Raw genomic sequence first — 57,304 nt, 5'->3', positions numbered from 1 at the left:
GGAATCCCTGTCTCTGCGGGGGCGAGAAACAATCGGCTCGGCCTGCTGATCTCGACGTCACTGGGAATGATCAGCGAACGATGCTCCGGTTAAGATACAGACAAGCCGGTTTGGTTATCAAAGGGGTACGGAGATCAAATGGCGCAACAGGCCCGGGCGGTCAGGACACGGCGCGCGATCCTGGAAGCGGCGGCGGCGGTATTCGATGAGTGCGGTTATGAAGGGGCGAGTACCACTGAGATTCTCACAAGGAGTGGTCTGACCCGCGGCGCCCTCTACTTCCACTTCCCGTCGAAGGAGGCCATCGCCGACGCGGTGATCGACGCGCAGGCCGAGGCCCTGGTGCCGCCACCGCACAAGGTGAAGCTCCAGGCCACCATCGACCTGACCATGGCGTTCGCCGAACGGCTGCGTACCGACGTGGTGTTACGCGCCGCGATCCGGCTCAGCGTCGAGCAGGCGTCGTACCGGACACCGACCGCCGCCGCGTACCGCGGTCCGGCCGACGTGATCGTCAACCTGCTGACCACCGCCCGGCGTGAGGGCGAACTCCTCACCACCGTCGACCCGGAGGAGGTCACGCAGCTGATCGTCGGCGCTTTCGCCGGAATACAGCTGCTGTCCCAGGTCTACGAGGAACGGCGTGACCTGCCGTGCCGCATCGCCGTGCTGTGGAAGTACCTGCTGCCCTCGCTGGCCGTTCCCGGCCTCCTGCCGCACCTGCGCGCCAACCCCGAACGGGGCGCGGTCGCCCTCGCGACGGTCACGGCTGCCGCGGTTACCGGGCCGGGCGCGGACACCGCCGATCCGGGGGCCGGCGACCCCGTCGGGGTGGACGGCGCGGCCACGGATGCGGATGACGCGGTGCCGGGTGCGGATGACGCGGCCCGGGATGCGGATGACGCGGTGCCGGGTGCGGATGACGGGGACGCGGGCACGGACGACGCGGACGTGGACCCGCCTGAGTCAGCGGCCGGCCTCGCCCCCAGCGTCGAAGGTGCCTGAAGCGCCACCGAAGGCGCCCGAAACGGCGCCGAGGACCTCTCGGCCACCGCTGAAGGCGTCAACCCCGGCACCGAAGACGTGACTCCACCGCTGAAGGCGTCAACTCCGGCGCCGCAGAGGCGACGCCACCGCCGAAGAGGTGGACTCGCGGCCGCAAGCGTCGGTCCCGGCGCGGTGGACGCCGGCCACCACGTTCCGCCGCCAACGTCCGCCTGCTGTCGTTCCCCCGCCGCTTCCCCCGGGCCGTCCCACCGCCCGGGGGCCCGACCGCGTACCCCCCGGTGTGCTCCAGACCCTGGCGCAGTCCAAGCCCTGGCGTGCTCCAGGCTCCGGCGCACTCCAGGCTCACCGCTTTTTGCGGGTTTCCCGGCGTTCTGCGGGTCCCCCAGCGTTCTCCGGGCTTCCTGTCGCCCCTCGGGGGCACCGGGCGCTTTTCCGGCCTTCCCCGGCGCCCACGGCCCTCCCCGGAACCCCGGTCCCATGGCTCTCCGGCCCCCGGCTCCCCATGAGCCCAGAACCCGGAACCCCGAGCCCGGAACCGTGGACTGCCTGGACCCGGGACCACCCGCCCGCAGACCGCCCGAGCCTCGGACCGCCCAAGCAGCACGCCCAAGCCCCAACCTGCCCGGCCGGAGGCCCCGGTGGTGTGATGCCACCCGAGCCGCCGGCCGGGCGGGCCGTGTCAGCCGGCGTCGTACGCGGAGGCGCCGGTCAGCGCGCCCACCGGGCCGAGCTGGCGGTGCTGGCCGGGGAGGCGGCCGGCCGGTTCGGCGGCGGGGCGGCGCACGGCGGCCGGCCGGTGTACGCCGGGCGCGGCGTAGTGGTCGCCGGTGAGGTGGCCCGGCCGGGGCGCGGGCGGGCGGATAACGATGTCGTCGTGGGCGGCCGGGCCGTCCGCGACCGCCTGTTCGGCGGCCTGCCGCGCCGCGGCCTCCGCCTCGGCGCGGGCGGCCTCGGCGTCGGCGCGCAGTTCGGCCAGCGCGCGGTCGACCTCGGCGGTGGTGCGCGGGTCGGTCGCGGCCAGGTCCAGCAGCAGCTGCCAGATGCCGGTGGTGACCCGCGGCTCCCACCACGCGTCGTTCTCCCGGCCCATCGACTCCAGGCCCACGGTCACCGCGGCCAGCAGGCTCGCGGTCGCGTCGGGGTCGACGCCGGGCCGCAGCCTGCCCTGGGCCGCGTCGGCCGTCAGCCGTTCGCGCAGCAGCGTCAGCCAGCCGGCGCGCAGTGAACCGCCGCCGGTGCGTTCACCGGTCACGCCTTCGGCGTCCAGCCGCAGTCCGGCCCGCAGTACCGGATCGGCCCGCATACGCCGGGACATGGCGACGGTGAAGCGGGCGGCGCCGGCCAGCGTGCAGGTGCGGCCGTCGAGGCAGTGCTCGGCGGTGGCCATCACCGACGCGCGGGCCTCCTGGCGCACGGCGGCGACGAGTTCGTCCTTCGAGGCGAAATGGAAGTAGAGGGCGCCCTTGCTCACCCCGGCGGCCCGGCTGATGTCGAGCAGCCCCGTGCCCTTCATCCCCCGGTCGTCGATGAGCTCCGCGGCAGCCAGGATGAGGGCTTGGCGGGTTCGTGCGGCACGTACCTGCATCGGTCGGCACCTGTCCTTTCCGGGTGACCGCTGGCCGGGGCGGTCCTTCCCCGGCCGGTCCGTTCGGTCCCCCCATGGGGGGAGTGCTGTTTCCGTGGGCATCCTGCCATCGATGTCGCAAAAAACAAACAGTACTGTCGGGATGCTTCACGGCGAACGAGTCCACTTCTGGCCGTAGGCCCCGAGGTGACAGGGGTTACTGGCCAGTATTCGGACTGGGGCCGCCTGAGACGGTAGGGGAAGATCAAACAAACTGGCAAACCTGTTTGTCCTGTGCACCGACGGCTTACCTGCCGCCCGACCAGTTGAGTACAGTGGATTCACCGGACGGGCGCGCCGGACACCGGCCGGAGACGCGGGAGAGCAGTGATGAGCACAGCGCAGCCGCGCCGCGGGGACACCCGCCGGCGCATCCAGGAGATCGCTCTGGAGCTCTTCCTGGAACGTGGCTACGAGGGCACCTCGCTGCGGGAGATCGCCGAGCGCCTGGACGTCACCAAGGCCGCGCTCTACTACCACTTCAAGACCAAGGAAGACATCCTCGTCGCCCTGGTCGAGTCCTACTCCGCGCCGCTCGGCGAGATCATCGAATGGGCCGGCGACCGCCCGCGCGACGAGCGCACCCGGCGCGAGCTGCTCGCCCGTTACAGCGTCGTCGTGCAGGCCGCCGCCCCGCTGTTCACGTTCCTCTACGAGAACCAGGCCGCGCTGCGGGAACTGAGCATCGGTCAGCGGCTGAAGGACCAGATGCTGGCCCTGTGGGGCCTGTTCATCGACCGCGAGGGCGAACTGGCCGAACAGGCCCGTTCCGTCAGCGCGTTGATCACCGTGCACTTCGGCGGCGTTGCGATGCGCGAGCTGCCCGGCACCGCGGAGGCCAAGCGTCTCGCGCTGCTGGAGGTCGCCACCGAGATGGTCTGCGGCGGGAGTTGACGCAACGTCAGCAGGCGGGCGCGGGGCAGTTGTTGACGCGGGGCGTCAGCAGGCGCGGGGTGTCAGCGGCTGATGCGGCGGCGGTGGTTGACGCGGGGCGTTGGCGGCTGACGCGAGCCTCGGAGGTTGCCGCAGATGACGCAAGGCGTCGGCGGATGGGGCTGGTGCAGCGGGGGTGCGGCGCGGCGAGCGTGGTCCGGTTGTCCGCGGTCTGCGGTGGTCCGGGGTGTCCGTATCCGGGTGGGCTCCGGTTGATGTTGCCCGGTTGTGCGCCGGTTGATCGGACCCGTCACGCACCGTTCCTGACGTGCTCCGGCCGTCCCGTACCGGCTGCTCCGGCTGGCCGCACACGCGCCCGCACACGCACACGCACACGCACACGCACACGCACACGCACACGCACACGCACACGCACCGATCCTGACGTACTCCGGGTCCCGTACCGATCCTGCCCCGGTCCCCCGTACACGCACCGTTCCTGACGTACTCCGGCCGTCCCGTACCGGCTGCTCCGGCTGCTCCGGCTGGCCGCGCCCGCACACGCACCGATCCTGACGTACTCCGGCTGTCCCGTACCGATCCTGCCCCGGTCACCCGCACACGCACCGATCCTGACGTGCTCCGGCCGTCCCGTACCCAGACGTACTCCGACGTACCCCGGATGCCCTCACCCGGACGTGCCTCCGGTCGCGCCCCCGAACGTCCGTGCCCGAACGTGCGCTGGCCGTGCCCGGTGAGCGCCCGGTTCGCGGTCACCCGTGCGGCGCTCGCCCGCCCGGTGGGGCCGGGGGTCGGTCTCGGCCCGGACCTGGCGTGCCGGGGGTGGTCATGCCGCCCGCCGAGTAAGGCGGTGGGTGCGGTCACTCGCCGGTCTCGGCCGCCTTCGCCTCGGCGACCTTGGTGCGTACGTCGTCCATGTCGAGGGCGCGGGCCTGGCCGATCACCGATTCCAGGGCCTGCTCCGGCAGTGCGCCGGGCTCGCCGAAGACCGCGATGCCGTCGCGGATGATCATCAGGGTGGGGATCGACCGGATGTCGAAGGCGGCGGCCAGTTCCGGCTGCGCCTCGGTGTCGACCTTGCCGAAGACCACGTCGTCGTGACGGTCCGAGGCCTTGTCGTAGACCGGCGCGAACGACCGGCACGGGCCGCACCAGGAGGCCCAGAAGTCGATCAGTACGAAGCCGTTGTCCGTCACGACCTCGTTGAAGTTGTCCTTGGTCAGCTCGACCGTGGCCATGACCGCACCCTCTTTCCGTCGCCCGTCCGTCGGCCCCCGCAGGCTGCGACAACCACGCGTGGCGCGCGGGTATTCCTGGAGCCGATCCGCGTGCCCGGCCCGAGCGGGTCGTGATCTGATGACGGACGGTGTCCGGGCGGCCGCGTGGGCGCCGGGACGGGGCGACGGCGCCCACGGAAGCGGCGGACCACCGAGGGATGGGGGACGGGATGCGGCTGAGTACGCACGAATGGGGCAGCGGGGAGCGGATCGCGCTGCTGGTGCACGGGATGATGTCGGACCACCGGCTGTGGCACCGGGTCGGTCCCGAGCTGGCCGATCGCGGCTACCGGGTGATCGCCGCCGACCTGCGCGGTCACGGCGGCAGCGGCCGGGCCGACGTATACACACCGTCGCTGTTCGCCGACGACCTGGCCGAGACCCTGCCGGCCGGCGCGGAGCTCGCGATCGGCCACTCCCTCGGCGGCCTGGCCCTGTCGCTGGCGGTGGACCGGCTGCGGCCGGCGCGCGCGATCTACTCCGACCCCGCGTGGTGCGTCACCGATCAGGCCCGGCAGATGGGCCCGGCGATGTTCCGCACCTACGCGCGCATGTCGCGCCGCCAGATCCAGTTCTTCAACTCCCGCTGGCCCGAGGACGATCTGGACATCGAGCTGGCCACCTTGCAGGTGTGGGACCCGGCGGTGGCCGACTTCCTGGCCGGCGGCGCGCTCGCCACGTTCCTGCCCGAACGGCCGCTGGTGCCCTCACTGGTCCAGCTGCCCGAAGTCAGCTACCTGACCGGCCCCGCCGAGGCGGCCCTGCTCACCGGCCGCGGCTTCGAGATCCGCAGGGTCGAAGGCACCGGGCACTGCATCCACCGCGACGACCACGACGGCTTCATGGCCTCGCTGGAGGGCTGGATCTGATGGTCCGTCAGTCCTCAGTGCCGGTACGAGCCCCGGCCCCGGAGGCGGAGGCCGCACTGCCGTCAACCCCGGCACCGGCGCCGGCCCCGGAGGCGGCGGCGACCCCAGCCACAGCCCCGGAGGCGGAAGCGGCCCCCGAGCCGGGACCAGCGCCAGAGGACGCCTTGGCGCCGCAGGCGGAGGACGCCCCGGCGCCGCAGGCAGAGGCACTCGCGCCGGAAGCGCCCGTCCGGATCGTCGTGCTCAACGGCGGTTCCAGCGCGGGGAAGTCGAGCATCGCGCGGGCCCTTCAGGACCTGCTGCCCGACCCGTGGCTCGCCTTCGGCATCGACGACTTCGTCGCGGCGCTGCCCGGCCGGCTGCGTTCCCCGGGCGACGGGACCGGCATCGCCTTCGGCCCCGGCGGCGAGGTCGTGGTCGGCGACGGGTTCCGGGGGTTGGAGGCCGCCTGGGTCGCCGGGCTCGCCGCGACGGTGCGGGCCGGCGCGCGGATCATCGTCGACGACGTCTTCCTCGGCGGCGGCGCCTCCCAGGACCGGCTGCGCACCGCCTTCGCCGGGCTGCCGGTGCTGTGGGCGGGCGTGTGGTGCGACGCGGCCACCGCCGCCGGGCGGGAACGCGGCCGCCCCGACCGCGTCCCCGGCATGGCCGCCGGTCAGGCCGACCTGGTCCACCGCGGCGTCATCTACGACGTCGAGGTCGACACCGCGGACACCTCCACCGACGCGTGCGCCCGGGCGATCGCCGCCCGGCTGCAACGAACCCGCCAGACCGCCGACCGCGACCGCCCCGACCGCGCCCCGGTCCGGGACCGCTCCGACCTGGACCGTCCCGACCGGGCACCCTCCGACTGAGGCCGCCCCGACCAAGACCGCCCCGCCCGGCCGCGGACCGACGGAACCTCGCCCGGCGCCCATAAATAACGGTGCGTCAGAACAGCGCCCCGGCCGCGGCGTTGCCGTTCAGCGGGAACAACGCGTCGCCGGAGCGGCCCTGTTCGAGGTCGAGCAGGAACCGCTTGCGTTCCACGCCGCCGCCGTAACCGGTCATGTTGCCGTCGGAGCCGACCACCCGGTGGCACGGCACGACGATGCTCACCGGGTTCCTGCCGTTGGCCAGGCCCACCGCGCGCGACGCGGTCGGCTGCCCGATGTGCCGGGCCAGTTGCCCGTACGTGAGGGTGTCGCCGAACGGGATCTCGCGCAGCGCGTCCCACACCCGGCGCTGGAACGGTGTGCCGGCCGGCGCCAGGGGCAGGTCGAAGTCGGTCAACTCCCCGGCGAAATAGGCCCGTAGCTGCTCGATGACGGCACCGAAGGGCGCGGTGTCCGGGGCGCCGAAGGTGGACTCGTCGGGGCGGTGCCGGTGCTGCTCCATGTACAGGCCGCTCAGCGCGCCGTCGGTGGCCACCAGGGTCAGCGGCCCGACGGGGGAGTCGGCCACGGTGTGGTTGCGCATGAACATCAGTCCTTCGGGAGGTGGTTGACGGCGTGGTCCGTGGTGGCCCACAGGTACTGCACGGCGTACGCCCGCCACGGGCGCCACGCCTCCGCGTGCCGGGTGAACGCCGCCGGGGTGGCCGGCAGGCCCAACTCCTTTGCGGCGCGGCGGGTTCCGAGGTCGGTGGGCAGGAAGGCGTCCGGATCGCCCAGCGCCCGCATGGCGACCGACTCCACCGTCCACGGCCCGAACCCCGGCAGCCGGGCCAGCCGGGCCCGTGCCTCGGTCCAGTCCCCGCCCACGTCGAGGTCGATCGTGCCGTCGGCCAGCGCGGCCACCAGCGACGTGACGGTGGTGCGCCGGGAGGCCGGCATGGCCAGGGCCTGCGGATCGAGCCCGGCCAGCGCCTCGGCGGACGGGAACAGGTGCGTCAGCCCGCCCTCCGGGTCCCGCACCGGCTCGCCGTGCGCGGCCACCAGCCGTCCGGCGTGCGTGCGGGCGGCCGCGGTGGAGACCTGCTGGCCCAGCACCGCCCGGACGGCGAACTCCGGACCGTCCACCGTCCCCGGCACCCGGCGCCCCGGGGCCTTGCGCACGTGCGGTGCCAGCACCGGGTCCCGGGACAGCAGTTCGTCGACGGCCACCGGGTCCGCGTCCAGGTCGAGCAGCCGGCGGCAGCGGCTGATGGCGATCGCCAGGTCCCGCAGGTCGCCCAGCCGCAGCTCGCAGGCGATGTGCCCGTCGCGCGGGCTCAGCGCGACCACGCCCGGCCCGTGCGGCAGCCGCAGCGTCCGCCGGTACGCGCCGGCCCGCCACTCCTCCACGCCCGGCACCGCGGTGGCCGCCAGATGCCCGAACAGGTTGTCCGGGCACAGCGGCCGGCGGTACGGCAGGCGCAGCGACAGCGCCCCCGGCGTGCCGCTCGCGTCCGCCGGCCCCGCACCGGCGGCGCGCCCGCGGGCCCGTTCGCGCAGCTCGGTCGGCGACAGGGCGAAGACGCCCCGCACCGTCTCGTTGAACGCCCGGATGCTGGCGAACCCGGCCGCAAACGCCGCGTCGGTCATCGTCAGCCCGGTCGTCTCGATCAACAGCCTCGCGGTCTGCGCCCGTTGGGCCCTGGCCAGCGCGAGCGGCCCGGCGCCCAGCTCGGCGAGCAGCTGGCGTTCCACCTGACGGGTGCTGTAGCCGAGGCGGGCGGCCAGGCCCGGCACGCCCTCCCGGTCCACGACGCCGTCGCCGATCAGCCGCATCGCGCGGGCCACCACGTCGGCCCGCACGTTCCACTGCGGGCTGCCCGGGCTGGCGTCCGGCCGGCAGCGCTTGCACGCCCGGAACCCGGCCTGCTGGGCGGCGGCCGCGCTGGGGTAGAAGGTCATGTTCTCCGGTTTGGGCGGCACCACCGGGCAACTCGGCCGGCAGTAGATCCCGGTGGTCCGCACCGCGGTGAAGAACCACCCGTCGAACCGGGCGTCCTTCGACCGCACGGCCCGCACGCAGTTCTCGAAGTCCTGGTACACCCCTTCAGCATCACCGGTCGGCCCCCGCGGGGCCAGCGGAAAAACGACATCAAGCTCGCGCCACCGCAGGCCGCCGGGATGATGCGGTGACGCAGGGGGGCTTTTCCGCCGGTGTACGTGGTGGCTGACGCTTTCGGAACCGTACGTGGTGGGCGGCGTCCCCGCGTACGTGCGTAACGGCCGGCGTCCTCCATGAACGCGGTGAGTGCCCGGTCGGCGAGGGCGGGACGGAACTCGATGCCGGCGGGGTGGTGGTTCTCGTCGGGAACGGAGTGCGGGGAACGGAGTACGGGCGGACGGAGCGGGGAGCGCGGAGCGGGGCTGACAGTGCGGGAAACGGGGCGGGGAGCGCGGCGCCGGGCGGACGGCGCTCCTCCCCCAGTCGAACATATGACCCCTTTGAGTGAAACGCGGCACTCGTGGAACCGTCGCGGGGGCGGTGGGCGTTTTCTCCGGTATGAACCTGCTCGACCTGGTGATCGCCCTGCTGGCGATCGCGTTCGCCGTCTCCGGGTACCGCCGCGGCCTGGTGGCGAGCTGCATCCTGCTCGCCGGCTTCGTCGGCGGCGCGGTGCTCGGCGTGTGGGCGCTGCCGTTCGCGCTGCGCCCGACGACGCCCGGCACGACGGGCGCGCTGGTCGTCGCGCTGCTGGTGGTCCTGGTGCCGGCCGGGATCGGGCACGCGCTGGCCGGGCTGCTGGCCTGGCGGGTGCGCCGGCACCTGGAGTGGGGGCCGGTGCGGGGACTGGACGGCGTCGGCGGCGCGGCGGCCGGCGCGGTCGCGCTGCTGGTGTTCGCCTGGGTGTTCGCGGGCGTGCTCGCGACCTCGCCGGCGGCGCTGCTGAGCCGGCAGATCCGCGGGTCGGCGGTGCTCGGCGCGGTGGACCACGTGATGCCCTCGCAGACCCCGACGTGGTTCAGCAGCGCCGCCGGAGCGCTGTCGGGAGCCGGGTTCCCGCAGGTCTTCAACCCCTTCGAGAACGAGCCGGCGGCCACAGTGCCCGCCCCCTCCGGCGACGCGGTGACCCCCGCCGCGATCCGGGCCGCCCGGGCGGGCGTCGTCAAGATCTCGGGCGTCGCCGACGTCTCCGGCGGCCGGCGCGGCCAGGAGGGCAGCGGGTTCGTCTACGCCGCCGACCACGTCATGACCAACGCCCACGTGGTCGCCGGGGTCCGTTCGCCCGCCGTCCAGGTCGGCGGGGTCGGGCTGCCGTACCGGGCGCGGGTGGTGCTGTTCGACCCGGAGACGGACATCGCCGTCCTCGACGTGCCCGGCCTGTCCGCGCCCGTCCTGCCCTTCGCCGGCCCGGCCGCCCGTGCGGCGCCCGCGGTAGTGGCCGGCTACCCGCAGAACGGCGGCCTCGACGTACGCGCCGCCACCGTCGCGTCCCGCATCACCGCCACCGGCCAGGACATCTACGGCGACAACTCCACCACCCGCGAGGTCTACCAGCTGCGCGCCGATGTGCGCCCCGGCAACTCCGGCGGCCCGCTGCTGACCACCGGCGGCCGGGTCTACGGCGTGGTCTTCGCCCGCTCCACCGCCGAGCCGGACATCGGCTACGCCCTCACCGCCCGCCAGGTCGCCGCCGACGCCACCCGCGGCGCCGGCGCCACGACGGCGGTCTCCACCGGCGACCGGGCGGCCCTGTGAGGACGCGACGGCCGGACCGGCCGCCGCAGGGGCACGGAGGCACAGGAACTCAAGGGCTCAGGGGCTCAAGAGCGCCCAAGGGCTCAACCCGGCCGCGACAGCAGGTAGATCGCGCTGATGCCGGCGTCGGCGGGGTCGTCGGTGGCGAGTTCGCGGGACTCCAGATGGCGGAAACCGGCCTTCTCCAGAGCGCGGCAGGAGGCGCGGTTGGCGGCGAGCGGCACGGCGACGACGCCGGTGACGTCCGGGTAGGAGTCGAGGACGAGCAGGGCGAAGGCGCGGATGGCGGCGCTGCCGACGCCCTTGCCACGGTGTTCGGCGGGACCGATGAGGTAGTCGACGCCGGCCACGTCCGGCACGCCCACCGTGCGGTCCCAGTCGGGCTCGTCGGTGTGCCGGTACGCCTGGATGAGCCCGACGGGGGCGTCGTCGAGCCGGATGACGCAGGCGCGCATCGGGTCGGCGCCGTCCACCACGTCGCCGTAGTGCGCCTCGACGGCGGCGACCGTGGGCTCCGGGTCGAGCCACCAGGCGCGTACGTGCGGCAGCGCCAGCCAGGAGGCCAGCAGCGGGAAGTCGGCGCGGGTCAGCGGGCTGAAGGCGATTCTCACCGGTGCGGCGCCTCACCGCGGGCGGACTCGGCGCCCGGGTCCGCGACGGCGTCCGGGGTGGAGTCCGCGGCGGGGCCCGCGACGGCGTCCGGGGCGGAGTCCGCGGCGGGGCCCGGGGTGGAGTCCGCTGCCGGGGCGTCGGCCGGGGCGGGCGGGGCGTCGGCCGGGGCGGCGGTGGCGGGGGTGCGGGTGGAGAGCCAGGCGTCGAGTTCGGTGGTGACGCGGCGGTCCATGGCCATGGACAGCTCCGCCTCGACCACGTTCTTCGCCAGCGGGCGCAGCCGGTCGAGGGCCTCCGCCAGCCGGGTGGCGGCGCCGGCCGGCAGGTCGGGGGCGGCGGCGTCGATGACGTGGGTGCGGGTCAGCACGGTGAACAGGTCGGCCAGCGCGTCGACATGGCGCCGCACCTCGCGCCCGGTGGCCAGCACGGCCGACAGCGGCACGCCCTCGCGGACCAGGGCGGCGGAGGCGTCGAGCAGGCGGCGGCTGACGTGTACGACGTCGTCGCCGTCGACCGCTATGTAGCCGATGTCGAGGGCGGTGGCGAGGTTGTCGGCGGTGACGTCGGCGCCGAAGGAGTCGGCGAGTTCGGGCGGGGTGAGGCGCACCGGGGTCTCCTCGGACCAGGGGGTGGCCAACGCGCTTTCCAGGCCCAGGAGTTCGCCGACGTCGCGGCCGTTCTCCCAGGCGGCGATCAGGTCGGCGATGCCGCCGAGGGTGTGACCGCGTTCCAGCAGGGCGGCGACGGTGCGCAGCCGGGCCAGGTGGGCGTCGCCGTACCAGGCGATGCGGCCCTGGCGGCGGGGCGGCGGCAGCAGCCGGCGTTCGCGGTAGAACCGCAGCGTCCGCACGCTGACTCCGGCTTCCTTGGCCAGCTCCGCCATCCGGTATTCGCGTCCGCGGTCGCGTGGTTCGCCTGAATCCTCCACACCGGCCAGCTTACGTGGCCGACCCCGCACGGTGGCCCGCGGTGGCGCGGTGCGGATGCCCCTTTTGACCAAAGCGGACATTTGTCTTTATGAGGGCGTATCCCGGCAAAGAATGCTTCGTTGAAGGGCTGTGACAACGGTGAGCGACAGGCACGAGGGGGCGTACGCCCGGCGCGTGGATGGTGGACAGCGGGAGGCGCGCGCGCTGGCGCTCCCCCCGGTACGGGGTGTGCGACCGTGAGGCACGGCGGCCGGCCGGACCCCGGTGAGGAGTGGGACGCCCGCGCGACCCCCTACGACGGCCGGCGCGGCACGGGGTACGGCGGGCGGGCGCTGCCGGACTACGAGGCGTACGAGACGCTGTCGTACGAGCCCACGGCCTACGAGCCCACGGCGTACGAGCAGCGGGTCTACGAGACGCGGGCCTACGAGTCCAGGGGCTACGAGCCGGCGCCCTATGACGCGACGGGGTACGAGGCGACGGGGTACGAGGCGCTGTCCTACGACGGTGAGACGTACCCCGGCGTCTCCTACGAGGGCACCGGGTACGAGACCGGCGCCTACACGGGCGGTTACGACGCCGGCGCCGGGCCGGGCGGCTATCCGGCGATGGACGAGACCCCGGCGTACGGCGTGGCCGCCGCGGGCGCCGCCGGCGGATACCCCGGCGGTCCCGGTCCGCGGATCGCGGACCCGGGGATGGACGCCGCCGAGGCGGAGACGTACGGGCCGTCCTGGGAGTTCGAGGAGGGCCTGGCCCGGCTGTTGCAGACCTCGGCGCCGGAGAGCGTGCCGCCGCGCATCCCCCGGCAGCGGTTCGCGCACCGCAGGCAGTCCAAGCGGCTGGCCCGGGCCTGGCGGCGGGTGCGGCGGCTGGTGAAGGCGGCCGGCCCGATCTCCTGGCTGAAGCTGATCAGCCTCACGCTGGCCGCGCTCACCGCCGTCGTCGTCGCGGTCGTCGGCGCGCTCAGTGGCGTGATCTCCTACGACCCGCTGCGCAGGCTCGCGGTGCCCGGCGTGGTGGGCGAACTGGCCGGCTTCTGGCCGCTGCTGGTCTACGGGCCGTGGCTGGTGGCGTCGATGTCGATCCTGCGGGCGGCGGTGCACCGCAGGCGGGCCGCGCACTCGTGGCTGGTGGTGGTGATCTTCTCCGCGATCGCGGTCTACCTGTGCGTGGCGCACGCCGGCCGCACCCCGGTCCGGCTGGCGGTCGCGGGCCTGCCGCCGATCACCGCGCTGGTCTGCTTCCACCAGCTGGTCCGGCAGATCACCCTCACCAACCCGCCGCGCAAGGGCCCGCGCCGCCCCCGCCACACCGCACGCCGCGACTGACCGCGCGCCGACACCCCATGCGCCGGCCACCGCCGCACCCCCGGGACCTCGCGCGCCGGCCACCCCCGCACCCCCGGCACCCCGCGCTCCGGCCGCCGCCGCACCCTCCTCGCCCCGGCCGCCCCGCGCTCCCGCATCCCGGCCGCCCTCGCGCCCCCGGGACCCCGGCTGCCCTCGCACCCCCGCACACCCGACCGCCCCGGCCGCCCCGACCGCCCGACCGCCCCGGCCGCCCCACGCTCCCGCACCCCGCCGCCCCCGCACCCCCGCGACCCCGCCGACCCGACGCCCCCGCACCCCGCCCCGCGCACATCCGTTCCGTGTGACCCCTACCGCCGGTAACGCCAAAGGCTTACGCTCCTAACCGTGCCAGTAAACGCTGGCATGGTTAGGTACGTGCAGGGAGGCGGCATGGCGGACGGGACGCGCGAACACGTCAGGGTGGCGGTGATCGGAACCGGCTTCGCCGGTCTGGGCGCCGGAGTACGGCTGCGCCGCGAGGGCATCACCGACTTCGTCATCCTCGAACGGGCCGGCTCGGTGGGCGGCACCTGGCGGGACAACAGCTATCCGGGATGCGCGTGCGACGTGCCGTCCCACCTCTACTCCTTCTCCTTCGCGCCCAACGCGGCCTGGCCGCGGGCGTTCTCCGGCCAGCCGCACATCCGCGAATACCTCGACCGGGTCGCCGACACCTTCGGGCTGCGGCCGCACATCCGCTTCCACCACGAGGTGCGCGAGGCCCGCTGGGACGACGCGGCGCGGCACTGGCACGTGGCCACCGTCCAGGGCGCCGAACTGACCGCCGACGTGCTGATCACGGCGACCGGGCCGCTGTCCGACCCGCGGATACCGGACATACCCGGGCTGGAGACCTTCCCCGGCAAGGTCTTCCACTCGGCGCGCTGGGACCACGACTACGACCTGACCGGCAAGCGCGTCGCCATGGTCGGCACCGGCGCCTCCGCCATCCAGATCGTGCCCGCCGTCCAGCCGCAGGTCGCCCGGCTGACCGTCGTGCAGCGCACCCCGCCGTGGGTGATGCCCCGCATGGACCGCGGCATCAACGCGCTGGAGCGCAAGCTGCACGCGGCCGTCCCGGCCACCCAGAAGCTGCGCCGCAAACTGCTGTGGCTGGTCCGTGAGTTCCAGGTCGGCGCCTTCACCAAGCGGCCGCAGCTGATGAAGGTCACCGAGCAACTGGCCAGGGCCCACCTGCGCCGCGCCGTCAAGGACCCCGCGCTGCGGGCCAGGCTCACCCCCGACTACACCATCGGCTGCAAGCGCATCCTGCTGTCCAACGCGTACTACCCGGCGCTGGCGAAGCCCAACACCGAGGTGGTCAGCAGCGCGCTGACCCAGGTGCGCGGCTCCACGATCGTGGCCGCCGACGGCACCGAGCGCGAGGTCGACGCCATCATCTTCGGCACCGGCTTCCACGTCACCGACATGCCGATCGGCGACCGGGTGCGCGGCGCCGACGGCCGCACGCTGGGCGAGCACTGGAAGGACGGCATGGCCGCGCTGCGCGGCTGCGCGGTCGACGGCTTCCCCAACCTGCTGATGATCATCGGCCCCAACACCGGCCTGGGCAACAGCTCGATGGTGTTGATGATCGAGTCCGCGCTCAACTACGTCGCCGACTTCATGAAGACCCTGGACCGCACCGGCGCCGCCGCCCTCAGCGCCCGCCCCGAGGCGGTCCGCGCCTGGAACGAGCGGCTCCAGGAACGGATGGCGCGCACGGTGTGGAACACCGGTGGCTGCCAGAGCTGGTACCTCGACCCCAACGGCCGCAACACCACGCTGTGGCCCGGCACCACCGCCGAGTACCGCCGCGCCACCGAACGCCTCAAGCTCCAGGAGTACGACATCGTGCCCGCCGCCGTCCCCGCCGCCCAGGAGGTGACGGCCCGATGAGCGCGCCGGACCGCTACGCCCCGCCCACCCCGCGCCGTACCGCCTTCGTCCACTCCGCCGACGGGACGCGGATCGCCTACGAGGAGCACGGGCCGCAGGACGCGCCGACCATCGTGCTCAGCCACGGCTGGACCTGCTCGACCGTCTTCTGGGCCGCGGTGATCCGCGAACTCGCCCCGGACTGGCGGGTGGTGGCCTACGACCAGCGTGGCCACGGCCGCAGCGGAACCCCGCGCGGCCGCTCCGGCTACAGCACCGACGCACTCGCCGACGACCTGGAGGCCGTGCTGTGCGCGGCGCTGCCGGACGGCGCCCCGGCGCTGCTGGCCGGGCACTCGATGGGCGGCATGACCTTGATGGCGGCGGCCGACCGGCCGGCGGTGCGGGCCCGGACGGCCGCGGTGCTGCTGGCCAGCACCGGCAGCGGCCGGCTGGTGGACGCCACGCTGGTGCTGCCGGCCCGGGTGCGCTCCCCCAGGATCCGCCGCGCCTTCCACCGCGCGCTGCTGCACTCGTCCGCGCCGCTCGGACCGCAGGGGCCGCTGCTGCGGGCGGCGCTGAAGTACGGGGTGATGGCGCCGGGTTCGACCCCGGCGCAGGTCGCCGCCGTCACCCGGATCGTCGCCGCCTGCGGACGGCGGCAGCGGGCCGGCTGGGGCCGGGTGCTGGCCGGGCTCAACCTGGACGCCGGCGTCACCGCGCTGCGGGCGCCCACCGCCGTCCTGGTCGGCACCGCCGACAAGCTCACCCCGCGCACCCACGCCCACGGCATGGCGGCCCGGCTGCCGCACGGCCTCGGCGTCACCGAACTCCCGGGCCTGGGCCACATGACCCCGATCGAGGACCCGGACGCCGTGGTCCGGGTGCTGCGCGACCTGGCCCGGCAGTACCTGAAACCCCGTCACGAGATCGCGAAAGAAGGCGAATCCGCATGAGCAGGCGCATCGCCGGCCAGATCGTGGTGATCACCGGTGCAGCCCGCGGCGTCGGCGCGCTGCTGGCCCGGGTGCTGACCCGGCGCGGTGCCAAGGTCGTCCTCGTCGGCCTGGAACCGGCCGAACTGGCCAAGGTGGCGGCCGAGTTGGGCACCAAGTTCTGGGAGGCCAACGTCACCGACCGGGAGACGATGGCCCGGGTGGCCGCCGAGATCCGGGCGGAGTACGGCCGGATCGACACCGTCGTGGCCAACGCGGGCATCGCCACCGGCGGACCGTTCCTCGACTCCGACCCCGGCGCGTTCGACCGGGTCATCGAGGTCAACCTGCTGGGCAGCGTCGCCACCGCCCGCGCCTTCCTGCCGTTCCTGCTCGAATCGCGCGGCTACTACCTCCAGATCGCCTCGCTCGCCGCGCTGACCCCGGCGCCGATGATGGCCGCGTACTGCGCCAGCAAGGCCGGCGTCGAGGGCTTCGCGCACAGCCTGCGGGCCGAAGTCGGGTACCAGGGCGTGCGGGTGGGCGTCGGCTACCTCAGCTGGACCGACACCGACATGGTGCGCGGCGCCGACCAGGACGACGTACTGCGGGAGTTGCGCTCCCGGCTGCCCTGGCCGACCAACCGCACCTACCCGCTGGGCCCGGCCGTCCAGCGCCTCGCCGACGGCCTGGAGCGCCGCTCCTCGCACGTCTACGCCCAGTGGTGGCTGCGCGGCATGCAGGCGGTCCGCGGCTACCTGCCGTCGCTCGTCGGCACCGTCGGACAGCGCGAGATGCGGCGCGCCGAACCGAAGCTGCGCGACTCGGCGGGCCGGCGGCGCGGCCTGGTCGGCGCGGGCGGCGCGGCCGACGAGACGGACCGCGGCGGTGCGGTGGACGGGACGAATCGCGGCGGCGCGGTCGACGGCGCCGGCCGGATCGGCGGCGTCGAGCAGAAGTGACCTGGCGTCGGCCGAAGTGGCGGGCCGCAGAACGTAGTTGACGGTCCGTCAGTAGCGGTGATGATGTCCGCCGTGCGCCAGCCATGACGCACGGCGGACAGTGGTCGGCGCACGGCGCAGTGGTCTCCGCACGGCGCAGTGGTCGGCGCACGGCGGAACCCGGCCCCGGCGCGTTCACCCGGCGCGCGGCGGCAGGTTCGGGCGGGTGCGGTCCGGGCGGCCGCGGGTGTCGGGCGGGACGGAGGCGGGGCGGCGTTCCAGCAGTTCCCGCGCGGTCTCCACCGCCACCGACAGCTGCCGGGTGCGGTGCTCCGGTCGGCCGGGGGCGGCGCGCGGCACCTCGATGTCCGGTTCCACGCCGTGGTTCTCCACGTCCCAGCCGTACGCGTCGAACCACGCGGCGTTCATCGGCACCGTGATCACCGTGCCGTCGCCCAGCCGGTGCCGGCCGCTGGTGCCGACCACCCCGCCCCAGGTGCGGGTGCCGACCACCGGGCCGAGCCCCAGCAGTTTGAACGCGGCGGTGATCATGTCGCCGTCCGACGCGGTCGCCTCGTCGGCCAGCGCCACCACCGGACCGCGCGGCGCGCCGGTGGTGTAGGTGACCGGCCGCGCGTCCCGGGAGACGTCCCAGCCCAGCACGGTGCGGCTCAGCCGCTCGATGACCAGCTCGCTGATGTTGCCGCCGGCGTTGCCCCGCACGTCCACGATCAGCGCCGGGCGCGCCACCTCCAGCCGCAGGTCGCGGTTGAACTGCGCCCAGCCGGAGCCGCCCATGTCGGGGATGTGCAGGTAGCCGCACCGGCCGCCGCTCAACTCGTGCACCACGCGCCGCCGTTCGGCCACCCACGCCTGGTAGCGCAGCGGCCGTTCGTCGATCAGCGGGGAGACCGCCACCCGGCGCGGGTGCCCGTTGCCGCCCCGGGCGTGCGGCGGCGGGCGGAACGTCAGCTCCACCGTCGTGCCGCCCGCCCCCGCCAGCAGCGGCGCCGGCCCGGCCACCGGATCGACCGGCCGGCCGTCGACGTGGGAGAGCGCGTCCCCCTCCCGGATGCCGGTGCCGGCCAGCGGGGAGCGCGCCCGCGGGTCGGACGACTCGCCCGGCAGGATGCGCGAGACCGTCCACGTACCGTCCGCGCCCGGCGTGAAGTCGGCGCCCAGCAGCCCGATCGGCCGCTGGTAGTGCGCCGGTCCCTCGTTGCGGCGCGCCGGCGTGCAGTACGCGTGGGAGGTGCCCAGTTCACCGAGCACCTCCCGCAGCAAGTCTGCGAACTCCTCGGGGGAGGCGACCCGTTCGACCAGCGGGCGGTACTGCGCCAGCACCGCGTCCCAGTCGATCCCGCACATGTCCGGCGCCCAGAACAGGTCGCGCACCACCCGCCCGGCCTCCTCGAACGCCTGCCGCCACTCCGCGGCCGGATCGACCTCGTGCAGGATGCGCCGCATGTCGAGGATCACCGCCGAGTCCTCGTCGCCGCGCTCGTTGGCGGGCAGCACCGCCAGCTCCCCCTCGTCGTGCACCACCAGCCGGCTGCCGTCGCCGGAGACCTCGAACCAGTCCAGGTGCCGCAGCAGTTCGGACCGCCGTGCCGTGGCCGGGTCGAAGAACTCCAGCGTGGGCCGCGCCGACGGGTCCGCCGGGTTGGCGAACGTCTCACCCAGCGCGCCGGAGATCGGCCACCGCAGCCACGCCACCCCACCGCGCACCGCCGTGAGCGAGGAGTACTTCGACGCCGGTACGGGGAACGCCGTCACCCGGTCCGCCAGGCCCTCCGCCTCCACCACCACCGGACCGCCGGGCCCGCCCGCCGCCGCGTCCAGCCCGCCGCCGGCCGGCCGGCCCTCCACCGGCAGCGCGAACGGCGACGGCGTCGCGGAGTTCAGCGGCACCAGGTGCGGACGGCAGCCCAGCGGGAACGACAGGTCACCGGTGTGCACGTCGTAGACCGGGTCGAACCCGCGCCACGACAGGAACGCCAGATACCGGCCGTCGCGGGTGAAGACCGGCTGCTCGTCCTCGAACCGGCCCGCCGTCACGTCGATGACCGACCGGTCCGACAGCCGGGCGATCCGGATCTTGCGCAACGACCGCCCGGCCCCCGGCTGCGACCACGCCAGCCACCCGGAGTCCGGCGAGAACGCCAGGTCACGCACCGGACCGTTGTCCGACCGCGCCAGCCGCGCCACCTCGCCCGCCGGCAGCCCGGCCCGCGCCGAACCGTCGTCGTCCCCGGCGTCCGCGCCCTCACCGGTGCCCACCAGCAGCAGCCGCCCGTCGTGCGAGGCCACCGCCAGCACCCCGCCGTCCGGCGCCGACGCCAGCTCCAGCACCCGCCCCAACCGCCCGCCCGCCAGCCGCCGCCCACTGGGAGCCACCGGCGGGAAGCCGCCGGCCGCTGCCGCAGGGCCGTCCGCCACCGCGGGACCACTCGCCCGCCCGCCGTTCCCGTCCGGACCGCTGTTCCCGATCCCGCCCTCGTCCCGGCCGGCGGCGTCCCCATCCCCGTCCGCGTCCAGGCCGGCGTCCCCATCCGCGTCCGCGTCCAGGCCGGCGTCCTCGTCCGCGTCGAGGTCCCCGTCCAGGTCCGCGTCGAGCGCCGACCGGGCGGTCGCCCGGCCCGGCAGCCCGGTGATCTCCACCGCGTCCTCGCCGTCGGCGTCCGTGACGAACGCGATCCGGCCGGTGTCGCCCAGCATCTCCGGCAGCCGTACCCGGGCGCCCGGCTGGTCGGCCAGCGTGCGCGCCGGGCCGTCGCGGTGCGTCAGCCAGTACAGGCTGCCGCGCACGCAGACCGCGCTGGCCCGGCCGGTGGCGTCGCAGGCCAGACCGGTGACGTTCGCCGCGGCCGGCACCTGGAAGACCCGGCGCCCGGTGCGCGGTCCGCCCAGCCGCACGTCCAGCCGCCGCGGCACCGCCGCCGGGTCCGCCAGGTCCTCCGCCAGCCACAGCTCACCGGCGCACTGGTAGACCACCCGCCGCCCGTCGGTCGAGGCGGCCCGCGCGTAGAACCCGGCGTGATCGGTGTGCCGGCGCAGCTCGGTGCCGTCCGGCCGGCACGAGTACAGGTTGCCGACGCCCTCGTGGTCGGACAGGAACGCCACCCGCCCGGCCACCAGCATCGGAGCCGCCAGGTGGCCGGCCGCCCGCGGCAGCAGCCGCTCGCCGTCCAGCCACAGCCGCCCGGTCGCCCCGCCGCGGTACCGCTTCCAGGCGGCCGGCTCGTGCGGCGGTGTGCCCGACAGCAGCAGCGTGTGCCGCTCGGCGCCCGCCCCGGCCACCGCCAGGTCCGACACCCGCCCGTACGGCAGCCGCTCACCGGGCGAACCGTCGGTCGCCAGCCCGTACGCCCACGCGTAGTGCGTGAACGGCTGCCCGTGCGAGGAGACCGCCAGCACCCGGCCCTGCGGCGACCAGCCGCACACCCGCGCGTCCGGGCCGCCCCAGTACGTCAGCCGCCGCGCCGCGCCGCCGCCGGCCGGCACCACGTGCACCTCCGGGTCCAGGCTGCGCCAGCTGGTGAACGCGATGACCGCGCCGTCCGGCGAGAACCGCGGCGCCCCCAGCCGGGTACGGTCCGCCGTCAGCCGCCACGCCCGCCCCGCCTCCTGCCCGGACGCGGGCAGCGGCGCCAGCCACAGGTCGTCCTCGCAGACGAAGCAGACCAGCTCGCCGTGCAGGTGCGGAAACCGGAGGTACGCGCCGTCAGTCACGCTTTCCATGGTTCTGTCCGCACCCCCGCCGGGCAACCCGAACGGGTGAAGGCGCTCGCCGCCCGGCACCACCCCCGGCGCCCGCCCCGCCCCCGGCCGCAGCGCCCGGCCGGGCGGTGTGCACCATTGAGGGGGTCCAGGCGGCAGTGGGAGCGGACAGTGGTGGACGTCCAGGGGACGGTGGCGGACGGCTTCGAGCCGGTCCGCGAGGCGTTCGAACGTAATTTCGACGAGCGGGGCGAGGTGGGTGCGGCGGTCGCCGTCCACCACGAGGGCCGCCTCGTCGTCGACCTGTGGGCCGGCGAGGCCGAGGCCGACCGGCCGGGCAGGCCCTGGCAGCGGGAGACCGCGCAGGTCATCAGGTCGGCCGGCAAGGGCCCGGCGGCCGGCGTGCTCCTGCTGCTGCACCAGCGCGGCCAGCTCGACCTCGACGCGCCGGTCAGCACCTACTGGCCGCAGTTCAGGACGGCCGGCAAGGACGGCGCCCTGGTCCGGCACCTGCTCACCCACCGCGCCGGCGTGCCCGCCCTGGACCGGCCGCTGACCGTTCCCGAGGCGCTGGACGGCACCAGCGGCCCGGCGGCCGTCGCCGCGCAGCGCCCGCAGTGGACCCCGGGCGAGGACCACGGCTACCACGCGCAGACCTTCAGCTGGCTGCTGTCCGAACTCGTGCTGCGCGCCACCGGCCGCACCCTGGGCCGCTGGTTCGCCCAGGAGGTGGCCGGCCCCCTCGGGCTCGACCTGTGGTTCGGCCTGCCCGAGGCCCAGCTGCACCGCACCGGCCGGATCGCGCCGGTCCCGGCCCCGCCGCCGCCCCCCTCGCAGGGCCTGCGCGCCCGCCCCAAGAAGTCGGTCGCCGACGCCTACCGCGATCCGGAGTCGCTGACCAGCCGCGCGTTCGGCGCCATCGAGGCCGCCGCCGACGAGAACGACCCCGGCTACCTGGCCGCCGTCCTGCCCGCCTCCAACGCGGTCGCCACCGCCCGGTCCCTGTCGCGCTACTACGCCGCGCTGACCGGCCCGGTCGACGGCCGCCCGCCGCTGTTCGCCCGCGCCACCCTCACCGCCGCCCGCAGCGTGGAGTCCGAGGGGCCGGACCGCGTGCTGGTGGTCAACACCCGCTTCGGACACGGCTACATGCTGCACGGCCCGTCCTGCCCGCTGCTGGGCCCCGGCTCCTTCGGCCACCCCGGCCGCGGCGGCTGCCTCGGCTTCGCCGACCCGGAGGCCGCCGTCGGCTTCGGCTACGTCACCAACGGCCTCCAGCGGTCCGTCACCGCCGACCCCCGCGCCCAGACCCTGGTCCGGGCGCTGCGCGGCTGTCTAACCTGACGGCATGCGACGTTTCGACGGTTTCCGCGTCATGATCACCGGCGGCGGGCGGGGCATCGGCGCCGCCACCGCGCGCCGGCTGGCCGCCGAGGGCGCCTCGGTCCTGGTCACCGACCTCGACCCGGACCGCGCCGCCCGCACCGCCGAGTCCGTCGGCGGCGCCGCCCACCGCTGCGACGTCGCCGACAACACCTCCGTCCAGGCGGCCGTCGCCTTCGCGGTGGCGACGTTCGGCGGGCTGGAGGCGCTGGTCAACAACGCCTACGACTGCCACCCCGACCCCGCGCGCTTCGAGGACCACGACGAGGCCGACTGGGCCCGCGACCTCGACGTCTGCCTCACCGGCGCCTACCGCTGCTGCCGCGCCGCGATGCCGTACCTGGCGGCGGCCGGCGGGCGCGGCGCGATCGTCAACGTCGGCTCGGTCAACGCCGAACGCCACTTCGGCGGCCACACCTACAGCGCCGCCAAGGCCGGTCTGGCCGGCCTCACCCGCACCCTCGCGGTGGAGTCCGCGCCGCGCGGCGTCCGCGTCAACCTGGTCGAACCCGGCACGATCCGCACCCCCGCCTGGGACGACCGCCCCGCGGTGCTCGAACGCGCCGCCGCGCACTACCCGTTGGGCCGGGTCGGCGAACCGGAGGACGTCGCCGACGCGATCGCCTTCCTCGCCTCACCGGACGCCCGCTGGATCACCGGCGTCACCCTCCCGGTCGACGGCGGCCTGCTGGTCAGCAACCTTGGGATGAACAGGGCGTTCGACGGGGGGAGTTGACGGGGCGTCAGTTACGGTGGAACGTGCGGCGGCTGTGAGGCGTCAGCCACGGTGGGGCGGTGACTGTTGTGAGTGCGTCAGCCACGGTGAGGCGGTGAGCGTCGCGAGGCGTTGTCCGCCGGAGCGAGTCAACTGCGGTGCGGGTCAGCCACGGTGGAGCGGCGACCGTTGGAGTGCGTCAGCCACGGTGAGGCGGTGAGCGTCGCGAGGCGTCAGCCGCCGGAGCGCGTCGACCGTCGGAGCGCGTCACCCCCTGGCGCCCGTCGACCCTCGGCGCGTGTCAGCCGCTGTGCAGCATCAGGCCGATGCCGGCGACCATCACCAGCGCGCCGATCAGGCGTGAGCGGCCGAACCTCTCGTTGAAGAACACCGTTCCGAAGACCGCGCCGACGATGATGGACGACTCGCGCAGGGCCGATATCGGCGCCAGGTCGCCCTTGGTCTGCGCCCACAGCACCAGCCCGTAGGCCGCCAGCGACAGCAGGCCGCCGGCCAGGCCGCGTACCCACACCGGCCGCAGCCAGCCGAGGAACGCGCCGCGTTCGCGGTGCAGCGCGTACAGCGGGATCTGCCAGCCCTGGAGCAGCAGCAGCCAGCCGCAGTAGCCCAGCGCGGTGCCCGAGTCGCGCACGCCGACGCCGTCGACCACCGTGTACGAGGCGATGGCCAGCCCGGTGCAGACCGCGGCCGCCAGCGCGGGCCACTTCGGCCGTTCCCCGCCGCCGCGCAGCCCCCACAGCGCCACGCCCGCCAGCCCGCAACTGGCCAGCACCACACCGGCGGTCTGCCAGGCGTTCGGCACCTCGCCGACGAACACCGCCGCCAGCAGCGTGACCACCAGCGGCGCGGTCCCGCGCGCGATCGGGTACATCTGGCTGAAGTCGCCGAGCTTGAACGACTTCATCAGCAGCGTCTGGTACGTCACGTGGATCACCACCGACCCCAGCAGGAACGGCCAGGCGTCGGCGTGCGGCAGCGGTGCGAGCAGCACCAGCGCCAGCCCGCCGATCCCGCCGCCGAGCCCCACCAGGGTGAACGCCTGCAACTTGTCGTCGATCGCGTGCGCCAGCGCGTTCCAGCTGGCGTGCGTGATCGCCGCGATCAGCACCGCGACGGCTATCGGCCATGTCATACGACAGCCCCCCGTCCGGAGGGGACGAGGGGCTGTGCGGAAACGTCCTGCTGCCTCTGCATGACATCGACGCTAACGGCACGCGCCCCGCCGCGGCCACGGACTTTCACCGTGGTCCCGGTCACGGGACGCGCGCGGCGGGGTGGGGTGGGCCGGTGGCCGGGGCGTGGTGGCCGGCGCGGCAGCCGGTGTGGTGGCCGGCGCGCCGATCCGCGCGCTGGCCCGCCGGTCAGCTGGCGGCGAGGATCGCGGTGACGATCTTGCCGGCGTACTTGTAGCCGTCGCCGGTGTTGGGCACGACCGCGGCGGCCGCGACGTCACCGCGGTAGGCGATGAACCAGCTGTTCGGCTTGGTCTGCCCGTCGACCTCGGCGGTGCCGGTCTTGGCGCCCACGTCGCCGCTCAGGGTGCCGATGGTCGGTTCGGCGGTGCCGCTGCGCGCGGTCAGCCGCATCATCGACTGGATCTCGGAGTCCACCGTCGGGCTCAGCTGCCGCGGTGCCACCGCTATGGTGCGGTGGTCCAGCGACGGCGAGACGATGATCGGCTGGTGGAAGACGCCGGACTTCGCGGTGGCCGCCACCGACGCCATGTTCAGCGGGTTGAGCTGCACCTCGCCCTGGCCGATGTACGTCGACGCCTTCAGCGAGCCGGTGCCGGCCGGCACCTTGCCGTCCCAGCTGGAGACCCCGGTGTTCCAGGTCAGGCCCAGCCCGAAGACGTCCTTGGCCTCCGCCTCGACCGCGCCGTCCGGCAGCACGTTGGCCGTCGAGATGAACGCGGTGTTGCACGAGGCCGCGAAGTCGGTCGCCACAGTGGTGGCGTTGGCGAAGTTCTCCCCCTCCACGTTGTGGAAGGTCCGGCCGCCGTAGGTGATCGTCGACGGGCACGGCAGCGGCGAGTTCGGGGTGTACTTGCCGGTCGACAGCAGCGTCGAGGCGGTGATGACCTTGAACGTGGAGCCGGAGGCGTACTGCCCCAGCATCGCCTTGTTGTAGCCGGCGGCCGGGTTGTCGGCCACCGCCAGGATGTCGCCGGTGCTCGGCTGGACCGACACCACCGAGGCGTCCGGGCCCTGCGTGGTCACCGCGCGCTCGGCCTCCGCCTGGAGCGTCGCGTCGATCGTGGTCGACAACGGCTTGCCCGGCGTGCCGGACGCCAGCGCGTGCAGCACCGTGCCGGCCTTGCCGTCCGAGCCCTTGACCTCGATCGCCATGCTCGGCGTGCCCTGCGTCTTGGTGCCGTACCGGGTGCGCAGCTGGTCGAGGATGCCCGACAGCGACGGGTACTTCGCCCCGGTCAGCACCGCGCCCCGGCGGTCGACGATCTCGGTGGGCGGCGGCGCGGTCACGCCCGCCTCCAGCGTCTGGCCCTGCTTGAGCGCCGGGTAGACCACCGACGGCGCCCACGCCACCACCGGCTCGCCCGTCGTGCTGTCGCGCGTGACGGTCAGCGCGGAGGCGTACTTCCACGCGGTGTGCTGCCCGTTGTACGTGAACGACGCGTTGACGGAGAACGGCACCTTGTCCGGTGACGCGGCGGTCGCGGTGCCGGTACCGGTGCTCGCCCCGGCCGACGGCGCCGAACTCGCCCCGGTCGACGGCGCGGTGGCCTTGGCGGTCACCGCCGTCGCCTTGAACGCGGTGCGGAACGCGGTCAGTTGACTGCTCGCCTGCGCCGTGTCGTCGGTCATCCCGGCCGCCTTCGCCGTGTCCCCCGACGACCAGGCCGCCAGGAACGCGTTCGCCGTCGACCGTACCTGCGCCGCGGTCAGCGGACCGGTCGGCACCTTCCCGGACGCGGAGTTGACCGACGTACCGTCCGAGGTCTCGTGCGTGTACAGCTGATACCCGCCGAACCCGACTCCCGCAACCACCACGACACACACCCCGGTGATGGCGGCGCGCTTGGCCCCTCGCTGCATTTTCGCGGTTCCTCCCCGGCTCCCGACGACACACGTCCACGCCGCCGCGGCATTGCGGGCACAGCGTGACGCGGAGGGCACTCTATGGCACACGAATGTGTGTCAGGTCAAGAACACATCACCGGACAGGATGGACGCCGAACCGGTACAGAATCGGGACACTCCACCGCCCGTTCCCGACCGGATCGGGAGCTTTCCCGGGAGGGGGCGGCTGGGCGCCGGGCGGGGGTGCCTCCGGCGGGGGTGGCGGATGACGGCGGAGGTGGATGGCGACGGTCGCCGCCGCGCCGGGCCGGACCGGTCGGGCGGGGTGTCCCGCGTCGGCCGGCCGGCGGAAATCGGTGGCAGCGGAGGGCGGCCGGGCGGCAGGCTTTCTTCATGGAGGCACACATCTGGCCGCTGTACGGACTGCGGGTCACCACTCCCCGACTTCAACTGCGGCTTCCCACGCTGGAGTTGCTGGAGGAGCTGTCCACCGTCGCGGCGGGCGGGCTGCACGACGAGGACTACATGCCGTTCAGCGCGCCGTGGAGCGCGACGTCGCCGGCCGGGCGGGCGCGGACGACGTTCCAGCACGTGCTGGGGACGGTGGCCCAATGGCAGCCGGACGCCTGGACGTTGAGCCTGGCCGTGCTGTGCGACGGTGCGGTGGTCGGGCGGCAGGACATCATGGCGCGGGCCTTCGGCGTCACCGGGGAGGCGGAGACCGGTTCGTGGCTGGGGCTGCCGTACCAGGGCAGGGGCATCGGCACCGAGATGCGGGCCGCCGTGCTCCACCTGGCGTTCGCCGTGCTCGGCGCCACCTGCATGACGTCGGTCGCGATGACCGACAACGCCGGCTCGCTGGGCGTCTCGCGCAAGCTCGGCTACCGGCCGGACGGCCTGTGCGTCGCCGCGGTCGACGGTGTACCGCGCACCCAGCGGCGCCTGCGGCTGGAACGTGCCGACTGGCAGACGAACCGCACGATCCCGGTGGAGGTCACCGGGTTCGAGCCGTGCCGCGACCTGTTCGGTCCGACCGCCGCCCGGAACGCCCCGGCCCCCTGACCCGGTGTACGGATGATTGACCGACGATGCCGTGGGGGCCGGGCGCGGTCCGTCGGGCCCGTCAGCCGGCCGTGCCGAAATCGGGGGCCTGGCCGCCGTAGGGGCGGGTGATGATCTCCATGCCGTGGCCGGAGGGGTCCTTGAAGTAGACGCCGCGACCGCCGAACAGGTGGTTGATCTCGCCGGGCTGCCGGCCGTGCGGATCGGCCCAGTAGTCGACTCCGGCGTCCTGGATGCGCTGGAACGACGCGTCGAACTCCTCGTCGGACACGAGGAACGCGTAGTGCTGGAGGGTGATCGAAGCGGCGGGGACGGTCGCGAAGTCCAGCGTGACCCCGTTGCCGGTCGTCATCGGGATGAACGGTCCCCACGCGGCGCCGGCCGCCAGGCCCAGGATGCGGGAGAGGAATTCCGCGGATTCGCGCTTGTCCAGTGACTGGACGATGGTGTGGTTCAGTTCGACTGACACGGTGGAATGCCTCCGGTGGGCACCTCACGGGCACCTCCATGCCTCACCCGGCCGGTGACCGGCACGCGATGCCGTACGGCCGATGCTACCCGGACGGCCGAACGACGGTGGGTGATCCGGCCGGTGGGCGCCGGAGGATATTCCGGTGCCGTTGTCCGACCCGGGTGGCAGGATCGGGCCATGGACGCTGTGGGGGACGTGCGGGACCGGGAGGCACTGTCCGCGCTGGTCAGCGCGGGTGCGCGGGTGAAGTGGCTGATGTTCTGGGGTCATCAGCCGCAGGCAGACGGCTCGGTGGGGGCCGGCTGCCTGAGCCAGTGGTACCCGTCGCCGTTCACCGTGGCCGGGGTGACGTACCCGACCGCGGAACACTGGATGATGACCGCCAAGGCCCGCCTGTTCGGCGACGACGCGACAGCCGATCGCATACCGGGCGCCGCCACCCCGGCCGAGGCGAAGAACCTGGGCCGGCTGGTGCGCGGCTTCGACGAGGCGACCTGGACAGCGTCCCGCTTCGGCCTGGTCGTCGAGGGAAACGTGGCCAAGTTCGGCCGGTCCGCGCCGCTGCGGGACTTCCTGCTCGGCACCGGTTCGCGGGTCCTGGTCGAGGCCAGCCCGCGGGACCGCCTGTGGGGCATCGGTATGTCCGCTTCGCACGCCGACGCGACCGACCCGTCCCGCTGGCGCGGGCTCAACCTGCTGGGGTTCGCGCTGATGGAGGCCCGTGCCCGGCTGGCGGCCGCCGGGTCCGCCGATGCGGGAACTCCCGTGCTCAGGCCGTAGATTGACGCCATGGTGGAGGGGACGAAGAGCACACAGGCACCGCTGCTGACCGCACCGGAGCCCACCACACCGCACATACCGCTGCCGCCGGAAGTCATACCGGGCCTCGCCCCGGTGACGTCCGGCGCACCGGGCCCCGCACCGGCCGCCGGGCCGCCGACCGCCGACGGTGAGGCCGCCGCCGCGGACACCGCCGGCGGCGGACCCGGCTCGGGAACCGGCTCCGGGACCGGCGCGGGCGGCGGGCGTGGCGGGGTCGGGCGGGCGTCGCTGGTGATGGCGTTCGGAACGGTGGCGTCCCGGGCGACCGGGCTGGTCCGGCAGGTCCTCCAGGCCGCCGCACTGGGCACCGGACTGCTGGCGAGCACCTACAACACCGCCAACGTGGTGCCCACCAGCCTGTACTTCCTGCTGATCGGCGGCGCGCTCAACTCCGTCCTGGTCCCGCAACTGGTGCGGGCGCGCGCGCAGGACGCGGACGGCGGCAAGGCGTTCGAACAGCGGCTGGTCACCCTGGTGCTCGCCGTCCTCGGCGTCGGCACGGTACTGGCGGTCTGGGCGGCCCCGGAGATCATCTCCGTCTACCAGAGCGACACCCCCGCCAACCACGCCGCGTTCGAACTCACCGTGCTCTTCGCCCGCTTCCTGCTGCCGCAGATCTTCCTGTACGGCATGTTCAGCATCCTGGGCCAGGTCCTCAACGCCCGCGGCAGGTTCGCGGCCATGATGTGGACGCCGATCCTCAACAACGTCGTCCTCATCACCATGTTCGGCGCCTACCTGTGGCTGATGACGGTCCCGCACCGGGTGCAGGACATCAGCCCGGACCAGATCCGGCTGCTCGGCATCGGCACGACGGCCGCCCTCGCCGCGCAGACCTTCGCCCTGATACCGGCCGCGCGGGCGGCCGGCTTCCGCTTCCGGCCGCGGTTCGACTGGCGGGGCACCGGACTCGGCAAGAGCGTCAGCGCCGCCCGCTGGACCCTGCTGTTCGTCCTGACCAACCTCGTCGCCGCCACCATCGTCACCCACTTCGCCAACGCCGCCGACCAGGCGCTGCCCAAGGCCGGCGTCGGCTACACCGCCTACTCCTACGCCCAGCAGATCTGGATGCTGCCGCAGTCGGTGGTCACCGTCTCCCTGGTGACCGCGCTGCTGCCCCGCATGAGCCGCGCCGTCGCCGAACGCCGGCTGTCCGACCTGCGCGGCGACCTGTCCGGCGCGCTGCGCACCAGCGGGGTCGTCATCGTGCCGGCCGCGTTCTTCTTCCTGGCCTTCGGCCCGCTCCTCGCCCGCCTGCTGTTCGCACACGGCGCCGCCGGAGCCGCCGCCACCGTCCCGCTGGGCCACATGCTCCAGGCCTTCGGCCTCGGCCTGGTCCCGTTCTCCGCGCAATACCTGCTGCTGCGCGGCTTCTACGCCTTCGAGGACACCCGCACCCCGTTCCTGATGTCGGTGTGGATGGGCGTCGTCAACGTGGCCCTCGCGGTCCTGTGCCACCTCGAACTGCCGGCCCGCTGGGCGGTGACCGGCATGGCCGCCGCCTACACCGTCTCCTACGGCATCGGCTTCTGGCGCACGGCCACCCTGCTGCGGCGCAGGCTCGGCGGCCGCATCGACGGCCGCCGGCTCCTGGGCACCTACCTGCGCCTGACGCTCGCCGCCGCGGTGGCCGGCGGCGCCGGCCTGCTGACCGCCCGCCTCGTCCCCCTCGACTTCACCGGTTCCGTCATCGCCGCCCTCGCCGCCGGCGCGGTCGTCATGGCCGTGCTCTACCTCGCCCTCGCCCGCGTTCTCCGCATCGCCGAACTGAAGACGCTGCCAGGCCTGAGGTAACCGCTGCGCGGGGCTTTTGGGGGGCCGGGCTTTTGGGGGGCCGGGCTTTTGGGGGTGCGGCTGCGCCGGGCTTTTTGGGGGGGGCGGGGCTTCGAGGGGTGCGGCTGCGCCGGGCTGTTGCGGTGCCGGGCTTTTGGGGGCGAGGCTTTCGGGAGGTGCGGGGCTTCGGGGCGGGAGTTGCTGCCTTCGGAGGGCGGGGGCTACGGGGTCGGGGGTTGCTGTCTTCGGAGGGCGCGGGGCTTCGGGGGGCGCCGCCTTCGGGGCCGACGCCGACGGAACCGTGGTCGGCGGCATCCGGACGGCACGGTCCTCCGGCGCATCGCCGACGGCACCCGGGTACGGCGGACGGCACCGTCCTCGGCGGTGTCGCGGGACGGGCCCGTCTTCAGCGGGCTCGCTGACGGCACCCTCGTCGGCGGCATCCGGACGGCACCGTCTTCAGGCGCGTCGCCGACGGCACCGTCTCAGGTCGCACCCCCGTGGCACCGCCTTCAGACGCACGGTGACAGCACCGGCCCCGATCGCACCGTCTTCCGGCGCACCCCCTGACCGCACCGCCCCCGGCGCGACACCGCCGGCCCCAACCGTCCTGGTCAGCCGCCGAACCCGGAGCGGGCGGCGTCAGACCAGGCGGCGGGCGGTGGCCCAGCGGGTGAGTTCGTGGCGGTTGGACAGCTGGAGCTTGCGCAGGACCGCGGAGACGTGGGACTCGACGGTCTTGACGGAGATGAACAGCTGCTTGGCGATCTCCTTGTACGCGTACCCCCGGGCGATCAGCCGCAGGACCTCGCGCTCGCGCTGGGTGAGGCGGTCGAGGTCCTCGTCCACCGGCGGCGCGTCAGTGGAGGCGAACGCGTCGAGGACGAAGCCGGCCAGCCGGGGCGAGAAGACCGCGTCGCCCTCGGAGACCCGGAATATGGAGTTGACCAGGTCGGGACCGGTGATGTTCTTGGTGACGTAGCCGCGCGCCCCACCGCGGATGACCCCGATGACGTCATCGGCCGCGTCGGAGACCGACAGCGCCAGGAACCGCACCGGGGACTCCGGGGCCGTGGTCAACGCGGCGCACCGGCGCAGGACTTCGACACCTCCGCCGCCGGGCAGGTGGACGTCGAGCAGCACGACGTCGGGCCGGGTGGCCTGCACGACGGTGACCGCCTGGTCGACGTCGGCCGCCTCGCCGACCACGTCGACGCCGGTCCGCGCCGTCTCGCCGATCTCGGCCTGCACACCGGTGCGGAACATCCGGTGGTCGTCCACCAGGACCACCCGGACCCGCCGCGCCCCGGTGTCCGCCGTGTTGACGTCGCTCATGCCGAAGACCTCTCCATCTCCAGTTCCACCTCGGTGCCGCCGCCGGGCGCCGGGTGGATGCGTGCCGTGCCGCCGTTGCGTTCCATGCGGCCGATGATGGACTCCCGTACGCCCATCCGGTCCTCCGGTACGGCCGCCGGATCGAACCCGGGACCGTGGTCGCGTATGGATACGAAGACCCGGTCCTCCTCGACCTCGGCGTAGGCCTGGACGGCCTCGTCCCCACCGTACTTGGCGGCGTTGACCATCGCCTCGCGCGCGGCCTGGTGCATCGCGGCCAGGGCAGGGGTCAGCGGGCAGTCGCCGACGCAGACCACCTCGACGGGAACACCGTGCCGGTCCTCGACCTCGGCGGCCGCCGCCCGGATCGCGTCGGCCATCGTCTTCGGCTCGTCCTCCTCCTTGCCGGTGCCCTCGGGGCGGTAGAGCCAGGCGCGCAGTTCGCGTTCCTGGGCGCGGGCGAGCCGGGCCACCTCGCGGGGGTCGTCGGCGTTGCGCTGGATCAGGGTCAGGGTGTGCAGGACGGAGTCGTGGACGTGGGCCGCGACCTCGGCGCGCTCCTGGGCGCGGATGCGCAGGGTGCGTTCCTCCGACAGGTCCTGAGTTATGCGGATCACATAGGGGCCGACCAGCAGGGCGATGCCGACCAGCAGGGCCAGCGACGCCTGCATGATCGCGCCGAGGTGCTCGGCCGAGCCCTGCAGGACCAGGAATCCGGTGACGCCGGCGACGACCAGGATGACGCCGGCCGCACCCCGGGCCAGCGGCCAGAAGCGTTTGCCGCGGCTCATCTCCACCCAGCGGGCGCGCCGGGCGTTGTCGGCCTGCCGCCAGACCAGCGCTACGCCGGCCGCGATGAGCAGCATGGGCCAGATGTAGGCGTTGGCGGCGCCAAGATGGAGGTTGTTGACGAGGATGGCGAGTCCGCCGAGCATCGCGGCCAGCGCGATGAGCTGGCCGCGTTCCGGTTTGCGGCCGGCCAGCCAGGCACGGGCGCCCATCGGTTCGCGGCCCTCGTCCACGCCGCCGAGACCCAGCGGGACCACGAACCAGAAGAGCGCGTAGAGCACGACGCTGAGACCGCCGAAGGTGGTCAGCGCGACGAAGACCACACGCACCCAGGAGACCGGCAGGCCGAGATGGCCAGCGAGCCCGCGGGCCACACCGCCGATGATCCGGCCCTCCGAGCTCCGGTAGAGCCGGGGCGGGTCCTCCTCCTCCGCGCTCCGGCCCGCGCCGGGGCGCCCGGGGCGGGACCGCGCACCGGTGTCCGCTCCCGGCGCGGTCGCGTCGCGGGGCGGTCCCGGTGGGCCCGTGAAGGGCGCTGACGTGGCTGACATGGTTCCGATCGTCACATGCCCGGCCACCGAGCCGCATCAGGGTTGGTCCCCGATTCGTCCCGGAGACGCCCACGGCGTGGCGACCCCGGGACGCACCCGGGTGCTGTTCGAACCGGTCTCAGGGACCAACCAGGGTCATCACCGATTCCGGTTGGGGCCGCCGCTGGGCCACCATGAAGGACATGACCGACGACAAGCCCGGCCCGGCGGCCGGGGCCGATGACGCGGCGGGCGGAGCGCAGGACGCTCCGGCCGCCGGTCCGACCGTGCCCGGCCCCTCCGGGCCACCCGAGTCACCCGACACGCCCGACACGCCCGCGCGGAAGCTGCTGACGCGCAGCCGGCGCAGCAAGATCATCGGCGGGGTGTGCGGAGGGCTGGGCCGCTACTTCGGTATCGACCCGGTGATCTTCCGGGTGGTGCTGGCGGTGCTGGCGCTGACCGGCGGGGTGGGGCTGATCAGCTACGGCATCGGCTGGCTGCTGATCCCGCTGGACGGCGAGGACGAGACCGAGCTGCGCCGTCTGATGTCCGGCCGGATAGAGGGCACCTCGATGACCGCGGTGCTGTGCGCGCTGGTCGGCTCGGGGCTCTTCCTGTCCACGATGGACAACGGGGAGACCCAGGCGTTCGCACTGTGCCTGGTCGGCGCCATGGTGGCCGCCGTCTACTGGTCGCAGCGCCGGCGGGCGTGGCTGGCGTCGGTGGCGGCGGACTACGCGCACGCGATGCGGAACCGGTCCGGCGCGGCCGGTGCCGGTCCGGCGCGTGAGGCGCCGCCGGCCGCGCAGCCGCCGCCGAAGGACGGGCCGTCATGGTGGCGGACGGCGGCGGGGCCGACGATGCCGGGGCCGAACGGACCGGTGTCGTTCACCAAGACGGCGCCCGGGGTCTTCATCACCCGGCCGGCCGGCGGCGGGATCGGCGGCGGCACCGGCGGCCAGTACGTGTGGGGGCCCGAGGAACCGGGCCCGGAGACGGAGGACGCGAAGGCGGCGGGGCGTTCGGCGGCGTCGAAGCGGGCGGACCGCCGGGAGCGGGAGGGCGGCCTGTACAGCGCGGTGGTCTTCCTGCTCTCCCTGCTGGCCGGCACCGGCGGCGCGGCGGTGAGCTGGCACCGGCAGCCGCTGGGCACGTCGCTGGAGGTGGGCTTCGTCGCGATGCTGGCGGTGCTCGGCCTGGGGATGGTCGGCGGCTCCTTCGCCGGGCGCCGCGGGCACGGGATGATCGGCTGGGCGGTGCTGGCGTCGTTCCTGGTGGCGGTCTCGGCGACGATGCCGAAGTCGGTGGGCACCGACTGGCACCGGGCGACGTGGCATCCGGCGAGCGCGGCGGCGGTCCGGCCGTCGTACGCGCTGGGCGCGGGCCAGGGCGTCCTGGACCTCACCGGGGTCTCGCCGCACGGCGGCACGGTCACGACCTCGGTGGACATGGGCGCCGGCCAGATACAGGTGCGCGTTCCACGGGACGTGACCGTGCGGCTGTCGGCCAAGGTCGGGCTGGGCGACGTACGGCTGCCCGACGAGCGGCACCACGATGTGAACGTCTCACCGGACAAGACCCGGGAGGGCACGTATCCGCCGGCGGTCGGCACGAAGTCCGCCGGGACGATCAAGCTCACGCTCAAACTCGGAGCGGGACAGGTGGAGGTGCTGCGTGACCCGGCGTCGTAGATTCGAGCTCTCGGGGCTGTTCGCCGGCCTCATATTCCTGGCGGTGGCCGCCGCCTTCGCCTGTGACGTGGCCGGCGTCTGGCATCCCAAGCCGCTGGCGACCGTGCCGTTCGTCTGCCTGGGTCTGGCGGTCGTCTCGGTCCTCCGCGCCGCGTCGAACCGGTCGCGGCGCCGGGCGGACAGCGCGGACCAGGCCGACAGCGCCGGCCGGGGGTAACTCCTGGGGCGGTGCGGGGTTGCCTGCGGCGGGGGTGTCCGCAGCGCGGGAGGTCGCCTGTTGCGGGGCGGGAGGTCGCCTGCGGGGCGGGGCGGGGCGGTGACGTGAGCGGGCGGGGGCGGTCGGTCGGGCGGTCGGGCGGTCGCGGTCACCGGGGTGTCCCGTCTGGCGGCCCTGCGGCCTCAGCGGGCGACCACCATGCCGGCCTCAGCGGGCAGTCACCGCATCGGCCTCGGCGCGCGGTCACCACGCCGGTCCCGGTGGGACGCCTTCCGGCACCCCGCCAGACGCTCGGCGCCCCGACAGACGCTCGGCGCCCCGGCATCCCGCCTGACAACCGAGCCCCCGGCACCGGGCACCGGGCACCGGGCACCCGCTCCTGTCGGACGCCGCTGAGCCCCGGCACCCCGGCATGCCTGCACTTCGCTGCCCCGGCTGGCGCCCCGATGCACCCCGGCACGCTGGCCGACACCCCGACGCCGCGCCGCACTCCGGCCGGCACCCCGTCGCACGCCGGCCGGCGCTCCGACGCCCCCGACACTCCGGCGCCCCCGACCCCCCGGTGCCGCCTGAAGACCTCCGCCCCCAAATCCCGCCTCCGTCAGACCTCCTCCGTCACACCTCCCCCGTACCGCCGTGGCCGGGGCCGCGGCGGCGGGCGGTGAGCCAGGCGTCGAGGGAGAGGTAGGGGGCGCCGGCGAGGACGAGGGGGAGCCAGGCCATGAGGTAGGCGAGGTCGTTGCCGTAGTAGTACGGGGTGCTGGACCAGCTCACGGTGAGCCAGAGGCTGAGGGAGATGAGCGCGCCGCCGAGGGCGGCGACGCGGGAGAGGAGGCCGAAGAACGTGCCGAGGCCGGCCGCGAGTTCGCCGAGGGCGATGGCGTAGCCGAAGCCGGAGGGGCTTTTGAGGGCGAGGTCGACCATGCCGGGGATGGCGGCGGAGTCCCGGACGGAGTGCAGCATGGTGACGAGCGTGCCGTTGGAGGCGAAGAAGGTGGGGTCGGTCAGTTTGTCGAGCCCCGCGTAGATGAAGGTCACGCCGAGGAAGATCCGCAGGGGCAGCAGCGCGTAGCGCACCGCGTTGTCCCGCAGACCGTCCAGCCGCCGTGTGCCGTCCGGTGTACCGATTGCCGCCATGACGTCCGCCTTTCCGACCCCGTACGTCCGTACGCCGGTCAACTGTTCCGATGACCTGTACGCAGGGCCGGCCCGTGGCGCTCAACGCACGGCCGGGTTCACCGGCGAAACCGTCGGCCCGACCGCCCCGGCACACCTCCCGCCGACGGGCCGCACCGGCCGCGCCGCCGTCGAGCGCCTCCTCCGCCAGCCACTCCCCCGTCCCCCGGCACGCACCCCTCCCGAAAGCACCGATCAGTCGAAGAGGTCCGGCTGGTCGCGGGTTATCTGCTGGTGGAGGGGTTGGTAGTTGATCCAGGCGACCAGGTCGTTGCCGAGTTGGCCGTGGGTGTGGAGGGCGTTGTCGTGGGTGATGGGGACGGGGGTGCCGGCGGCCTTGGCGGTGAGTTGGACCTGGCAGGAGCGTTCCATGGTGATGAACCACCAGGCGGCGGCGTCGACGGAGTCGCCGACGGTGAGCAGGCCGTGGTTGCGCAGGATGACCGCCTTGTGGGGGCCCAGGGCGCCGGCGATGCGGCGGCCCTCCTCCTCGTCGAGGACGACGCCGGTGTAGTCGTCGAAGAGGGCGTGGTCCTGGTAGAAGGCGCAGACGTCCTGGGTGATGGGTTCGAGCAGTTCGCCGAGGCTGGAGAGCGCGCGGCCGTAGGTGGAGTGGCTGTGGGCGGCGGCGACGACGTCCGGGCGGGCCAGGTGCACCTGGGAGTGGATGGCGAAGGCGGCCTGGTTGACGTGGTAGCGGCCTTCGACGACCTGGCCGGCGTGGTTGACGAGGATCAGGTCGCTGACGGTGATGTGCTTGAAGGACATCCCGAACGGGTTGACCCAGAAGTGGTCGGTGAACTCGGGGTCGCGGGCGGTGATGTGGCCCGCGACCCCTTCCTCGAAGCCGAGGCGGCCGAAGAGGCGCAGGGCGGCGGCGAGGCGTTCCTTGCGGTGGCGGCGTTCGGCGGCGACGTCGTCGAAGGTGGGCGGCAGCGCGAAGTGCAGCTGGTCGAGCGGGACGGGCTGCGGCGGCACGGCCCCCTCCCGTCCGGCGGGAGCGGACCCCGCGGGCGCGGACCCCGCCGGAGCGGATTCCGTGGGGACGAAGTCGGCCGGGGATCCGGCCGCGGACTCGGTGGCGGGCACGATGTCGGTCATGACACCCGAAGCTACCGCCGGGTAGGTCTAGTTGCCCAGGGGTGTGCCGGAGGCGCCGAGGGTCACCGACTGTCCGGTGACGAGCAGGACCAGGCCGTCGTGCGCGGTGCGCAGTCCGCCGAAGGCCAGGCCGGCGGGCAGGTCGATCGGCCAGTCGGCCGGCGGCTTGCCGGAGGCGGGCACGCTGACGCGCAGCTCGTTGCCGTCGGCGGTGATGCTGCCGTCGCCGGACAGCGCCCGGCCGTCGTAGCGGCCGGCCAGCCGCACCGCGACGGTGTGCGCCGCCGGGCCCGGGTCGCCGTCGGTCAGCGAGTGCGGGGTGACGGTGACCTGGCTCGCGCCGAGTATCCGGCCGACCGCCTGGGACAGGTCGGCCCAGCCGATGGTGACCGTGCCGGTGACGCTGCCGGAGCGGGCGCTGTCGAAGGTCGGGGCGACCTGGACGTCGTGCAGTTCGAGCTGGACCTTGGCCACCGTCAGGTAGCCGCCCGGGCTCTGGGCGGTGTCGCTGGAGGTGAGGTTGCCGGCGGTGAGCGTGACGTGGTCGAAGGAACGGCCCAGCGCCTGGGTCAGGAACGGGAATCCGTGGATGTCCACGGTGGTGTACGAGGTGGTGTTGTTGTCGAAGTCGTACTTATCGTCGGCCTTCTTGGCGACGAAGTTGTCGGCCAGGTGCACCGCGATCCGGTCGGCGGCCACGAAGAGCGCCGCCAGGACCACGACGGTGACGGTGAGTACCTTGACCCAGCGTCGTCCCATGTTGTTCTCCCCCACACGTTGACGGGGGCGAGGTCCGGCACGCCGGTTTCCCTTCCCCCCTCGCCCCGCGAACCGCCTGATCCTGCCAGGTCCATGACCATCTGTCACATCAGTGACGGTCCGGGGGAAAACGCCGCCGGGTGTCGGCTGCGGGTGTCGGCGGGACGTCACCGGGGCGGGGCGGGGGCTGGGGCTGGGGTGGTGTTCCGTGAAACCGTTGTCTTCGTCAACGACCAGACAACGGAATTCCGGAGGGAGAGTCGCCGGGGATGAACTCCAGGTAGGACACGCCCGGCATGGGCAGGTCGAACGTGGTGGTGACCGTGCCGTCGGCCGCGGTGGCGTCCGGTTCGGGGAGCACCGCCAGCCCGTTCGCGGCGCGCAGCGCGTCCCACTGCGCCGGGCCGTCGGGCCAGTCGGCGCCGGCGCCCAGCTCGCGCCGGACCGCGCGGACGTTGGAGTGCGCCTCGTCGATCCGGTGGTGGACCACCGCGTAGGCGTCGGCGGTCAGCCCCTGAAGGGTCAACGTGACCTGGCGACCGAGGAGTTCGCTGCCGCCGACCCGGCTGTAGTCCAGGGTGCCGTTCCACACCAGGACGCCGACCCGGCCGTCGTCGTGGCGGGCGGCCAGGGTCTGCACCAGGCTGCCGGCGCCGTCACCGGTGACCCGGGCGACGAGTTCGTGGTCACCGAGGCGTTCGGCCGGCGACAGCGCGGCGAAGACGGAGTCGCCGACCTCGTTGAAGTGGGTGGGCCTCGGGCCCCACTCGGGTCACCACAGCTTCAGGTCCTCGCGGCCGTGCCGGGCGAGGATCGGCCGCAGGTCCAGCGGCGCGGTGCCGAAGACGTGGGCGGCGACGAAGTCGATGGGCGCGCCGGAGGTGTCGAGGCCGTAGCGCTCGACCAGGTGCGCGGTCAGGTCGCGGATCAGCGCCTGCCAGCGGTCCCAGTCCTCGGGCGGTGAGATGACGGCGTGGTAGCCGCAGACGGTCTTGTCCGGGTGGCGGGCCAAGTCCCTCGGCATGATGGCCAGTTCGACGACCGGGCGCAGGCCGAGGGCCATGACCTCGTCGTAGAACCGGTCGACGCCGGTGAAGTCGTGGACGGGTTCGCCGTCGCGTTCGCGGTAGACGCCGAGGTCGTCGCCGAGGATGGCGTGCGCGCACGGTCCGCACGCCGAAGTGCCCGACGGACAGCCGCAGCACCTCGCGCAGTTCGTCGCCAATGACCTGGCCGCCCGTCAGGTCGTCGCACAGCAGGTGGCTCAGGTGCTCGGAGCCGATCATCGGCCGCCACGGGCGCGGGAGCCGCCGGACCGTCTCGCCGGCCGCGGCGGTGACGGCGACGGTGGCGTGGCCGTCGGGCAGCGCGGTGGCGGGCACCGGTGCGGACAGCGACCCGCTGACGAGCGCGTCGGCGACCGCGTACCAGTGGCCGGCGCCGGGGGACGTGGACCACCGGCATCCGGCCGGCCAGGCGCTCCGGCGTCGCGCTGTCCACCGTGTGCGCGAGCACCGCCAGTCCCGCAGCGGCCGACCACCATCGACAGCGTGTCGCGGTCGTCGTCGGCGTGGCCGGCGGCGATGAGCACCGCGAACCCTGAGCGCCGCGCGGCGCGTTCCATGCCGCGGATCACCTCGTCGTACCAGTACATCGCGTCGCTCTCCACGATGTCCTGGTCCCCGACCGGGTCCGGGAAGCACAACCCCAGGTTGGCCAGGTTCTGCGCCGCCGCGCTGGGCAGGTGGCCGAGTTCGGCGACCGCGGCCAGCACCTTCGTCCGCGTCTCCGGCCGCGTTTCCAGCCGCACCCGGTCGTTCCCGGCCAGCACGCGGGAGACCGAGGCCGTCGACACGCCTGCCAGCGCGGCGACCTCGTACACGGTGGGCATCTCCCGCACCGGACGACCTCCCCGCGTCGTACCGGGATGCGCCGCTTCGTCGCCGCGACCCGCTTACGCGCCTATGCGCCTATGCGCCTATGCAAGCGCGTACACGGATACCGGCCGCCCGGTCGCGGAGTCGTAAAGCCCCGAACCGGCAAACGTTTCCGCCTCGCCATCCACCCGGCCAACCGGCCGGTTTCGGCGGCCGGAAGCGCCCGTTCTTCGCGCGCTTCGGCATGGTCAAGCAGCGATTGCCCCATATGCCGATCCGGTCAGATCCCTTGACGGCGGTCAGATAAACCGCTTTAGTCAGCGGCTGAGCAACGCTGCCGTCACGGGAAAACGGACGGGGAACGGGCAGCGGACGCGACGACGCGAGGACGACGCGAGGAGGAGACCGATGGCCGCAGCCGGGAAACGGCCGACGATCGCGGATGTGGCGCGACTGGCCGGAGTGTCACCGAGCGCGGTGTCGTTCGCGTTCAACAACCGGCCCGGACTGTCGGACGAGACGCGGGCGCGCATCCTGTCGGCCGCCGAACGGGTCGGCTGGCAGCCGAGCCGGACGGCACGGGCGCTGTCGCGGGGACGGGCCGGCGCGCTCGGCCTGGTGCTGACCCGCGAGCCGGAACTCATCGGCGCCGACCCGTTCTTCTCCACCTTCATCGCCGGCGTCGAATCGGTGCTGACCGCCCGCGGCCACGGGCTGATGCTCAACGTGGCCGCCCCGGCCCAGGAGGCCGCGACCTACCGGCGGCTGGCGGCCGACCGGCGGGTGGACGGCGTGCTCATCACCGACCTGCGGGTCGGCGATCCGCGCCCGGCCCTGGTCACCGCCCTGCGGATGCCCGCGGTGGTGGTCGGCGACCGGGAGTTCTGCGGCGGCCTGTGCTCGGTCGACCTCGACGACCGGCCGGCCTTCGCCGAGGCCGTCGACCACCTCGCGCGGCTCGGGCACCGGCGGATCGCGCACGTGGCCGGCCCCGCCGAGTTCCGGCACGCGCAGCGGCGCCGCGAGGCGTGGGCGGCGGCGCTGACCGCGGCCGGCCTGCCGCAAGGACCCGTTTTAACCGGCGGATTCAGCGCCGAGGGCGGCGCGCGGGCCACCCGGGAACTGCTGGCGCTGACCCCGCGCCCCACCGCGGTCGTCTACGCCAACGACCTGTCCGCCATCGCCGGCATCGCCGTCGCCCAGGAGGCCGGGTTCGCGGTCCCCGGCGACCTGTCGGTGGTGGGCTACGACGACACCCCGCTGGCGGCGTACACCCACCCGCGCCTGACCACCGCCCGCGCCGACATCCACCGCTGGGGCGCGGTCGCCGCGCAGACCCTGCACACCGTCATCGAACGCGGCACCGCCCCGCACGTCGCCCTCGACCCGTCGACGCTGACGCTCCGCGAGTCGACGGGCCCGGCACCGGGGCGGTAGCACCGAGGGGGTGGCCTCCGGCGGTGCGACCGGGCGGCGGTGCGGCGGTGCGACTTTCGGCGGCTGACGTCGGCGGCCTCCGGCGCATCCGGTGACCTTCGGCGGCCGGACGTCGTCACTGCCTCCGGCGCGCCGGACCCCGGCGGCAGCACCTCCGCCCCGGCGGGGCGACCGCCCGAGGCCGGCCCCGGGATCGGCCCGCGCCGGCCCCGCGATCGGCCCGGGACCGGCACCGCCCGGTCGCCCCGCCGCCCCGCACGCCCGCACCCTCACACCGCTCAACACCCGCACCGGCCGCCCCCGCACCGGTCAACGCCCGCACCCCGCAACAGCGTCGGCACCCCCACACCTCCGACACCCCCGACACCCCCGCAGGAGCCCACCCCCGCAGGAGGCATCCCCCGCCGAAAGCCGCCCCGCCGGAGGCATCCCCCGCAGGAGCCCACCCCGTTCCAAGCGTCCCCCACCCGCCCGGCGACGGAGCCCGGCGGACGACAGTTTGGAGAGTTCCGTGTTCCGCAGAACCGCACTGGCGCTGGTGGCGCTGGGACTGGTCGCCGCGACCAGTTCGTGCGCCAGGTCCGGCCCCGACCCGGCGGTGGCCGACACCTCGCGCGGGCCGATCACCGTCTGGCTGTCCGACAACGCCCAGGAGATCGGCTGGGGCAACGCGATGGTGGCCGACTGGAACCGGCAGCACCCCGACCAGAAGGTCACCGCGCGGCAGATCCCGGCGGGCAAGACCTCCGAGGAGGCGGAGTCCGCGTCGATCATCGCCGGCAACAGCGCCTGCCTGGTCTTCAACGGCTCGCCCGCCTCCGTACCGCAGTTCCAGCAGCAGGCCGGGCTGGTCGCGCTCAACACCTTCCCGGGCGCCGCGGCCTACATCAAGGCCCGCACCGGCGCGCGGGCGGCCCAGTACGAGTCGGCCGACGGCGAGTTCTACCAGATGCCGTGGAAGACCAATCCGGTGATGATCCTCTACAACAAGAAGATCTTCGCCAAGGCCGGCATCGACCCGGACCACCCGGACCTGACCACCTACGCGCGGTTCGTCGCGGCGTCGAAGAAGATCGTCTCCAGCGGCGCCGCCCCGTCGGCGATCTGGCCGTCGCCCGCCTCGGACTTCTTCCAACCCTGGTACGACTACTACCCGGCTTTCATCGCCCAGTCGCACGGCCAGCCGCTGGTCAAGGACGGCAAGCCGCAGTTCGACTCACCGGCCGGCCGGGCGGCGATGGACTTCTGGAACACCCTGTACCGCGACAAGCTCGCCCCGCAGGAGGCCTACCCCGGCGACGCGATGGCCGAGGGCAGGACCGCGATGGCGACCGTCGGCCCGTGGGCGATCGCCGCCTACCAGGGCAAGGTCGACTGGGGCGTGATGCCGGTGCCGACGCAGAACGGCATGCCGGCCGATCAGGTGCACACCTTCAGCGACGAGAAGTCGGTCGACATGTTCACCGCCTGCAAGAACCGGCTGACCGCCTGGGACGTGCTGAAGTTCGCCACCTCCGAGCAGCAGGACGGCAAGCTGCTCTCGGCCACCGGGCAGATGCCGATGCGCACGAACCTGCTGGGCACCTACGCCTCGTGGTTCGCCAGGAACGCCGGCTACCGGCCCTTCGCCGACGCCGCCTCGCGCACCGTCGAGGTCCCCGACGTCGCCGGCTCCATCGACATGTGGCAGGAGTTCCGCGACGACTACAGCCGGTCCGTGATCTTCGGCAAGCAGTCGCCGGACGCGGCCCTGCACGAGGCCTCCGTGAAGATCTCCAAGATCCTCGCAGAATACTGAGGTAGCCCGATGTCCACCGCAACCGCCACCGCGCCGCGCTCCCCCGCCCCCGGCCGCCCGCCCGCGACCGCGGACCGCCGCCGCCGCTTCCTGCCGCGCGTCGGCCACTGGTTCGTCACGCCCTACGTGGTCTTCCTGCTGGTCGTCTTCGCCTACCCGCTGCTGTACAACCTGTGGATCTCCTTCCACCGCTTCTACTTCACCGCGCCCGGCGCCCACGTGCCGAGCCGGTGGGTGGGGTTCGCCAACTACCGCGACGTCTTCGCCGACCCGGTGGTCCGCAAGTCGTTCGTCAACATCGGGATCTTCCTGGTCATCAACGTGCCGCTGACCGTGGTGCTGGCCCTGGTGCTGGCCGCCGCGCTCAACGCGAAGCTGCCGTTCCGCGGCTTCTTCCGGGCCGCGTTCTACCTGCCGTACGTCACCGCGTCGGTGGCGCTGGTGGCCGTGTGGTCGTTCCTGTTCGGCTCCGACGGGCTGGTCGACAAGGTCCTCGGCCCGCTGGCCCCGGACCCGTCCTGGCTGGTCAACTCCACCTGGGCGATGCCGGTGCTGGCGTTCTTCGTGACCTGGAAGCAGCTGGGCTTCTTCGTGATGCTCTACCTCGCCGCGCTGCAGAACGTCTCCGGCGAGCTGTACGACGCCGCCTCGGTGGACGGCGCCGACACGCTGCGCACGTTCCTCAGCGTCACGGTGCCGGGGGTGCGGCCGGCCACCACGGTGGTGACGGTCTTCGCGATCATCACCGGCTCCAACCTGTTCACCGAGCCGTACCTGCTCACCGGCGGCGGCGGTCCGGCCGACGCGTCGGTCTCGCCGGTGCTGGTGATGTACCAGAAGGGCATCGAACAGGCCCACCCCGACTTCGCCGCCGCGCTCGGCGTGGTGCTGGTCGTCCTGGTCGTCGCGCTGTCGCTGATCGCCCGCCGCTTCACCGAGAAGGGAGACTGACCATGACCGCCTCCGTCGCGGAACGGCCCACCGCTCCCCGCTCCCCCGCCACCGCGCCCGGCCGGCCCGAACGCGCCGGGCTGCGGCCGGCCCGGCTCGCCGTGCTGCTCGTCGCCGCTGTGGCGTTCCTCTTCCCCTTCTACTACATGATCGTCGGATCGCTCCAGAAGACGCCGGACTCCACGATCGCCGGCGCGGTGCCGCACCCGTCGAACACCACCGGCGCCGACTACTCCCAGATCGACAGCGCGATCCACCTGGGCCGCTCGCTGCTCAACTCCGGCATCTTCACCATCGGCGTGCTGCTGTGCACCCTGGTCTTCGGCCTGATGGCCGGCTACGCCCTGGCCCGGCTGAGGTTCGCCGGCCGCTCCAGCCTGCTGACCTCGCTGATCCTGGTGCAGGCCGTGCCGTTCCAGCTGCTGGTGCTGCCGCTGTACGTGCTGATCGTGCGCGACTACGGGCTGGGCGACAACTACCTCGGGATGATCCTGCCGTTCGCGATCAACTCCACCGCGGTCTTCGTCTTCCGGCAGTTCTTCGTGCAGATTCCCGCGGAGATGTTCGAACAGGCCCGCATCGACGGCGCCGGCGAACTGACCGTCCTGTGGCGGATCGCGATACCCGTGGCCCGCCCGGCGATCCTCACCGGCGTGCTGCTGACCTTCATCGGCCCGTGGAACGAGTTCCTGTGGCCGTTCCTGGTGACCAAGGACCAGAACATGGAACCCCTGGCGGTGTCGCTGGCGAACTTCACCAGCAACCTCCAGGCCACCCTGGTCGCCAACCCCACCGGCGGCATCATGGCCGCCGCCGTGATCCTGGCGATCCCGGCCGTGGTGCTGTTCCTGGTCTTCCAGCGCCACTTCACCTCCACCCACATCGACGCCGGAGTCAAAGGCTGATGTCTTCCACCAGCGCCCCCGTGCCCCCCGTTCCCTACCGCCTCACCCGCGTCGGCGTGGTGATGTCCCCGCTGCCCGGTGCGGCCGACGAGACCGAGGGCGTCCTCAACCCCGCCTCCGGCCGCACCCCCGACGGCACCCTGCACCTGCTGCCCCGGCTGGTGTCCGACGGCAACGTCTCGCGGGTCGGGCTGGCCGAGGTCATCCTGATCGACGGCGTCCCGACCGGCGTCGAACGGCGCGGCGTGGTGCTGGCGCCCGACGCGGGCTGGGAACGCGGCAAGAACAACGCCGGCGTCGAGGACCCGCGGGTCACCTGGATCCCCTCCCTCGGCCGCTACGTGATGAGCTACGTCGCCTACGGGCCGCTCGGCCCCAAGCCGGCCGTGGCCCTGTCCACCGACCTGACGGACTGGCGGCGGCTCGGCCCGGTCCAGTTCGCCTACCAGCCGGACCTGGACACCGACCTGAACCTGTTCCCCAACAAGGACGTCGTCCACTTCCCCGAACCGGTGCCCGGCCCGGACGGCGAGCCGAGCTACGCGATGCTGCACCGGCCGATGTGGGACCTGGGCTGGTTCCGGCCCGGTGAGGGCGTCCACCTGCCGGCCGGCCTGACCGACGAACGGCCCGGCATCTGGATCTCCTACGTGCCGGCCGCCGAGGCCGAGGCCGACATCACCGCGCTGACCCGGCCGCGCCACCACCGGCTGGTCGCCTTGTCGCAGCACCCGTGGGAGGAGCTGAAGATCGGCGCCGGACCGGCCCCGATCCGGGTGGAGGAGGGCTGGCTGCTGATCCACCACGGCGTCTCCGGCTCGATCGACGACCCGTTCGCCCCGCAGCAGGAGGTCAGCTACGCGGCCGGCGCGATGATCCTCGACCCGGCCGACCCCGGCCGGGTGCTGGCCCGCTCCACCGAGCCGCTGATGGCACCGAGCACCGAGCAGGAGACCAACGGCACCGTGCCCAACGTCGTCTTCCCGACCGCCATCGAGGAGATCGACGGGCAGCGCTTCGTCTTCTACGGCATGGCCGACGCGCACATCGGCGTGGCCCGCCTGGACCGGATCGACGGCTGATGGGGCGCCCGCCGCAATCCGGTCCGCCGGGGCCGGGGTTGCCGAGCTGCGGTGCGTTCGGCGTGTTCGGCGTGTTCGGCGCGTTCGGCGCGTTCGGCGCGTTCGGCGCGTTCGGCGCGTTCGTGGACGCCGTCGCGGTCGCCACCCCGCCCGGCACGCACGCCGCCCTGTCGGTCGCCGCGCCGGCGGCCGGCCGGCCGGTCGACACCGTGGTGGCCACCGCCGTTCACTCCCGCGGCGCGGTCGCCACCCGCCCCCGCTCCTTCACCCACGCGGGCCCGACCGCGGTCGCGGTCGCCGAGGCGGCCACCCGGTCGGCGGCGAACGGGCACGTGATGACGGTGGAGGTGCCGTGACCCGGCCGGCGGCGGCCACCCCCTGGTGGCGGGACGCGGTCTGCTACGAGCTGTACCCGCGGGCCTTCGCCGACGCCGACGGTGACGGGGTCGGCGATCTGCCGGGCGCCGCACGCCGGCTGGACCACCTGGCGTGGCTCGGTGTCGACGCGGTGTGGATCACCCCGTTCTACCCTTCCCCGCTGGCCGACGCCGGCTACGACATCGCCGACCACACCGCCGTCGCCCCCGAACTGGGCGGCGACCCGGGGTTCACCGCGCTGGTGGAACGGGCGCACGCGCTGCACCTGAAGGTGCTGATCGACCTGGTGCCCAACCACGTCTCCGACCGGCACCCGTGGTTCCGGGCCGCGCTGGCCGCCGGCCCCGGCGCCCCGCAGCGCGACCGCTTCCTGTTCCGGGCCGGGCGCGGCGCCGGCGGCCACCTCCCGCCGAACGACTGGCGGTCCGCGTTCGGCGGCCCGGCGTGGACCCGGGTGACCGAACCCGACGGCACCCCGGGCGCGTGGTACCTGCACCTGCACGCCGCCGAACAGCCCGACCTCGACTGGCGCGACCCCGAGGTGGTCGGCGACTTCGAACGGACCCTGCGGTACTGGCTGGACCGGGGGGCCGACGGTTTCCGGATCGACGTCGCGCACGCGCTGTTCAAGGAGCCCGGCCTGCCCGACGCCGGCCCCGGCCAGCACACCGACCTGTCCCGCAACCACCTGCTGCCCTACTACGACCGCGACGAGCTGCACCCGCTCTTCCGCTCCTGGCGTGCCGTGCTCGACTCCCACCCGGCCCCGCCCGGCGCCGTCGCCCCCGCCGACCGGCTCCTGGTCGCCGAGGCCGCCGTCTTCGACGCCGGCCGCCTCGCGCGCTACGTGCGGCCCGGCGAGATGAACCAGACCTTCACCTTCGACCTGCTCGAATGCGGCTGGCACGCCGGCGAGATCCGCGCGGTCGCCGAGCGCTCGGCCGCCGCGATGGCCAGCGTCGGCGCCCCCGTCACCTGGGTGCTTTCCAGCCACGACGCGATCCGCCCGGTGACCCGCTACGGCGGCGGACCGGCCGGCCTGCGGCGCGCCCGCGCGGCGGCCCTGCTCATGCTGGCGCTGCCGGGGGCGGCGTACGTCTACCAGGGCGAGGAACTCGGCCTTCCACAGGCCGAGTTGCCCGACTCCGCCCTGCGCGATCCGCTGTGGGAACGCTCCGGCCACCGCGAACGCGGCCGCGACGGCGCCCGGGTCCCGCTGCCCTGGCAGGGCGACGAGCCGCCCTACGGCTTCTCCACCGCGGCGCCGTCCGCCTGCTGGTTCCCCCAGCCGCCGGACTGGGGACCGCTGTCGGTCGCGGCGCAGCGCTGCGACGCCGCCTCGACACTGCGGCTGTACCGGTGGGCGTTGCGTCTTCGGCGCGAACTGCTTTCCGGCGGTGGCTCGTTGACCTTCGACGGGCCGCCGGGCGGCGACCTGCTGTCGTTCCCGATGGGCGACGGTACGGCCCGCTGCCTGGTCAACTTCGGCCCGGACCCGGTGCCGTTGCCGGACGGCGCGGAACTGCTGGTCGCCAGCGCCGCGTTGACGGCCGACGACCGGATACCGACGGACACCGCGGTGTGGGTGACGCTCCCCCAGCGCTGAGACCCGGCGGTGCGACGACCGGCCGGCAGCGACCGGCCCGCGGCGACCGGCCGGGACACGCTGTCACCGTCCGTACACCATCCGGAACCGTCGCGTACCGCGCCGGTCGTACGGGTGCTACGCCTGGGCACCGGGCCGCGCGGCGAACATACTCGTCAGCAGGCTACTTGAGCAGAATCACCCGCCGTCCACGACGGGAACGGTCTTGGCCCATGTTTGACTTATAGGGTGAAATACCTCTGAAGCGTCAGAAGCCGGATCTTCTCGGGCCTAACCTTCACGCAACGAATCCGACGCGATACGTGGAGGTGGGCCCCAAGTGGCCGCTACGGAACCGGAACCGCCCCAGTCGTGGAAGTACTGCGGCGAACAGATCAAGCTCTGGCGCACCAGGGCCGGCGTCAGCCGCGAGGAACTGGGAAAAGAGGCGGGCTACGCATACGAGACCGTTTCATCGATGGAAGTGGGCCGTCGCCGGCCGTCGAAGCGCCTGCTGACCGTGGCCGACCAGATGTGCCGCGCGGGCGGATTCCTGGTGGCGGCCGACAAGTTCCTGACGCCGGAGAAGTTCCCGCTGCGCTCGATGGAATTCATGCACAACGAGGCGGAAGCAGTCGTGCTGCATTCCTACGAAGCGCTCCTGATTCCGGGGCTGTTGCAGACCGAGGCATACACGCGTTCGCTGATCCACGAATACTTTCCGCCACTCGACGACGAGACGATCGACGAACGGGTCAGGGCCCGCCTGCACCGGCAGGAGAAGCTCACCGCCACCCCGCCCACCCTGTTCAGCTTCGTGGTCTACGAACCGGCCCTGCGCTCGCACGTCGCCGACCGGGACATCCTGCGCGAGCAGCTCCACCACCTGCTGCGCGTGCGGCAGTTGCGCAACGTCTCCCTCCAGGTGCTGCCGGCCGACCGCGGCTCGACGCAGGCGCTGTACGGGCCGGTGGTGCTGCTGGAGAACAAACACCACGAGAAATTCGCCTACGTCGAAGCACAGGGTTCGAGTTTCCTGCACAGCGACGCCGGGAAAGTCAGTGCATTGACGGAGACCTATGGAATGATCCGCATGCAGGCCCTCGACGTGGAGGAGTCGGCACGGTTCATTTCCGAGTTGGCGGAGGAACTATGAACACCGAGTTGGCGTGGTTCACATCCACTTACAGCGACGGCGAGGGCGGCAACTGCGTCGAGGTCGCCGCGGCCCCCGCGACCGTTCACGTGCGTGACTCCAAGGACCGGTCCGGCCCGCTGCTGGCGTTCGCGCCGGACGCCTGGACCGCTTTCGTGGCGTTCGCCCGCACCCACGCGGTGTAGCCCCACCGCACCCGTCGCCCCCACGGCCCGCGTCGGCGGTGGGGGCGTACCGTTGTCCGGCGAACCGTTGACTGGTCGTTGTTACCGTCAACGTTGTCGTAGTCAACAACCAGTCAACGAAAGGGCGGAGAGGCACCGACGATGCGCCGCGTTCCGACCCCGGTCACCTCCGGCCGCCGTGGCACCGCCTGCGCCGGACGCCTCGGGGGCCGGGCGTGACGCCGCTGGAGCGGCTGCGCGCATCGGCCCGGCGCACCCGGGAGTCGGCGCGGGACCGCCCGCTCACCGGCCGCACGCACGACGACGCGGACGAGGACACCGGGACCTTCGCGACGGACAGCGCGGCCGGCTTCGACCCGTTCCCGCTGCTGCGCGCGCTCGACGCGGCCGGCGCGCGGGTCGTGGTCATCGGGCAGTGCGCGGGCATCATGCACGGCTCGGCCGAACCGACCGGCGATCTCGACCTGCTGTGGGACGGCGCCCCGGCCGGGGCCGGGGCGCTGACCGCCGCGTTCAGCGCGGTGGCCGCCCGCCTGCTCGACGAAGCGGGCCGGCCGGTCCCCCTCGCCCCGGCGGCGTTCCGGCTGCCGAAGGTGCGGTTCGCCGCCGCGTCCGTCGGCGGCGACCTGTGCACCCCCGCCCTGCGCTGGGGCCTGGCGGTCGGCGGCTTCCTCGACCGCGCGCACACCACCACCGCCGCGGACGGCCTCACCGTCCGCTACCTGCGCCGTGACGACCTGATCCGCATGCGCCGCGCGTCCGCCCGCCCCAAGGACCTGCGCCGCGCCGGCGAACTGTCCCGCCTGCCGGACTGACAGCGGCAGCGGCGGAGCCGGCGGTCACTTCCCCGGCGTGCTCGCGGCGGCGCGGCGCGGGAGGTCGAGGTAGGACAGCAGTTCGCGGGCGGCCGGGGCCGTGCGGTCCTCGTCGGGGAGGGCGACGGAGACCTGCCAGAGGTGCTGGTCGCCGTCGAGGGGGACGGCGCGCAGGGCGGCGGCCTGCTCCTTGGCGCGGAAGTGGCGCGGCACGACGGCGACGCCGAGGCCGTGGCCGACCAGGTCGAGCAGGGTGTGGACGTCGTTGACCTCCAGGTCGACCCGGCGTTCCACCCCGGCGGCGGCGAACGCCCGGTCGGTGACACCGCGGGCACCCCAGTCGCCGTGGAAGTCCACGAACGGCTCGCCGGCCAGCTTGGCCCACGCGACGCGTTCCTCGCCGGCCAGCGGGTGGTCGGGGTGGCACAGCAGCACCATCGGCTCGCACTCCAGCGGCAGCAGCCGCACCCCGTCCGGCACCGGGCCGGCCAGTGAGACGAACGCCAGGTCCAGCCGCCCGGCCTGCACGTCCTCCGCGAGACCGGCCGACCCCGCCTGCCGCAGCCGGATCTCCACCTGCGGGTGCGCCGAGCGGAACCGGGCCAGCAGCGCGGGCACGTGCACGCCGACCAGGCACTGCTCGGTGCCGACCGCCAGCGAGCCGCGCAGCAGCCCCTGCACCGCGGCGACCGCCTCCCGGGCGGCCCTGACGCAGGACAGCGTCCGGTTCGCCTCGGTCAGCAACGCCCGTCCGGCGCCGGTGAGTTCGACGCTGCGGGTGCTGCGGACGAACAGCCGGGCGCCCAGTTCGCGCTCCAGCGAGCGCACCGACGCCGACAGCCCGGACTGCGAGACCATGAGGCGTTCGGCGGCGCGGGTGAAGTGGCGTTCCTCGGCGACCGCGACGAAGTACTCCAGATGTCTCAGTTCCACGGTCGGCATCCTAGGCGTGCCACCGGCCCATTCAGCATCCCGGGCACTGAATGCGCCCGGTCTCTGCGGTGGGACAGCTCGCCGGCGGGCCGCCGCGGAAGCGAAGGCACGGACGCAGACGCAGACGGTGACGTCACAGAAGGCGCAGGGGCGGACGGCGAAGGGGCCCGGCGTGACGTACGCCGGGCCCCTTCGTCGGATCTCACGCGCGGGAGGTCACTCCCACTCGATGGTCCCCGGCGGCTTGCTGGTGATGTCGAGCACGACGCGGTTGACGTCGGCGACCTCGTTGGTGATGCGGGTGGAGATGCGGGCCAGCACGTCGTACGGCAGGCGGGACCAGTCGGCGGTCATGGCGTCCTCGGAGGAGACCGGGCGCAACACGATCGGGTGACCGTAGGTGCGGCCGTCGCCCTGGACGCCGACCGAGCGGACGTCGGCCAGCAGCACGACCGGGCACTGCCAGATGTCGCGGTCCAGGCCGGCCGCGGTCAGCTCCTCGCGGGCGATGGCGTCGGCCTCGCGCAGCAGGTCGAGCCGCGGGCCGTTGACCTCGCCGATGATCCGGATGCCCAGGCCGGGACCGGGGAACGGCTGGCGCCAGACGATCTCCGACGGCAGGCCGAGTTCCTCGCCGACCTTGCGGACCTCGTCCTTGAACAGCTGGCGCAGCGGTTCGACCAGCTGGAACTGGAGGTCCTCGGGGAGGCCGCCGACGTTGTGGTGCGACTTGATGTTGGCGGTGCCGGTGCCGCCGCCGGACTCGACGACGTCCGGGTAGAGGGTGCCCTGCACCAGGAACTCCACCGCTTCGCCGTGCTCGCCGGCCTCGGCGACGACCTCGGAGGCGGCCTGCTCGAAGACCCGGATGAACTCCCGGCCGATGATCTTCCGCTTCTCCTCCGGGTCGGTCCGCCCGGCCAGCGCGGTCAGGAACCGCTCCTGGGCGTCGACGACCTTCAGCCGCACGCCGGTGGCGGCCACGAAGTCCTTCTCGACCTGTTCGGCCTCGCCCTTGCGCAGCAGGCCGTGGTCGACGAAGACGCAGGTCAGCTGGTCGCCGACGGCCTTTTGCACCAGGGCCGCGGCGACCGCGGAGTCCACGCCGCCGGACAGGCCGCAGATGACGCGCTTGTCGCCGACCTGCCGCTGGATCGCGGCGACCTGCTCCTCGACCACGTTGTGGGTGGTCCAGGTCGGCTCGATGCCGGCGCCGCGGTACAGGAAGTGCTCCAGGACCTGCTGGCCGTGCGTGGTGTGCATGACCTCCGGGTGGTACTGCACGCCGTACAGCCGGCGCTCGTCGTCCTCGAAGGCGGCGACCGGCACGGAGTCGGTGGAGGCGGTGACGGCGAAGCCCTCGGGGGCGGCCGAGCACGCGTCGCCGTGCGACATCCACACCGACTGCTCGGCCGGGGTGCCCTCGAACAGCGTCGAGCCGGTCAGGCCGACGGCGAGCGGGGTGCGGCCGTACTCGCGGCGCCCGTTGTTGTCGACGGTGCCGCCGAGGGTGATCGCCATCAGCTGGAATCCGTAGCACATGCCGAAGACCGGGACACCGGCCTCGAACAGCGCGCGGTCGATGGCCGGGGCGCCCGGCGCGTAGACGGAGGAGGGGCCGCCGGACAGGATGATGGCCCTGGGGCGCTTCGCCAGCATCTCGGCGACCGGCATGGTGCTCGGGACGATCTCGCTGTAGACCCGGGCCTCCCGGACCCGGCGGGCGATGAGCTGTGCGTACTGCGCGCCGAAGTCGACGACCAGCACGGTCTCGGGGGGAGCGGGGGTCGCTGATGCCACGGGCGGCCTTCCGGCGGTTCTTGCACGGTTCACGGGAATGGCGCAATTCTACCGGTGCGGGGAGGGCCCCCGGTCCGCGCCCGGTCCCGGCCGCTCCCGGTCGGTCGGCGGCGGCCGTGTGGCATAGTGGCGGTATGTACAGCGGCACGCACTTCGCGTTTACCTATGGCACCGGCTGGTCCGGCTGCCATGGCCACGCTGTCTGAACGCACCCCAGACATCCCCCAGGCGCCCCGGACCGGTTTCGGTCCGGGGCGCCTGGCGTTCTCCGGTACCGCGAACCGCTCCGGGGGCCGCTCCCCCAGGAGTGACGGACATGACGCCCAGCACCACGCCCCCGGCCGGTACGACGACCGCGGACAGCGCCACGCCCCCGGCCGGCCCGGCGGACCCGGCGACCCCGGCCGGTACGGCGACCCCGGCGGGCCCGGCCGCGGCGGACACCGGCGCGCGCACCGACGCGGCGGTCGGCGCGGTCAGCGCGGACCGGTCGGTGATCGACGACCTCGACCGGCGGATCATCGCCCTGGTCCGGGAACGGATGGCGGTCTCGGCCGGCATCCAGCGCGCCCGGATCGCCTCCGGCGGCCGCCGGATCAGCCTGGCCCGCGAGACCGAGGTCATCGGCACCTACAGCGGCCGCCTGGGCCGGCCGGGCACCGCGCTGGCGATGGCGCTGCTGGAACTGGGCCGCGGCCGGGTGTGACACGGGCCGCGGGGCGGCGGCGGCGCGGCGGGGGGCGGCAGGAGGCGGCGGCGCGGCGGGGCCGGCCGGGGCGGGTAACCCTTTCGAGGCGTGTCACCCGTCCGGCACGTGACCGGTGGGCGCGCGCTTCGTTGAAGGTGTTGCCCGTCCCAATCCAGGGGCGGTCGGCTCGGAGTAACCACGCGTGGAGCCCGCCCAGGCGCAGCTGGGTGGATTCACCGGGGCGATGAGACGTGCCTGGGTTGCGCGTCGTGGGACCTCGCCCCGGTTCACCAGGTGACCGGTCAGCAGGGGACAGCGGCCCGGTCATCGACCGAAAGAAGGCGGTCGGCCCCCGGGGACGCCCGGGACCGGCCGCTCTGCGAACGGCTCGGACCGCCGCTGCCGGTGCGCCACCCGGGGTGACCTTGCTGTCACCCGATCGAGTGCGTCCCGGTGGTTGCGCGGACGGCAGGACATCGCGCACGATGAATACCCGCTGGCCGGTTTTAATCGGTCGGCACCCCCGTGGACCAGCAGTGCGGTCGGCTCTCCCCCCGGCGCCGCCGCCTGCTCCGGCACCCGGCGCCGCCCTGACGCCGCGTGCCCGAAGGGCTCCGCGCCCGGCGCCCCCCGTTAGCGCCGCGCGGAGCCCTTCCACGTACCGTCACGACGACGGCCCGGCGCCGATCGTTTTCGGTCAGCCCCGAGGTTCCGTTTCCGGCTCCGGTTCCGACTCCACTTCTGGCTCCGCCGCCGACTCCGTTTCGGGCTCCACTTCCGGCTCCGTCCGCGCGGCCGGCCGCGCCCTCGGCGGGAGCGCCGGTACCGGGAGCAGGAGGGCGGCGAAGGCGTCCGGGGGGACGACGGGGTGACGGGGGGCGATCGGGGCGAGGCGTACGTAAGCGGCGTCCTGCGCGGGGCGGGGGTCGGCGTCGCCCTTGTTGGGCCACAGCGACATCGCGCGTTCGGCCTGCGCGGTGATCGTCAGCGACGGATTGACGCCGAGGTTGGCGGAGACCGAGGAGCCGTCGACCACGTGGACGCCGGGGTGGCCGAACAGCCGCTGGTAGGGGTCGATGACGCCGTGCTCGGGGTCGGCGGCGATCGGGCAGCCGCCGAGGAAGTGCGCGGTCATCGGGGTGTCGACGATCTCGCCGATGCTGCTGCCGGCGAAGCCGTTGATCTGGGCGGCGACCGCCTTGGCCGCCTCGGCGCCCTCCGGCAGATAGGTCGGGTTGGGCGCGCCGTGACCCTGACGGGCCGTCAGCAGGCCCTTGCCCAGGCCCTTCTGCTTGCGGTACGTGGTCAGCGAGTTGTCGGAGGTCTGCATGACCAGGCCGATGATGGTGCGTTCCGACCACTTGCGGTTCGACAGCGAACGGGCGGTCAGCGAGGGGTGCTTGACGCTGTTGGCCAGGTAGGACAGCCAGCGCGGGCCCCGGCCGCCGTGCGGGACCTGCAGGACCGACAGCGCGCCCATCGCGTTGGAGCCCTTGCCGTAGCGGACCGGTTCGATGTGGGTGTGGTCGTTGGGGTGGACGGAGGAGGTGATCGCCACGCCCTGGGTGAAGTCGGCGCGGGCGGCGCCGTGCGCCGCGCGGTAGCGGCGGTCGGTGGTCTGGGCGCCGACCAGCGACTCGGAGTTGGTCCGGGTCAGCATGCCCAACCGGTCGGAGATGCGCGGCAGTTCGCCCCGGTCGCGGACCGCGTGCAGCAGGGTCTGGGTGCCGTAGGTGCCGGCCGCGACGACCACCTGGCCGGCCCGCAGCACCGCCGGCCTCGCCTTGCGGCGCCGGTCGGTGGGCACGGTGGCGATCCGGTAGCCGCCCTGCGGGTGCTCGGTCAGGCCGACGACGGTGGTCATCGCGCGGACCTCGGCGCCGGCCGACTCCGCGAGGTGGAGGTAGTTCTCCGTCAGGGTGTTCTTCGCGCCGTGCCGGCAGCCCGTCATGCACTCGCCGCACTGGACGCAGGCCCGGCGCGCGGGCCCGGCGCCGCCGAAGTACGGGTCGGGCACCTCGCCGCCCGGGGTGGTGACGCGGTCGCCGGCCGCGTCGTCGGCGTCGCCGAAGAAGACGCCGACCGGGGCGAGGTGGAAGGTGTCGCCGTAGCCCATGCCGTCGGCGGCGGCCTTCAGGTGCAGGTCGGACGGGGTCATCGTGGGGTTGGTCCGCACCCCCAGCATCCGCTTGGCCTGGTCGTAGAACGGCGCCAGCTCATCGGCCCAGTCGGTGATGTGGCCCCACTGGCGGTCGTCGAAGAACGCCTTCGGCGGGACGTAGAGGGTGTTGGCGTAGTTCAGCGAACCGCCGCCCACCCCGGCGCCGGCCAGCACCAGGACGTTGTTGAGCAGGTGGATGCGCTGGATGCCGTACAGGCCGAGCGCGGGCGCCCACAGGTAGTTGCGCACGTCCCAGGAGTTCTTCGGCAGCGTCTCGCGGGTGAAGCGGCGGCCGGCCTCCAGCACGCCGACCCGGTAGCCCTTCTCGGTCAGCCGCAGGGCCGCCACCGAGCCGCCGAAGCCGGACCCGATGACGACCACGTCGTAGTCGAAGCCGTCCGGGCCGCCGGACCCGGCGGCGCTCGCGTTCTCCTCGGTCACGCCATCAGCCTTTCGTAGGTACGGATCGGAACCGCCGTCACCGCAGGCGGAACGTCTTCATCAGCTTCAGGCCCTGGGTCATCAGGGCGGCGTAGCGCTCGTCGGTCATGCCGAGGGCGGGGCCCATCGGCAGCACGCGCTGGGCGGCGACGGTCTGCGGCTCGGTGTACTTCAGGATGCCGTCGGAGCCGTGGCGGCGGCCGAGTCCGGAGTCCTTCATGCCGCCCATCGGCGACTGCACGCTGCCGTAGCCGGCGGCGTAGCCCTCGTTGACGTTGACCGTGCCGGTGCGCAGTGCGGCGGCGATCCGGGCGCCGCGCCGCGCGTCGCGGGTCCACACGCTGGCGTTGAGCCCGTAGGGGGTGGCGTTGGCGCGGGTGACCGCCTGGTCCTCGCTGTCGAAACGGTAGACGGAGACCACCGGGCCGAACGTCTCGTCGCCGCAGACCGCCATCGAGGGGTCGACGCCGTCCAGCACGGTCGGCTCGTAGAAGTACGGTCCGACGTCCGGGCGGGGGCGGCCGCCGGCCAGCACGGTGGCGCCCTTGGCCACCGCGTCGTCCACGTGCCGTGTGACGGCGGCCAGTTGGCGTTCCCCGGCGAGCGAGCCCATGCCGGCGCCGTAGGCCAGCGCGGTGCCGAGCCTGATCTGCCGGGTCAGCGCGGCGAACTTGTCGAGGAAGGCGGTGGCGACGGCGGTGTCGACGTACAACCGCTCGATGGAGACGCACAGTTGGCCGGCCGAGGAGAAGCAGGCGCGCACCGCGCCCTGGGCGGCCTTGTCGAGGTCGGCGTCGGCGAGCACCAGCATGGCGTTCTTGCCGCCGAGTTCGAGGGAGGCGCCGACCAGCCGGGTGGCGGCCTGGGCGGCGACCCGGCGGCCGGTGGCGGTGGACCCGGTGAACGACACGTAGTCCGCCTGCTCGACCACCGCGGGGCCCACCACCGGTCCTTCGCCGATGACGACCTGCCACACGTCGGCCGGCAGGCCGGCCTCGATGAGCTGCTCGCGGGCCCACAGCGCGGTCAGCGCGGTCTCGGTGTCGGGCTTCATGACGACGGCGTTGCCGGCCGCGAAGGCGGGCAGCGCGTCGCCGACGGACAGCTCCAGCGGGTAGTTCCACGGCGCGATCTGGCCGACGACGCCGCGCGGGTGGCGCAGTTCGGTGACCTTCGTCAGCACCGGCAGGGCGCCGGTGTGCCGGCGGGGGCGCAGGTAGCCGGGGGCCTTGATGCCGTAGTGCCGGGCGGCGACCGCGACGGCCTGCACCTCCTCGTGGGCGTGCAGCCGGGCCTTGCCGGTCTCCAGCTGGATGAGGTCGAGCACCTCGGCCTGGCGGCGCAGCACGAGGTCGTGGAAGCGCAGCAGCACGGCGGCACGCTGCCGCACGGGGGTGGCGGCCCAGCCGCGCTGCGCCTGCCGGGCGCGTTCGAACGCCTCGGCGACCTCGCCGGGGGTGGCTTCGGGCAGTTCGGCCAGCTTCTCGCCGGTGAACGGCGCGTGGCTGACGGCGCGTCCACTGCCGGCGACGCCGCGGGTGAGGCGGGCGACGAGCTGCGGGGTCACCACGT

49 protein-coding genes are annotated in these 57,304 nt (G+C 73.8%); 27 read left to right on the top strand and 22 right to left on the bottom strand.

The genetic code is table 11. The features are described from left to right. Positions 1 to 138: 138 nt before the first annotated feature. On the top strand, positions 139 to 1,005 hold the full coding sequence (locus POF43_RS26175; RefSeq protein WP_271325092.1) for a ScbR family autoregulator-binding transcription factor: 867 nt from the start codon (positions 139 to 141) through the stop codon (positions 1,003 to 1,005). A 682-nt stretch (positions 1,006 to 1,687) separates the two neighbouring features. Here the strand turns inward: POF43_RS26175 and POF43_RS26170 are convergent. Then, the gene (locus tag POF43_RS26170) at positions 1,688 to 2,593 is read right to left on the bottom strand and encodes a ScbR family autoregulator-binding transcription factor (protein ID WP_271324067.1); all 906 of its coding nucleotides are present in this window, start codon (positions 2,591 to 2,593) and stop codon (positions 1,688 to 1,690) included. A 369-nt stretch (positions 2,594 to 2,962) separates the two neighbouring features. On the opposite strand from POF43_RS26170, the gene POF43_RS26165 reads away from it, so the two are divergent. Beyond that, positions 2,963 to 3,526 (top strand): TetR/AcrR family transcriptional regulator, encoded by a 564-nt coding sequence (locus tag POF43_RS26165; protein ID WP_271314400.1) that lies wholly within the window; start codon positions 2,963 to 2,965, stop codon positions 3,524 to 3,526. 860 nt (positions 3,527 to 4,386) lie between these two features. On the opposite strand, the gene trxA is transcribed toward POF43_RS26165, so the two are convergent. Continuing rightward, a complete protein-coding gene (trxA, locus tag POF43_RS26160) occupies positions 4,387 to 4,764 on the bottom strand; it encodes a thioredoxin (protein WP_271324066.1) in 378 nt (125 codons plus the stop codon). Positions 4,765 to 4,973: 209 nt separating this feature from the next. Here trxA and POF43_RS26155 point away from each other — a divergent pair, with 209 nt between their 5' ends. Beyond that, the gene (locus POF43_RS26155) at positions 4,974 to 5,672 is read left to right on the top strand and encodes an alpha/beta fold hydrolase (protein WP_271324065.1); all 699 of its coding nucleotides are present in this window, start codon (positions 4,974 to 4,976) and stop codon (positions 5,670 to 5,672) included. A gap of 233 nt (positions 5,673 to 5,905) precedes the next feature. Next, positions 5,906 to 6,526 carry a chloramphenicol phosphotransferase CPT family protein gene (locus POF43_RS26150; RefSeq protein ID WP_372516127.1) on the top strand — a complete coding sequence of 207 codons (621 nt, stop codon included), beginning with the start codon at positions 5,906 to 5,908 and terminating at the stop codon, positions 6,524 to 6,526. A 76-nt stretch (positions 6,527 to 6,602) separates the two neighbouring features. On the opposite strand, the gene POF43_RS26145 is transcribed toward POF43_RS26150, so the two are convergent. Then, on the bottom strand, positions 6,603 to 7,130 hold the full coding sequence (locus POF43_RS26145) for a methylated-DNA--[protein]-cysteine S-methyltransferase (protein WP_271324064.1): 528 nt from the start codon (positions 7,128 to 7,130) through the stop codon (positions 6,603 to 6,605). A gap of 5 nt (positions 7,131 to 7,135) precedes the next feature. Further along, complete coding sequence (locus POF43_RS26140; RefSeq protein ID WP_271324063.1) at positions 7,136 to 8,629, bottom strand: AlkA N-terminal domain-containing protein; 1,494 nt, start codon at positions 8,627 to 8,629, stop codon at positions 7,136 to 7,138. Between the two features lie 457 nt (positions 8,630 to 9,086). Here POF43_RS26140 and POF43_RS26135 point away from each other — a divergent pair, with 457 nt between their 5' ends. Beyond that, positions 9,087 to 10,283 (top strand): MarP family serine protease, encoded by a 1,197-nt coding sequence (locus tag POF43_RS26135; RefSeq protein ID WP_271324062.1) that lies wholly within the window; start codon positions 9,087 to 9,089, stop codon positions 10,281 to 10,283. A gap of 83 nt (positions 10,284 to 10,366) precedes the next feature. Here the strand turns inward: POF43_RS26135 and POF43_RS26130 are convergent, their stop codons facing one another. Both POF43_RS26130 and POF43_RS26125 read right to left on the bottom strand, forming a co-directional pair. Then, entirely contained in the window at positions 10,367 to 10,894 is a 528-nt protein-coding gene (locus POF43_RS26130) for a GNAT family N-acetyltransferase (RefSeq protein ID WP_271314404.1), read from the bottom strand. After that, positions 10,891 to 11,778, bottom strand: a complete 888-nt coding sequence (locus POF43_RS26125) for a MerR family transcriptional regulator (RefSeq protein WP_372516126.1) — start codon at positions 11,776 to 11,778, stop codon at positions 10,891 to 10,893. The genes POF43_RS26130 and POF43_RS26125 overlap by 4 nt, the downstream gene beginning before the upstream one ends. A gap of 282 nt (positions 11,779 to 12,060) precedes the next feature. Here POF43_RS26125 and POF43_RS26120 point away from each other — a divergent pair, with 282 nt between their 5' ends. The 4 genes from POF43_RS26120 to POF43_RS26105 all read left to right on the top strand — a co-directional run bounded on the left by POF43_RS26120 (position 12,061) and on the right by POF43_RS26105 (position 16,951). Then, positions 12,061 to 13,155 carry a DUF2637 domain-containing protein gene (locus POF43_RS26120; protein ID WP_271325779.1) on the top strand — a complete coding sequence of 365 codons (1,095 nt, stop codon included), beginning with the start codon at positions 12,061 to 12,063 and terminating at the stop codon, positions 13,153 to 13,155. A 411-nt stretch (positions 13,156 to 13,566) separates the two neighbouring features. Beyond that, complete coding sequence (locus tag POF43_RS26115; RefSeq protein ID WP_271317044.1) at positions 13,567 to 15,075, top strand: flavin-containing monooxygenase; 1,509 nt, start codon at positions 13,567 to 13,569, stop codon at positions 15,073 to 15,075. Continuing rightward, positions 15,072 to 16,010 carry an alpha/beta fold hydrolase gene (locus tag POF43_RS26110; protein ID WP_271324892.1) on the top strand — a complete coding sequence of 313 codons (939 nt, stop codon included), beginning with the start codon at positions 15,072 to 15,074 and terminating at the stop codon, positions 16,008 to 16,010. Before POF43_RS26115 ends, POF43_RS26110 begins: the two co-directional genes overlap by 4 nt. Beyond that, positions 16,007 to 16,951 (top strand): SDR family oxidoreductase, encoded by a 945-nt coding sequence (locus tag POF43_RS26105; RefSeq protein WP_271317042.1) that lies wholly within the window; start codon positions 16,007 to 16,009, stop codon positions 16,949 to 16,951. Before POF43_RS26110 ends, POF43_RS26105 begins: the two co-directional genes overlap by 4 nt. Positions 16,952 to 17,125: 174 nt before the next feature. Here POF43_RS26105 and POF43_RS26100 read toward each other — a convergent pair whose 3' ends face one another. After that, complete coding sequence (locus POF43_RS26100; RefSeq protein ID WP_282704783.1) at positions 17,126 to 20,671, bottom strand: S41 family peptidase; 3,546 nt, start codon at positions 20,669 to 20,671, stop codon at positions 17,126 to 17,128. Positions 20,672 to 20,821: 150 nt separating this feature from the next. Between POF43_RS26100 and POF43_RS26095 the strand changes: the two genes are divergently transcribed. Both POF43_RS26095 and POF43_RS26090 read left to right on the top strand, forming a co-directional pair. Beyond that, the gene (locus POF43_RS26095; protein ID WP_282704782.1) at positions 20,822 to 21,994 is read left to right on the top strand and encodes a serine hydrolase domain-containing protein; all 1,173 of its coding nucleotides are present in this window, start codon (positions 20,822 to 20,824) and stop codon (positions 21,992 to 21,994) included. 4 nt (positions 21,995 to 21,998) lie between these two features. After that, a complete protein-coding gene (locus tag POF43_RS26090; RefSeq protein WP_271325174.1) occupies positions 21,999 to 22,769 on the top strand; it encodes an SDR family NAD(P)-dependent oxidoreductase in 771 nt (256 codons plus the stop codon). Between the two features lie 280 nt (positions 22,770 to 23,049). Here the strand turns inward: POF43_RS26090 and POF43_RS26085 are convergent, their stop codons facing one another. Then, positions 23,050 to 23,901, bottom strand: a complete 852-nt coding sequence (locus POF43_RS26085; RefSeq protein WP_271325175.1) for an EamA family transporter — start codon at positions 23,899 to 23,901, stop codon at positions 23,050 to 23,052. Positions 23,902 to 24,130: 229 nt separating this feature from the next. Then, positions 24,131 to 25,825, bottom strand: a complete 1,695-nt coding sequence (locus POF43_RS26080) for a penicillin-binding transpeptidase domain-containing protein (RefSeq protein ID WP_271325176.1) — start codon at positions 25,823 to 25,825, stop codon at positions 24,131 to 24,133. Positions 25,826 to 26,203: 378 nt separating this feature from the next. On the opposite strand from POF43_RS26080, the gene POF43_RS26075 reads away from it, so the two are divergent. Continuing rightward, positions 26,204 to 26,872 carry a GNAT family N-acetyltransferase gene (locus POF43_RS26075; RefSeq protein WP_271325311.1) on the top strand — a complete coding sequence of 223 codons (669 nt, stop codon included), beginning with the start codon at positions 26,204 to 26,206 and terminating at the stop codon, positions 26,870 to 26,872. A 61-nt stretch (positions 26,873 to 26,933) separates the two neighbouring features. On the opposite strand, the gene POF43_RS26070 is transcribed toward POF43_RS26075, so the two are convergent. Continuing rightward, a complete protein-coding gene (locus POF43_RS26070; RefSeq protein ID WP_271317799.1) occupies positions 26,934 to 27,341 on the bottom strand; it encodes a VOC family protein in 408 nt (135 codons plus the stop codon). A 180-nt stretch (positions 27,342 to 27,521) separates the two neighbouring features. Here POF43_RS26070 and ybiA point away from each other — a divergent pair, with 180 nt between their 5' ends. Continuing rightward, positions 27,522 to 28,124, top strand: coding sequence for a riboflavin biosynthesis intermediates N-glycosidase (ybiA, locus tag POF43_RS26065; protein WP_271317800.1), 603 nt, complete (start codon positions 27,522 to 27,524; stop codon positions 28,122 to 28,124). A gap of 9 nt (positions 28,125 to 28,133) precedes the next feature. Then, on the top strand, positions 28,134 to 29,960 hold the full coding sequence (gene murJ, locus POF43_RS26060) for a murein biosynthesis integral membrane protein MurJ (protein ID WP_271325312.1): 1,827 nt from the start codon (positions 28,134 to 28,136) through the stop codon (positions 29,958 to 29,960). Between the two features lie 621 nt (positions 29,961 to 30,581). Here murJ and POF43_RS26055 read toward each other — a convergent pair. Both POF43_RS26055 and POF43_RS26050 read right to left on the bottom strand, forming a co-directional pair. Then, complete coding sequence (locus tag POF43_RS26055; RefSeq protein WP_271325239.1) at positions 30,582 to 31,274, bottom strand: LuxR C-terminal-related transcriptional regulator; 693 nt, start codon at positions 31,272 to 31,274, stop codon at positions 30,582 to 30,584. Beyond that, on the bottom strand, positions 31,271 to 32,614 hold the full coding sequence (locus tag POF43_RS26050) for an ATP-binding protein (protein ID WP_271325238.1): 1,344 nt from the start codon (positions 32,612 to 32,614) through the stop codon (positions 31,271 to 31,273). The genes POF43_RS26055 and POF43_RS26050 overlap by 4 nt, the downstream gene beginning before the upstream one ends. 182 nt (positions 32,615 to 32,796) lie before the next feature. Between POF43_RS26050 and POF43_RS26045 the strand changes: the two genes are divergently transcribed. Then, entirely contained in the window at positions 32,797 to 34,287 is a 1,491-nt protein-coding gene (locus POF43_RS26045) for a PspC domain-containing protein (protein WP_271325237.1), read from the top strand. After that, entirely contained in the window at positions 34,271 to 34,504 is a 234-nt protein-coding gene (locus POF43_RS26040; RefSeq protein WP_271325236.1) for a hypothetical protein, read from the top strand. Before POF43_RS26045 ends, POF43_RS26040 begins: the two co-directional genes overlap by 17 nt. 615 nt (positions 34,505 to 35,119) lie before the next feature. Here POF43_RS26040 and POF43_RS26035 read toward each other — a convergent pair. The 6 genes from POF43_RS26035 to POF43_RS26010 all read right to left on the bottom strand — a co-directional run bounded on the left by POF43_RS26035 (position 35,120) and on the right by POF43_RS26010 (position 39,431). After that, positions 35,120 to 35,641 (bottom strand): DoxX family protein, encoded by a 522-nt coding sequence (locus POF43_RS26035; RefSeq protein WP_271325634.1) that lies wholly within the window; start codon positions 35,639 to 35,641, stop codon positions 35,120 to 35,122. Positions 35,642 to 35,875: 234 nt separating this feature from the next. Beyond that, the gene (locus POF43_RS26030; protein WP_271318538.1) at positions 35,876 to 36,658 is read right to left on the bottom strand and encodes a class II aldolase/adducin family protein; all 783 of its coding nucleotides are present in this window, start codon (positions 36,656 to 36,658) and stop codon (positions 35,876 to 35,878) included. A 150-nt stretch (positions 36,659 to 36,808) separates the two neighbouring features. Further along, positions 36,809 to 37,540, bottom strand: coding sequence for an LmeA family phospholipid-binding protein (locus POF43_RS26025; protein ID WP_271325635.1), 732 nt, complete (start codon positions 37,538 to 37,540; stop codon positions 36,809 to 36,811). 226 nt (positions 37,541 to 37,766) lie between these two features. Beyond that, a complete protein-coding gene (locus POF43_RS26020) occupies positions 37,767 to 38,180 on the bottom strand; it encodes a hypothetical protein (RefSeq protein ID WP_271325473.1) in 414 nt (137 codons plus the stop codon). Between the two features lie 132 nt (positions 38,181 to 38,312). Next, positions 38,313 to 38,765: a GH39 family glycosyl hydrolase gene (locus POF43_RS26015; RefSeq protein ID WP_271325472.1), complete on the bottom strand. Its 453-nt coding sequence runs from the start codon at positions 38,763 to 38,765 to the stop codon at positions 38,313 to 38,315. A gap of 57 nt (positions 38,766 to 38,822) precedes the next feature. Continuing rightward, positions 38,823 to 39,431 carry a LacI family DNA-binding transcriptional regulator gene (locus POF43_RS26010; protein ID WP_271325471.1) on the bottom strand — a complete coding sequence of 203 codons (609 nt, stop codon included), beginning with the start codon at positions 39,429 to 39,431 and terminating at the stop codon, positions 38,823 to 38,825. 394 nt (positions 39,432 to 39,825) lie between these two features. Here POF43_RS26010 and POF43_RS26005 point away from each other — a divergent pair, with 394 nt between their 5' ends. The 10 genes from POF43_RS26005 to POF43_RS25960 all read left to right on the top strand — a co-directional run bounded on the left by POF43_RS26005 (position 39,826) and on the right by POF43_RS25960 (position 49,709). Continuing rightward, the gene (locus tag POF43_RS26005; protein WP_271317968.1) at positions 39,826 to 40,854 is read left to right on the top strand and encodes a LacI family DNA-binding transcriptional regulator; all 1,029 of its coding nucleotides are present in this window, start codon (positions 39,826 to 39,828) and stop codon (positions 40,852 to 40,854) included. A 511-nt stretch (positions 40,855 to 41,365) separates the two neighbouring features. Beyond that, the gene (locus POF43_RS26000) at positions 41,366 to 42,652 is read left to right on the top strand and encodes an extracellular solute-binding protein (RefSeq protein ID WP_271323671.1); all 1,287 of its coding nucleotides are present in this window, start codon (positions 41,366 to 41,368) and stop codon (positions 42,650 to 42,652) included. A 9-nt stretch (positions 42,653 to 42,661) separates the two neighbouring features. After that, positions 42,662 to 43,603, top strand: coding sequence for a carbohydrate ABC transporter permease (locus POF43_RS25995; protein WP_271323670.1), 942 nt, complete (start codon positions 42,662 to 42,664; stop codon positions 43,601 to 43,603). A gap of 2 nt (positions 43,604 to 43,605) precedes the next feature. Beyond that, positions 43,606 to 44,508: a carbohydrate ABC transporter permease gene (locus tag POF43_RS25990; protein ID WP_271317186.1), complete on the top strand. Its 903-nt coding sequence runs from the start codon at positions 43,606 to 43,608 to the stop codon at positions 44,506 to 44,508. Continuing rightward, a complete protein-coding gene (locus POF43_RS25985) occupies positions 44,508 to 45,590 on the top strand; it encodes a glycoside hydrolase family 130 protein (protein ID WP_271323669.1) in 1,083 nt (360 codons plus the stop codon). Before POF43_RS25990 ends, POF43_RS25985 begins: the two co-directional genes overlap by 1 nt. A 62-nt stretch (positions 45,591 to 45,652) precedes the next feature. Beyond that, complete coding sequence (locus POF43_RS25980; RefSeq protein ID WP_271323668.1) at positions 45,653 to 45,946, top strand: hypothetical protein; 294 nt, start codon at positions 45,653 to 45,655, stop codon at positions 45,944 to 45,946. Beyond that, positions 45,943 to 47,574 carry a glycoside hydrolase family 13 protein gene (locus POF43_RS25975; protein ID WP_271323667.1) on the top strand — a complete coding sequence of 544 codons (1,632 nt, stop codon included), beginning with the start codon at positions 45,943 to 45,945 and terminating at the stop codon, positions 47,572 to 47,574. The genes POF43_RS25980 and POF43_RS25975 overlap by 4 nt, the downstream gene beginning before the upstream one ends. Positions 47,575 to 47,893: 319 nt before the next feature. Continuing rightward, positions 47,894 to 48,709, top strand: a complete 816-nt coding sequence (locus tag POF43_RS25970) for a helix-turn-helix domain-containing protein (protein ID WP_271323666.1) — start codon at positions 47,894 to 47,896, stop codon at positions 48,707 to 48,709. Beyond that, the gene (locus POF43_RS25965; protein WP_271316784.1) at positions 48,706 to 48,894 is read left to right on the top strand and encodes a DUF397 domain-containing protein; all 189 of its coding nucleotides are present in this window, start codon (positions 48,706 to 48,708) and stop codon (positions 48,892 to 48,894) included. Before POF43_RS25970 ends, POF43_RS25965 begins: the two co-directional genes overlap by 4 nt. A gap of 215 nt (positions 48,895 to 49,109) precedes the next feature. Beyond that, positions 49,110 to 49,709 (top strand): hypothetical protein, encoded by a 600-nt coding sequence (locus POF43_RS25960; protein ID WP_271323665.1) that lies wholly within the window; start codon positions 49,110 to 49,112, stop codon positions 49,707 to 49,709. 24 nt (positions 49,710 to 49,733) lie between these two features. Here POF43_RS25960 and POF43_RS25955 read toward each other — a convergent pair whose 3' ends face one another. Together POF43_RS25955 and guaA are read right to left on the bottom strand one after the other, a co-directional pair. After that, positions 49,734 to 50,642, bottom strand: a complete 909-nt coding sequence (locus POF43_RS25955) for a LysR family transcriptional regulator (protein WP_271323664.1) — start codon at positions 50,640 to 50,642, stop codon at positions 49,734 to 49,736. Between the two features lie 216 nt (positions 50,643 to 50,858). Beyond that, positions 50,859 to 52,442, bottom strand: coding sequence for a glutamine-hydrolyzing GMP synthase (gene guaA / locus POF43_RS25950; protein WP_271316787.1), 1,584 nt, complete (start codon positions 52,440 to 52,442; stop codon positions 50,859 to 50,861). 316 nt (positions 52,443 to 52,758) lie between these two features. Between guaA and POF43_RS25945 the strand changes: the two genes are divergently transcribed. Beyond that, the gene (locus tag POF43_RS25945) at positions 52,759 to 53,148 is read left to right on the top strand and encodes a chorismate mutase (protein ID WP_303659698.1); all 390 of its coding nucleotides are present in this window, start codon (positions 52,759 to 52,761) and stop codon (positions 53,146 to 53,148) included. Between the two features lie 679 nt (positions 53,149 to 53,827). Here the strand turns inward: POF43_RS25945 and POF43_RS25940 are convergent. Continuing rightward, positions 53,828 to 55,732: a GMC oxidoreductase gene (locus POF43_RS25940; RefSeq protein ID WP_282704781.1), complete on the bottom strand. Its 1,905-nt coding sequence runs from the start codon at positions 55,730 to 55,732 to the stop codon at positions 53,828 to 53,830. Between the two features lie 37 nt (positions 55,733 to 55,769). Continuing rightward, positions 55,770 to 57,304 (bottom strand): succinic semialdehyde dehydrogenase (locus tag POF43_RS25935; RefSeq protein WP_303659697.1); only part of this gene is annotated, 1,535 nt, incomplete at its 5' end.

The organism is Streptantibioticus silvisoli (genome assembly GCF_027947535.2).
In the GTDB taxonomy this organism is placed as follows: Bacteria; Actinomycetota; Actinomycetes; order Streptomycetales; family Streptomycetaceae; genus Streptantibioticus_C; species Streptantibioticus_C silvisoli.
Note: the sequence above shows the minus strand (reverse complement) of the source record. Positions and strands in the feature narration are given on the sequence as shown.

What these genes read in the sequence shown, in the direction of transcription:
- POF43_RS26010 (WP_271325471.1), bottom strand. Translation starts at nt 39,431, where the DNA reads ATGCCCACCGTGTACGAGGTCGCCGCGCTGGCAGGCGTGTCGACGGCC.
- POF43_RS25990 (WP_271317186.1), top strand. Translation starts at nt 43,606, where the DNA reads ATGACCGCCTCCGTCGCGGAACGGCCCACCGCTCCCCGCTCCCCCGCC.
- POF43_RS26035 (WP_271325634.1), bottom strand. Translation starts at nt 35,641, where the DNA reads ATGGCGGCAATCGGTACACCGGACGGCACACGGCGGCTGGACGGTCTG.
- ybiA (WP_271317800.1), top strand. Translation starts at nt 27,522, where the DNA reads ATGGACGCTGTGGGGGACGTGCGGGACCGGGAGGCACTGTCCGCGCTG.
- POF43_RS25965 (WP_271316784.1), top strand. Translation starts at nt 48,706, where the DNA reads ATGAACACCGAGTTGGCGTGGTTCACATCCACTTACAGCGACGGCGAG.
- POF43_RS26080 (WP_271325176.1), bottom strand. Translation starts at nt 25,825, where the DNA reads ATGCAGCGAGGGGCCAAGCGCGCCGCCATCACCGGGGTGTGTGTCGTG.
- POF43_RS26155 (WP_271324065.1), top strand. Translation starts at nt 4,974, where the DNA reads ATGCGGCTGAGTACGCACGAATGGGGCAGCGGGGAGCGGATCGCGCTG.
- POF43_RS26025 (WP_271325635.1), bottom strand. Translation starts at nt 37,540, where the DNA reads ATGGGACGACGCTGGGTCAAGGTACTCACCGTCACCGTCGTGGTCCTG.
- POF43_RS26050 (WP_271325238.1), bottom strand. Translation starts at nt 32,614, where the DNA reads ATGTCAGCCACGTCAGCGCCCTTCACGGGCCCACCGGGACCGCCCCGC.
- POF43_RS26055 (WP_271325239.1), bottom strand. Translation starts at nt 31,274, where the DNA reads ATGAGCGACGTCAACACGGCGGACACCGGGGCGCGGCGGGTCCGGGTG.
- POF43_RS26105 (WP_271317042.1), top strand. Translation starts at nt 16,007, where the DNA reads ATGAGCAGGCGCATCGCCGGCCAGATCGTGGTGATCACCGGTGCAGCC.
- POF43_RS26045 (WP_271325237.1), top strand. Translation starts at nt 32,797, where the DNA reads ATGACCGACGACAAGCCCGGCCCGGCGGCCGGGGCCGATGACGCGGCG.
- POF43_RS26115 (WP_271317044.1), top strand. Translation starts at nt 13,567, where the DNA reads ATGGCGGACGGGACGCGCGAACACGTCAGGGTGGCGGTGATCGGAACC.
- POF43_RS25945 (WP_303659698.1), top strand. Translation starts at nt 52,759, where the DNA reads ATGACGCCCAGCACCACGCCCCCGGCCGGTACGACGACCGCGGACAGC.
- POF43_RS26145 (WP_271324064.1), bottom strand. Translation starts at nt 7,130, where the DNA reads ATGCGCAACCACACCGTGGCCGACTCCCCCGTCGGGCCGCTGACCCTG.
- POF43_RS26170 (WP_271324067.1), bottom strand. Translation starts at nt 2,593, where the DNA reads ATGCAGGTACGTGCCGCACGAACCCGCCAAGCCCTCATCCTGGCTGCC.
- POF43_RS26135 (WP_271324062.1), top strand. Translation starts at nt 9,087, where the DNA reads ATGAACCTGCTCGACCTGGTGATCGCCCTGCTGGCGATCGCGTTCGCC.
- POF43_RS26005 (WP_271317968.1), top strand. Translation starts at nt 39,826, where the DNA reads ATGGCCGCAGCCGGGAAACGGCCGACGATCGCGGATGTGGCGCGACTG.
- murJ (WP_271325312.1), top strand. Translation starts at nt 28,134, where the DNA reads ATGGTGGAGGGGACGAAGAGCACACAGGCACCGCTGCTGACCGCACCG.
- POF43_RS26110 (WP_271324892.1), top strand. Translation starts at nt 15,072, where the DNA reads ATGAGCGCGCCGGACCGCTACGCCCCGCCCACCCCGCGCCGTACCGCC.
- POF43_RS26075 (WP_271325311.1), top strand. Translation starts at nt 26,204, where the DNA reads ATGGAGGCACACATCTGGCCGCTGTACGGACTGCGGGTCACCACTCCC.
- trxA (WP_271324066.1), bottom strand. Translation starts at nt 4,764, where the DNA reads ATGGCCACGGTCGAGCTGACCAAGGACAACTTCAACGAGGTCGTGACG.
- POF43_RS26125 (WP_372516126.1), bottom strand. Translation starts at nt 11,778, where the DNA reads ATGGCGGAGCTGGCCAAGGAAGCCGGAGTCAGCGTGCGGACGCTGCGG.
- POF43_RS26100 (WP_282704783.1), bottom strand. Translation starts at nt 20,671, where the DNA reads ATGGAAAGCGTGACTGACGGCGCGTACCTCCGGTTTCCGCACCTGCAC.
- POF43_RS26165 (WP_271314400.1), top strand. Translation starts at nt 2,963, where the DNA reads ATGAGCACAGCGCAGCCGCGCCGCGGGGACACCCGCCGGCGCATCCAG.
- POF43_RS25985 (WP_271323669.1), top strand. Translation starts at nt 44,508, where the DNA reads ATGTCTTCCACCAGCGCCCCCGTGCCCCCCGTTCCCTACCGCCTCACC.
- POF43_RS26090 (WP_271325174.1), top strand. Translation starts at nt 21,999, where the DNA reads ATGCGACGTTTCGACGGTTTCCGCGTCATGATCACCGGCGGCGGGCGG.
- POF43_RS25995 (WP_271323670.1), top strand. Translation starts at nt 42,662, where the DNA reads ATGTCCACCGCAACCGCCACCGCGCCGCGCTCCCCCGCCCCCGGCCGC.
- POF43_RS26175 (WP_271325092.1), top strand. Translation starts at nt 139, where the DNA reads ATGGCGCAACAGGCCCGGGCGGTCAGGACACGGCGCGCGATCCTGGAA.
- POF43_RS26085 (WP_271325175.1), bottom strand. Translation starts at nt 23,901, where the DNA reads ATGACATGGCCGATAGCCGTCGCGGTGCTGATCGCGGCGATCACGCAC.